The sequence below is a fragment of the Mesorhizobium sp. Cs1321R2N1 genome, assembly GCF_037179725.1.
In the GTDB taxonomy this organism is placed as follows: Bacteria; Pseudomonadota; Alphaproteobacteria; order Rhizobiales; family Rhizobiaceae; genus Mesorhizobium; species Mesorhizobium salmacidum.
This window is the reverse complement of sequence record NZ_JAPYKP010000008.1, coordinates 1-53,897: the sequence shown is the minus strand read 5'-3', so window position 1 is coordinate 53,897 and position 53,897 is coordinate 1. Positions and strand designations below refer to the sequence as shown.

Sequence of the window (53,897 nt, the reverse complement as noted above, 5' to 3'; positions counted from 1 at the left end):
GGTCGGTGCCGAACCCGCCATAAAGCGCCGAGCGGAGCGTGTCGGTATCGATGCCGAGCTGCGCGGCCTTGTCGCGATCCACCACCAGCGACGCCTGCAACGCATTGTTCTGCAGGTCGCTGGTGACATCGGCGAAGGTCGCATGGTCAGCCGCCATCGCGTCATTCATCTTCTGCGCCCAGATATCGGTCTGTCCGGTATCGAGGCCCTGAACCACGAGCTGGTAGGCACTGGCCGACGACCGCGAACCGAGCCGCAGGTTCTGCACCGGCTGCATGTAGGTCTCGATGCCCGCCACGCCGGCCAGTTGCTTGCGCAGGTCCGAAAGCACCTTCTCGATATCGGGACGCTGGTCCTTGCCCTTGAGCTGGACGAAGAGCTGCCCCTGGTTGAGGGCATTGTTGCCACTGCCCGCCGACCACGCCACATGGTCGACATAGGGCGACTTCGAGAACACGCTGGCCACCTGCCCTTGCAGCTTGGCCATGGCGTCGAACGAAATGTCCTGGCGCGCGATCGTGGTCACCGAAATCTGGCCGATATCCTCCTGCGGGAAGAAGCCCTTCGGCGAGACCTCGATCAGCCACACCGAGGCTGCCGCGGTGCCGATGAAGACGAGGAACACCAGGAAGGTGTGCCGCAGGCAGAAGCTCAGGATCCAGTCATAGCCGCGCGTGATGAAATCGCGCTTGTGGCCAGCGCCGTGCGCCTCGCGGTCGGCCTTGGTCACCGACAGCAGCCGCGAGCACAGCATGGGCGTCAGCGTCAGCGACACGAACATCGAGGCCAGGATGGCGACGGTCACCACGACGGCGAACTCGTTGAAGATGCGTCCGATGACGCCGCCCATCAGGAGCACCGGGATGAACACCGCCACCAGCGAGATCGAGATCGAGATGATGGTGAAGCCGATCTCGCGCGCGCCCTTCAGCGACGCATCGAAGGCCGACAGCCCGTCCTCTTCCATGTGGCGGAAGATGTTTTCGAGCATCACGATGGCATCGTCGACGACGAGGCCGACGGCGAGCGTCAGACCCATCAGCGAGATGTTGTCGATGGAAAAGCCGAACAGGAACATCGCGCCGAGCGTGGCGATCAGCGAGATCGGCACCGCCACGGCCGGGATGATGGTCGCCGTCACCCGGCGCAGGAACACGAAGATCACCAGGACCACCAGCGCGATGGTCAACAGCAGCGTGAACTGCACGTCGTCGACGGCCTGGCGGATCGAGCTCGATCGGTCGTTGAGCAGCTTGATCCGGGCGGCGGCCGGCATCTGGTCCTGGAAGGACGGCAGCATCGCCTTGACCTTGTCGACGACGTCGACCGTATTGGCGTCGGGCTGGCGTTGCACGGCCATGATGATCGCGCGGGTACCGTCGTACCAGCTCGCGGTCGTGGTGGTCTGCACCGAGTCGACGACACGGGTCACCTCGCCCAGCCGCACCGGGTGACCGTTCTTGGTGGCGATGATGAGGTTGGAGAAGCCGGCCGCATCGGTAAGCTGCGTGTTGGCGGTGATGGTCAGCTGCTGCTTGTTGTTCTGCAGCACGCCGAGCGGCGTGTTGCTGTTGGCCGAAGCCACAGCCGCTTGCAGCTGATCGATAGAAATGCCCCGCGCGGCAAGCGCGGTCGGATCGATCTGGATGCGCACCGCGTATTTCTGCTGGCCGAAGATCGACACCTGCGCGACGCCGTCGATGGTTGACAGCGACGGCGAGATGACGTTTTCGGCGAAGGCATCGAGGTCGGTCAGCGGAACCGTATCGCTGACCAGCGACATCAGCAGGATCGGCGCATCGGCCGGATTGACCTTCCGATAGCTCGGCGGCGACGTCATCTGCGGCGGCAGTGATTTCTGGGTGCGCGCGATCGCGGCTTGCACGTCGGCCGCGGCCGCATCGATATTCCGGTTGAGGACGAATTGGATGGCGATCGAGGTCTGGCCGAGCGCGTTGGTGGTCGAGATGGAATCGATGCCGGCGATGGTGGCGAACTGCTTGATCAGCGGCGTCGCCACCGATGTGGCCATGGTTTCCGGCGACGCGCCAGGCAGCGAGGCCGAGACGTTGACCACCGGAAATTCGGCGCTCGGCAATGCGGCGACCGGCAGGAATTTGTACGCGAACAGCCCGCCCAGCACGAGGGCGAACGACATCAGAAGGGTGGCGACTGGCCTGCGGATGCAGAATTCGGAGATCATTGGCCTGCCTCGCCGGCGTTGTTCGCCTGGGCGACCTTGGGCGCGGCTTCCTTGCCTTCATGCACCGCGGCGCCGTCCTTCAGCTTTGTCTGGCCTTCGGTGACAACCTTCTCGCCGCTTTTCAGCCCCTGGCTGATGGCGCTGTTTTGGCCTTCGGTCAGCGCCACCTGCACTGGCCGCATCTCGACGGTGTTGTCCGGCTTGACCACATAGACGAACGGTCCCTTCTGGCTGGGCTGAACCGCGACGGTCGGAACCGAGGTCATCTGCGGCATGATGCCGGCGTCAAGGACGACATTCACATACTGGCCGGGCCACAAGGAAAGATCGGCATTGGGAATGCTTGCCCGTGTGGCGATCGTGCCCGACGCGGTGTCGACGCTGGAATCGACGAAATCGAGCGTACCCTTGCCGATCGGCGTCGGGTCGCCGCTTTGGGTCAACGTCACCGCGTTCTGCTGTGGATTGGCAAGCGCCTTGTGCAGCAGCGCAAGGTCGCTTTCCGGCAGATTGAAGTTGACCTGCAAGGGGTCCATCTGGGTGATGGTCACCAGTGGCGTCGCCGTGCTGCTGTTGCCGTTGCTGACAGTCACGAGGTCGCCGACGGCGACATTCACCGCTCCCAGCCTGCCGGCGATCGGCGCGGCGATGGCGGCAAAGCCAAGCTGGACATTGTCCGCGTCGATCGTTGCCTTGTCGGCATCGACGGTGGCCGCCGCCGCTTTCTGCGCCGCAACGGCCTGGTCGTAGGTCTGCTGCGTACCGGCCTGCTTGGCGACGAGGTCCTTGGCGCGCTGAAGGTCGGAATTCGAGCTGGCAAGCAGCGCCTGGTCCTTGGCAAGCGCTGCCTGGTCCTTGGCGAGTTGCGCCTTCAGCGCCCGGTCGTCGAGCGAGAACAGGAGGTCGCCTGCCTTCACCATCTGCCCGTCCTTGACGTCGATCGACACGATCTGGCTGGAGACGCGCGCGTTGATGTTGACCACGGCCGGAGAGGAAACGAAGCCGATGGCATAGCGGCGGACCGGAAAGTCAGCCGTCGTTGCCGTCGCCGAAACGATCGAGGTCGAGCGGGCGCCGTTTCCGCCACCGCCCTGTTTGCCGCCTGCCGCCTTGTCGGCCGCCGGCTTGTCTGTCGCGGCGACCTGCTTTGTGCCGATGATCTGCTGAGCCTTGTTCAGCGCGTCCGGCGACAGATAGAGCCAGGCCGCACTCGCACAGGCGACCGCCAGCAACGACAGAATGACTTTTCCACGCATCGACAAAAGACCTCTCCGTTCGACACGCCATAGCCAGGTGGTCGTATTCTAGCGCAATTCACGGCTCATTGCCGCGATTTCGCCGAATAGATAGGACGCGGGTTTGTCGGAAAAGGGCCAAAACACGGCATTACGAAGATTTAATGTGCACTGCACAATAGCTGTGCAGCCGGGCTAACAGGACACATTCAGCGTTGGGAGACGAGATCACGCACTTCGTCCGGCCGCCGTGAGTTACTGGGCAAGCCACCCCGTCGAAGCCAGCAGACGCCACGTGGTTGCATCGCCTTTGTGGCGAGTTAGCCTGCGAGGCGTGCCCCGGCAGGATTGTCCCTTGGTGCGGGCTCGGCCGTCAATCTGAGCCCGAGCGCCTTCATGACGCCGAGCAGGGTTGAAAGCTTGGGATCGCCCTTGTCGCTTAGAGCCTTGTACAGCGCCTCGCGCGTCACGCCAGCACCTTTGGCAATGGATGTCATGCCCCGAGCCCTGGCCACGTTGCCGAGCGCATGGGTGATAAGGGCGGGATCGCCGTCTTCGAAGGCCGCTTCGATATAGGCTAAGATTGCCTCCTCGCCGTCGAGGAATTCTGAAGCGTCCCATTTGGTGGTTTCGATGGTCATTTGACCTCCTTCGTCATGCCAATGGCCTTCTTGATGTCGGCCTTTTGTGATGACTGGTCGCCGCCGCTGAGCAGGATGATGATCGTGTTGCTCGCTTTGACGAAGTAGATGCGATAGCCCGGACCATAGTCGACCCGCAATTCGCCGATGCCATCGAAAAACTTGGCATCGCCAAGGTTGCCAAGCTCGATGCGATCGATCCGAATCTGAATGCGAGCCTTGGCGCGGGCATCCTTGAGGGACTTGAACCAGCCGACGAATTCAGCTGTTTTCCGGACTTCGATCATGGATCGCTTGTAATCCATAGTTCACAAACAGTCAAAGCAGATGTGAACCAGAATTTACAGAACGCGCGTGCCGCGCTTTGAAGGCTTTAACTTACCGCAACATCGGCCAAAGCGTCGCCGCCAGCAGCGCGCCCATGGCGATGTTGAACCATTTCAGCCGCACCGGATCCGAAAGGAAACCGCGCAACGCCGTGCCGAATCCAGCCCAAACCGAGACGCTGGGAAGGTTGACTACGGTGAAAGCCATGCCAATCAGAATGACGGACAGGAATGGTCGCTCGGGATTGGTGTAGACGGCCATCGCGGTGATGGCCATCACCCAGGCCTTGGGATTGACCCATTGGAAAGCCGCTGCATCGATGAACCGCATCGGTCGCGCATTCGTCTCGCCTTTGCCGCTGAGCGAGCGCGACATGGCGATCTTCCAGGCAAGGTAGAGCAGATAGACGGCACCGGCGATCTTCAGCCCGGTGTGCAGCGCGGGAAACGCGGTCAGCACCGCCCCCAGGCCGAGCCCGACGGCCAGGAGCAGCACAAGAAACCCGATACTGATGCCCAGCATGTGCGGCACGCTTCTGACCAGTCCAAAATTCACGCCTGATGCCAGCAGCATAAGGTTGTTCGGCCCTGGCGTGATCGAGGTCACGAAGGCGTAGACAAGCAGTGCGAGGAATGCGTCGAGGGACATGATATCCTCCCAGATATGTCAGTACTATTGTCTCTTTCCGACGGCTGCACAAAAGCCAGTGCCGACCGTTGGTCGCGCCAGTCCTGCACTCGTACAAAAATTCCGATGGGCTAAGTCGGCCTACATCCCCTGCGGACCGCGGTTCATCGCCGCCACGCCAGTACGGCAGATCTCGACTAGGCCGAGCGGTTTCATGATGGCGATGAACTGGTCGAGCTTGGACCCCTTGCCGGTGATCTCGAAGATGAAATGCTCGGTGTTGGCGTCGATAACGCTGGCGCGGAAGGCGTCGGCGAGGCGCAGCGCCTCGACCCGGGCCTCGCCGGTGCCGGCAACCTTGACCAGCGCCAGTTCCCGCTCCAGCGGCCGCTCCTGCCCGAACTCGTGCGAACGCACGGTGAGATCGACCACGCGGTGCACCGGCACGATGCGCTCGAGCTGATGCTTGATCTGCTCCAGCACATGCGGCGTGCCGCGCGTCACGATAGTGATACGCGACAGGTGTTTTTCATGCTCGGTCTCCGAGACGGTCAGGCTCTCGATGTTGTAGCCACGCCCGGAAAACAGGCCGATGACCCGGGCAAGCACGCCCGGTTCGTTGTCGACCAGCACGGAAAGCGTGTGGTTTTCCGGCCGTTCCGTTTCCTTGGCGATGAAGTAGGCGGAACCGGTGGGTTGAAGGTGCTGTGCGTTCATGACATGAATCTCAAATTCTGGATCTAATTATCTGTTGTCGCACGGCTTTTTTTGACAAGCCCTGCCTTGGCTCGTCGTCTACACCAGTTCCCGGCCCTTGGCGTCGATGGCATTGGCCACGGCCTCGTCGGTCGCCTCGTCGGGCAAAAGCATCTCGTTGTGCGCCTTGCCCGAAGGGATCATCGGGAAGCAGTTGGCGAGTGTCGCCACGCGGCAGTCGAACAGCACCGGCTTCCTGACCGAGATCATCTCCTTGATCGCGTCGTCCAGTTCGTCGGGCTTGTCGCAGCGAATGCCGTGGCCGCCATAGGCCTCGGCCAGCTTGACGAAGTCCGGCATCGCCTCGGTGTAGGAATGCGACAGCCGGTTGCCGTGCAGCAGCTGCTGCCACTGCCGCACCATGCCCATATACTGGTTGTTGAGGATGAAGATCTTGATCGGTGCGTCGTGCTGCACGGCGGCACTCATCTCCTGCATCGTCATCTGCACCGAGGCGTCGCCGGCAATGTCGACGACCAGTGCATCGGGATGCGCGATCTGCACGCCGAGTGCCGCCGGCAAGCCGTAACCCATTGTGCCGAGCCCGCCCGACGTCATCCAGCGGTTCGGCTTCTCGAAATGATAGTGCTGCGCCGCCCACATCTGATGCTGGCCGACCTCGGTGGTGATGTAGGTGTCCATGTTCTTGGTCAGTTCATAGAGCCGCTGGATGGCGTATTGCGGCATGATCACGTCGTTGTTCATCTTGAAGGCGAGTGAATCGCGCGCGCGCCATTTGGCGATCTGCTCCCACCAGGGATAGAGCGCCTTCTTGTCGGTCTTGGCGGTTGCCCGCCACAGCCGCACCATGTCTTCCAGCACCCGGCCGACATCGCCGATGATAGGCACTTCGGTGTGGACGTTCTTGTTGATCGAGGACGGATCGATATCGATGTGGATTTTTCGCGAATTCGGCGAGAAGGCATTCAGCCTGCCGGTGATACGGTCGTCGAAACGCGCGCCGATGCAGAGCATCACGTCGCAATCATGCATGGCCATGTTGGCTTCGTAGGTGCCGTGCATGCCCAGCATGCCCAGCCAGTTCTTGCCCGAAGCCGGATAGGCGCCGAGACCCATCAGCGTCGAGGTGATCGGGAAACCGGTGAGGTCCACCAGTTCGCGCAGGAGATGGCTCGCTTCCGCGCCGGAATTGATGACGCCGCCACCCGAATAGATGACCGGCTTCCTGGCGGTGGCCATCAGTTCGACCGCCGCCTTGATCTTGTCCAGGTCACCCTGGACCTTCGGCTGGTAGCTGGTGCGCGGCGCGATCTGCGGCGGGACATAAAAGCCCTTGGCGAACTGCACGTCCTTCGGGATGTCGACCACGACCGGGCCGGGACGGCCGGTCGTGGCGACATGGAAGGCCTCGTGGATGGTCGCGGCGAGTTCGTTGACGTCCTTCACCAGCCAGTTGTGCTTGGTGCAGGGCCGCGTGATGCCGACCGTGTCGCATTCCTGGAACGCGTCAGAGCCGATCAGCGAAGTCGGCACCTGGCCGGTCAGGCAGACCAGCGGGATCGAGTCCATCAGCGCGTCCTGCAGCGGCGTCACCGCATTGGTGGCGCCGGGGCCTGATGTCACCAGCATGACGCCGGCCTTGCCGGTCGACCGCGCATAGCCCTCGGCGGCGTGGCCGGCGCCCTGTTCGTGCCGCACGAGAATGTGCTCGACCTCGTCCTGCTGGAAAATCTCGTCATAGATCGGGAGAACGGCGCCGCCCGGATAGCCGAAGACATGCTTGACGCCATTGTCCTTCAGCGCCTGCACCACCATTTCGGCGCCAGTCATTTCCCTACTTGCCATTTCGCGCCGCTCACTCTGTCCATTGCTCATCGGTCTGATCCCGTACTGTCGCCATTTGGGCGTTGCTGGTCGTTTAGTCGTGTTTCAGGCAATAAAAAAGGCCCCCGAGGGAGCCTGTGTGGTGCGCATGGGAGGTCTTCGCCCGGCGGTTACACCGCCTTGCCCACGCGCCTTCCTACGAGAATGAGTGCCGTTTTCATGGTGGCGGACCATAAAGGCGAACTCGCGGGGTCGTCAATGGGGGATGATGCGAATTCACTCGCCTGTGAGATGGGGCTTCGCTACGCGCTACCATAGTACAGTTGAGCCCATCCCATCGACGCACCACTATGCCGGCTGACGACGTGCCTGGGAGGAGACGCGTTGCCGGCGAACGGGAGTCCCACCCCCAGGTAGGGAGGTCCTGGCCGGCCGCTTGCTGTTCCAGTGGAAGCCTGAACAGGCGTTCTTGGAAACCGACAACCGGAGGAGAAACCATGCTCGAGAGAACACCCACAACGAAGGCGCAAGCGCTGCTCGACAAGTTTGGCAAGGCGCTGGATACCGGCGACATCGACGCCGCGGTCAACTGTTTCCAGGCGGATTGCTACTGGCGCGACCTCGTCACCTTCACCTGGAACCTGAGGACGATGGAGGGCCAGGACCAGGTCCGTGACATGCTGAAGGCAACGCTGGCTGAGACCCGGCCGAGCGACTGGAAAGTGGCCGAAGGCGAGGAGGCGACCGAGGCGGACGGCATCATCACCGCCTGGATCACCTTCGAGACCGAGGTGGCGCGCGGTTTCGGCCTGGTGCGGTTCAAGGGCGAGCTGATCTGGACCTTGCTCACCAGCATGGCCGAACTCAAGGGCCATGAGGAGAAGGCCGGCTTCACCCGCCCGCTCGGCGCCAAGCATGGCCACGGCAAGGACAGGAAATCCTGGCGCGAGGAGCGTGACGATGAACTCGCCGAACTCGGCCGCAGCAAGCAGCCCTATGTCGTGATCATCGGCGGCGGCCAGGGCGGCATCGCGCTCGGCGCGCGCCTGCGCCAGCTCGGCGTTTCAGCCATCATCATCGAGAAGAACGAGCGCCCGGGCGATTCCTGGCGCAAGCGCTACAAGTCGCTCTGCCTGCACGATCCGGTCTGGTACGACCATCTGCCCTATATCGATTTCCCCAAGAATTGGCCGGTCTTCGCGCCCAAGGACAAGATCGGCGACTGGCTCGAGATGTACACGAAGGTGATGGAGCTGAACTACTGGTCCTCCACCTCGGCGAAATCCGCGAAATACGACGAGAAGGCCAAGGAATGGACCGTTGTTGTCGAACGCGACGGCGAAGAGATCGTCCTCAAGCCCAAGCAGTTGGTGCTGGCAACCGGCATGTCCGGCAAGGCGAACTGGCCGAAATACAAGGGCCAGGACATCTTCAAGGGCGAGCAGCAGCATTCCTCGAACCATCCCGGCCCTGACAAATACCGCGGCAAGAAGGTCGTGGTCATCGGCTCCAACAACTCCGCCCACGACATCTGCGCGGCTCTCTGGGAGGGTGGCGCCGACGTCACCATGGTGCAGCGTTCCTCCACGCACATCGTGAAGTCCGACACGCTTATGGATATCGGGCTGGGCGCGCTCTATTCGGAGCAAGCGGTCGAGAGCGGCATGACGACGCGCAAGGCCGACCTGATCTTCGCCTCCCTGCCCTACCGCATCCTGCACGAATTCCAGATCCCGCTTTACCAGCAGATGAAGGAACGCGACGCCAAGTTCTACGCGGACCTGGAAAAGGCCGGCTTCCTGCTCGACTGGGGCGATGACGGCTCGGGTCTGTTCATGAAATATCTGCGCCGCGGTTCAGGCTACTATATCGATGTCGGCGCCTGCGACCTCGTCATCGACGGCTCGATCAAGCTCAAGAGCGGACCAGGCGCGGCGGTGGAGGAGCTGACGCAAACCGGGGTCAAATTCGCCGATGGAACCGAATTGCCGGCCGATCTCGTGATCTACGCCACCGGCTACGGCTCGATGAACGGCTGGGCCGCGGACCTCATTTCCCAGGAGGTGGCGGACAAGGTCGGCAAGGTCTGGGGTCTTGGCTCCAACACCGCCAAGGATCCCGGCCCCTGGGAAGGCGAGCAGCGCAACATGTGGAAGCCGACCCAGCAGGAGGCGCTGTGGTTCCATGGCGGCAACCTCCATCAATCGCGCCACTATTCGCAATATCTGGCGCTGCAACTGAAGGCCAGGCAGGTTGGCTTACCCACACCGGTCTACGGATTGCAGGAGGTCCATCACAAGGGATAGCCCGTATCCCCGCATCAGATGGTGAGCCCTCGGCGACACCGAACGAAACGGCAGCAGTGAGCCCGCCGGGCTCACCGCTGGTCGGCGATGGCGTGAAACGCCCTCGTCAGCCAAACACTCGCGGCAGGTCTCCGGGCTACCGCATTCCGCCATCGAAGCAGAGGCACATGTCTCCTCCCGGTGACTGGTCAGGCGCGATTGGCGAAATCGTGCACGACGCGCTGCAGCAACGGCACATAGTCGCGAAACGCCCGCGTCCGCATATTGGCGACCTTGCCGCCCTCGTCCCAGATGCGAACCCGCACCGCCTCTTCGTGGAACGGGTTCTTGCGGAACTCGGCCACCTCGTCGGCACTCATCGGTCCGCCCTGCAGCGACAGGGTGTGAACCGAAGCCGGCGACAGCTTGGAGAAATAGGTCGGGTCCGTGGCGCAGAGATAGCGCTTGGCGGCGACATGCAGCCGGACGCATTCGACGATGACCGGCGGGAAGAACGGCGCCAACACCTCGCCGCCGGCCTCGTCATGGTGCTTGTCTTCGACATCGTCGGGCGAATAGGTGCCGAACTCGCTGGTGTAGTGGCCGATGTCGTGCAGCAGCGCGGCGGCCACCAGCACCTCGGGCGCTCGATCCTGTTCCGCCAGCCAAGCTCCCTGCAGCATGTGCTCGGACATCGTCACCGGCTCGCCGAGATAGGATTCGGCACCCCGGCGCTCAAAGATATCGGCGATGAACTCGACGATGGTGTCCGCGTTCAGATCCTGGCTGCTCATTCCGCGGCCTCCTTGAAGCCGTGTTCGATCGCCGCGAGCGTCGACAACAGGCCGTCCTTGTCTGCGTAGCATCCCTGCAGCCAGCGCTTGCCGGTGCCCGAAAACGCCTTGCGGGCATGCATGACGCGAGTGTTGTCGACGATGAAGGCCTGGCCCGGTTCCAGCTTGAAGGTCACTTCGAAGGACGGATCCTCGATCAGCTCGGCAAAGCGGCGGTAGGCGGCGTAGTAACGATCCATGTCGGCGAACGGCACATCGACGGTCGGCGCCAGCGAGCGGTTGTTGAAACGGATGCAGATCAGTTCGCCGTCGGGTCCAAGCTCGATCATCGGCCGTTTGGACTGCAGCCGCACGCCGGATGAACCTGCATATTCGAACCGCGCCGCATGGGAGCTCAACAGCCGAAAACCTTCGGGGTTTTCCGCCTGCAAGGCAGCGGCGACGGCAAAGCCGTCGACGACGCTGGATTCGCCGCCCTCCACCGTGTTCTCGATGCAGGACAGGATCTGCAGCGTCGGCACCGGATCGCGATAGGGATTGTCGGTGTGCGCCTGCAGGCCGAGATTGGTGTAGGCGAGGTTGTTCGGGTTGACTTCGGCGCGCACCTCGAACCAGCGCCCGTAATTGGTTTCTCTGATGTAGCCGAACAGGTCGGAAACCTTGCACAGCGCCCCGGATTCGGCCGGCAGCCCGTCCATCACCGCAAAGCCGTAGGTCCTCACCGCCGAAAGCCATTCGCGCAGGACACCGCGGCCATGGAAGGCCGCCGGATAGCTGGCGCGCGGCACCGAATTCTGCATCGTCGCCCTGGTCCAGCGCTGGATGACATCGCCTGTCCAACCGGGCTGGCGTGTCTCGTCGCGATCATAGGCGTTTGCACGCAGCCATTGGGCGGGAAAGCTGACCGTCTTTCCCTCCGGTTCGAAGCTGATCTCCAGTGCTCCGGCCTTGACCGAAGCAGCGCCAATTCTCGTGCCGGCCGGAATGTCGAGGATGGTGACGAGCCGCTGGCCATTGCCGGCGCTGCGCGTCTTGTCGTCGAGCGCATTGTCGCGCAGCCAGATGGCGTGAAAGCGAGTGCGCCTTCCGTCCTGCCAGCCAAGTTCGATTGTTCTGCCTTCGTCGCCGATCAGCGCGTGGGTCAACATGGAGATCAGGTCCTGTGTCTATCCGCCCACGGCCAAATCCGGGGCTTCGATTGCATGTTGAGCGCACCCAAGGCATAACTCAAATTATCATTTTTTAGCCAAAGGCCGAAATTTCGTAATGGCTCGGAGACTTATCCCCACGCTGCCTCCCCTCGACTGGCTGCGCAGTTTCGAGGCTGCGGCACGGCTGTCGAATTTCACCGCGGCGGCTGCCGAACTCGGCCTGACCCAGGCGGCCGTCAGCCAGCATATCCGGCTGCTCGAGGAACGGCTGAAGACGCGGCTGTTCTCGCGGCTGGCGCGTGGGGTCGCGCTGTCGCCCGAGGGCGCCGCCTACCTGCCGCACATCCAATCTGCCTTCGCCACCATTGGCAGCAGCACCACGGAATTGTTCGAACCGCGCGCCGTCCGGACCGTCTCGATCCGGGTGCCGATCTCGTTTGCCTTGCTGGCATTGGTCCCGGCGCTGCCCGATCTCGCCGAGGCGCTGCCGCGCGTCCAGCTCGATCTGGTGACGATCCACCGCCCGACCGACTACGATCTGCCGGGCTCGGCGCTCGACATCCGTTTTGGCAACGGATCCTTTCCTGGTCGCGAGGCCGAGAGGCTGACCGCCGAGCGGCTTGTGCCGGTGACAAGTCCGGCCCTCGCCAGTGCCGCCGACTGGACATCGCTGCCGCTGCTTCTCGTGGCCGGCGCGCGCGAGATGTGGGCGGAATGGTTCGCGGCGGCCGGATTGGCTGGCCATCCCCAGCGGTCGCACCGCTTCGACAGTTTCGTCGCCGCCATGGAGGCGGCGAGCGCCGGCGCCGGCGTGCTGCTGGGGTCCCGCCCCTTGATCGACGCGGCGCTCGACGGCGGGGCGCTGGTCCCGCTTTCTGATTTTGAGCTTCCCAGCACGTCGGGGCATTTTCTGACCAGGCCGTCAACCGCGCACCTGACCAGTGCCGAGCAGGATTTCCGCCACTGGCTGCTAAAGCGCCTTGCCGGAAAGGCGCGGACCTGACTGGCGCTACCGCGTCGCTGTGCCGATACGCTTCCAATAGATCAGCGTGCCCGTCAGCCCGCCATGCGGCTTCAGCGCATAATCCGGTACCTCGCCGGCCAGGGTGAAGCCGAGCTTCTCATAAAGTCCTGAAGCACCCTCCTCCGTCGCCGTATCCAGAACCAGCAGCGTGCGCCCCTTCTCCGCCGCGAGGCTTTCGGCGGCCCGCATCAGGCGGGTCCCGACACCCCTGCCCCGCTGCTCGGCTGATGTCATCAGCTTGGCGATCTCGGCCCGATGCGGCTGGTTGGGAGGACAGTCGAGCAGCAGCGTGACGGTGCCGACCAGAGCCCCGCCGTCCCATGCCCCAAGCACCACTCTTTGCCCTCGTGCCGCCGCGGCCAGCGACGTCTCCCAGAATGCCGTTGCCTCCTCCGGCGCCAGCGGATGCATGAAACTGACCGATCCGCCGGCGGCAACCGTTTGGACCAGCAGATCAGTCAGCAGTGCGAGTGTTTCCCCGCTGGCGGTCAACGGCTCGATCTCTATGGCATTCATAGCTGGTCCTCTGGAAACGATTTGCTGGGATCAGTAGCGCTGGGGTCAGTCGAGGTGGCGGGCACGCCGCCGCTTGCGCGCGGCCTTGATGGCGCTGATGCGTTCGGTGTCCTCTTCCCTGAGATGCCGACCGCGCTCGAGGATTTCGAGCATGTATTCGTCATAGGTCAGCCCCAGCCGTTCAGCCTTGTTCATGCGCATCAGCATCACTTCGCGGCTCGGCGCCTTCCATGCCTTGGCGTGCGCCGCCTGCCAGGCCAGGAAGATGTAAGGATCGCCCTTGCCCCATGGTGGCCCCTTGTAGTCGTCGAGAGGCGGCCCCCCATTGTGGGAGCGCTTTGGCCGTCTTGCCATGATGTCAGCCCCTGACCAGAGCGACGACATAGTCGGCGCCCGGCCCCAGCGCATGGAAGGTGCAGTCCGACGGTGCCCCGAGCGCCAGGCAGTCGCCCGGCTCGAGCCTGTGCACCTGATCGCCTTCGGTGAATTCGAGTTGTCCCGAGATCAGCCAGATCTGCTGCTTGATGAAAGCATAGGAAGCCGCGGGCAAGCTGACCTTCGCGCCCGCCGGCAGATGGACCTTGATCAGTTCGAGCGGCATGTCGCAGGCCGGCGACAGATGCCGCCTGACATAGCCTGTATCGGGGTCGCGCCACACCGGCTGGTCGGCCGCGCGCAGCAGCCCGCCGCCCTGCAATTCCGCGCGCGCGATAAGGGTCGACAGTGTCATGCCGAAGGCCGCCGCAATGCGCACCAGAAGCGCGGCCGTCGGGCTGGTCATGCCGCGCTCGATCGTGCTCAGCATCGCCTTGGAAACGCCTGATCGTTCGGCGAGTTCGGCCAGCGACCAATCCCGCATGATCCTCTCGGCGTGAATGCGCCTGCCGATGGTCGAGGAAATGTCGTTCGCTATATCATCCATTCGTCCATTATAACGAAACAAGAGCGCGAGTGAAGAGCCATCTCACGATAATTTTCATCAGGGCCTTAATCCTCTCTACACCATCCGACCTCATCCGACCTTAACCCCGTTCCTGTAGCGTCCAGTCTCCAGGGAAATGGGGATTGGCCTGTCCATGTATGTCGAACGCGAGGCTTCCGTCGGAGAACCGACATCGCAGGAGCGCCGCAACGCAGAGCAGAACGATCGGCGCATCCTGGGCAATGTCGTGCAATGCGACGGCGCGCGCGCCACCATCAGCGCCTATGCCGACGACGTCGACGGCGCGGTCACCGGCCTGTGGACGGTGGGCAAGATGATCTCCATCAATCTGGGCACGACGCGCACCGTTGGCCTGGTTTATGCGATCGGCAAATCGGATCGCGCCTGGAGCAATGAGGGCCAGAACGCCATCGAGGTCAGCATCGAACTGATCGGCGAAGTGCGCGACGGCGCCGAACCCGGCGCCAAGCCGATCTTCGACCGCGGCATCACCAGCTATCCGCATATCGGCGCCGTCGCGCACCGCATCCGCACCCGCGACCTGCAGGCGGTCTATGACCTGGCCGGCCGCCATTCCATCACCATCGGCTCGCTGGCGCAGGACGAGGCCATCGCCGCCAACATCGCCATCGACGATACGCTGGCGCGCCATTTCGCCATTGTCGGCACGACCGGCGTCGGCAAGTCGACCGCCGTGTCGCTGCTGCTGCGCAAGTCGATCGCGGCGCGACCGGACCTGCGCATCCTGATCCTCGATCCGCACAATGAGTTCGCGGCCTCGCTGCCCGAATATTGCGTAAGGGTCGATTCCAAGACGCTCGACCTGCCGTTCTGGATGTTCACGCTGGAGGAATTCGCCGAAGTGCTGTTTCGCGGACGCGAAACGGTGCCGGAAGAGATCGACGCCCTTCGCGACCTCGTTCCGCTCGCCAAGAACCTCTATCGCAACCCCGGTTCAGGCGCCTACCTGAGGCGCGGCAGCGATGCGCTGACCGCCGATACGCCGGTACCTTACCGCATCGCCGACCTGCTCAAGCAGATTGACGAGCGCATGGGCATGCTCGAAAGCAAGACCGATCGCCCGACCCTCAAATCGCTGAAGACGCGCATCGAATCGGCGGCTGCCGATCCGCGCTACCGCTTCATGTTCAATTCGCGCCTGATCGAGGACACCATCCACGAGACGATCGGCAACATCTTCCGCGTGCCGCATCATGGCCGCCCGGTAACCTGCTTCGAGATGGCCGGCATGCCCTCGGAAGTGGTCAATTCCGTCTGTTCGGTGCTGGCGCGCCTGGCCTTCGACCTCGCTCTGTGGAGCGAAGGCAAGCTGCAGCTCCTGTTTTTATGCGAGGAAGCGCATCGCTATATGCCAGCCGATCCGCGCCTCGGCTTCGCGCCGACCAGGCATGCGCTGTCGCGCATCGCCAAGGAAGGCCGCAAATATGGCTGCTATCTCGGCGTCGTCACCCAGCGCCCAGGCGAGCTGGACCCGACCATTCTGTCGCAGTGCTCGACCTTCTTCGCCATGCGGCTCGCCAACGAGCAGGACCAGGCGATCATTCGCTCGGCAATCGCCGACTCATCCGCCTCCACGCTCGCGTTCCTGTCTTCCATGGGCCAGCGCGAAGCGATCGCCTTCGGCGAAGGCGTGGCGACGACCATGCGGCTGAAATTCGAGAGATTGCCCGCTCACCTGCTTCCGGGCACGGCCAAGCGCGAGGAAGAAGTGATGTCGAAGGCCGGTGAGGTCGATCTGGTGGCGATCGTCGAGCGGCTGCGCAACGTGCCGAAACCGCAGAGCCAGGCAATGGCTTTCGCCGAGGTGGTCGATTCCGGCCGGCAGGCCGGCGACCCCGACTACCGCAAAGCGCCGGCGGCGGCGCGCGTGCAGTCGGACGAAGATTTCGACACGCGCTACGGCCTCAAGCCAGCCACCTTCGGCCTGCGTCCGCAGAACGATTGAGCTTAACCGCTGCTTTCGCATCAAATTTCCGTGGTTCTGCTTCGTCGGAAAGCTCGGTTAAATCCCGTCAGGAAATTCGTCAGGCTGAGTCGATTGGTGTCGACTTAGAGAACCGTAGCGGAGCGGACTCTTGGTCCGTGAGCAACGGAAGCGCAGAAGTCGGCATCAAACGGCCAGCATCACGAATTTAGTGACGGGATTTCAGGCGCAGACGCGATTGCGGCCTTGCCTCTTGGCTTCGTAGAGCTGGCGGTCGGCGCGGCGGTAGAATTCCTCGGCGGTTTCCTTGCGGTCCCAGACGGCGAGGCCGACGCTGGTCGTGATCTTGAGCCGGACATTGTTGCCGGAGAGGATCGACATGTTGGCGATCGCCTTGCGGATGCGCTCGGCGAATTTGGCCAGGAGGTCCGCCTCCATGTTGGGCGTGACCACGGCGAATTCCTCACCGCCCAGGCGCGCCACCACATCGTGGAAACGTGTCATGTCCTTGAGGCATCTGGCGACAGCCTTGAGCACCTCGTCGCCGACGTCGTGGCCGTGGGTATCGTTGACCTGCTTGAAATGGTCGAGATCGAGGATCATCAGCCCGACCGGCTTTTCGATGCGCCGGAACTCCTCGAGATATTCCTTCAGCGCGTCGTCGAAATAGCGGCGATTCTGCATGCCCGTCAGACCGTCCGTCAGGGCGGCATGCTCGAACGTCTCCGAGCGGGCACTGAGCGAAACCGTCATGGCGCGCAGCTTGCCTTCTTCCGTCGCCTGTTTGCGGATCAGCGGGTAGATGAAGAAGATGCCGAAAAACAGCGCGGTCGCGAGCAGAACGCCCGTCGCGAACAACAGCTTGTTGAGGTAGATGACCTTGTCCAGGCCCGAAGGCGTATGGAGCTCGGTGGCGAAGGATTGCAAGAGCCCATAGGCGTGCAGCGTCACCAGGCCAGCAGCGAGGATCACGAAAATAAAGACGAAAAAAGCGGATTCCGCCTTATGGAAACGCATCTGCTCCCCGATGGAAAAGTGCCCACCGACCTTATGGCACCGACCGCCTTACGGAGCGTTAATTCCGGCAACTTCGGCGGGAACCTTGCCCTCAAGGTCAACTTTTTAAGTTGCATTAGCAACAAGTGTTTGGATCGTGGTTTCGCAATCGTCACCGGGGCGCAGTCTCTGCCATTCCGGCCCCAGCTGATGGCGAAACCAGGTCCCCTGCCGCTTGGCATATTGCCTTGTCGCGATCTTGGCGCGCTCGATCGCCTCGGGAAAGCTCGATTGCCCTGCCATCGCGGCCTGCAGTTCGCGAACCCCGATCGCCTTCATCGCCGGCAGGTCCGGATCCAGCTGAAGGGCCGCAAGCTGCTTGACTTCCTCCAGCGCGCCCTTGTCCAGCATCCGGTCGAAACGTCTTTCGATGCGGTCGACCAACGCCGGCCGATCCGGCTCGATGACCAGGAAATGCGCGCTCTGCCTGTCGATCAGCGGCCGGCCGCGCTCGGCCTGCCATTCCAGGATCGATCGGCCGGACGCGTCGAGCACCTCGAGCGCCCGCACGATGCGCTGGCTGTCGGTTGGCTTCAGCTGCATGGCGGCTCTCGAATCCTCACGCAACAACAGGGCGTGCAGCTTGACCGCGCCTTGCTCCTTCAACTCATAGCGCCAGCGATCGCGGATCCGCTGCGGAATCTCCGGCATTTCCGAAATACCCTCGGTCAGCGCGCGAAAATAAAGGCCGGTGCCGCCGACGAAGATTGGCCGCCGCGAGAGTGTGCCGTCAGGCCGTTCGAAGAACGTGCCGTCATCGATCAGTTTCATCACGTCGCGCAGCCAGGCGCCGGTCGAGTAGGCGGAGCCGGGATGGACATGCCCATAGAGAAAATGCGGCGCTCTTGCGAGCTCGGCCGCCTCCGGCCGGGCGGTCAGGACGTCGAGAACCGAATAGACCTGCATGGAATCGGTGTTGACGATGACGCCACCTGTGCGTTCGGCCAGTTCGAGCGCCAGCGCCGACTTGCCGCTGGCGGTTGGTCCGGCTATCAGGATCGCGTTCTTCACGCGGCCTTCGCCCGCATCCGCGCCGGAATTCTCGATGCCGCTCATTGCCACGCTTGTTTCCCATCCCGCTGACCGCGCTCTGTCGCCGTCGCTTGCGAATATGGCCTCACGGTCGGTGGGCGCAAGCGCTGTCGTCTGGCTGGCCGAAGGCATTGCCTGTGATCTTGCCCTGCCGCCAGAGGCGCAGGCTGATGAAGCGACTGCAAGGCTTCGTGCCGCATTGGCCGTTGAGCCCATCGATGTGATCGTCCAGCAGGCTGAAACACGCCGCAAGAAAATCCTTCTCGCCGATATGGATTCGACCATGATCGACCAGGAGTGCATTGACGAACTGGCCGACGAGATCGGCGTCAAGGATCACGTGGCGGCCATCACCGCGCGGTCGATGAATGGTGAGATCGCCTTTGAGCCGGCGCTGCGCGAGCGCGTGGCGCTGCTCAAGGGTCTCGATGCCGCCGTGGTCGAGCATATCGTCGCCAATCGGCTGACGCTGGCCTCGGGCGGCCGCGCGCTGGTCCAAACCATGCGCGCCAACGGCGCCTGGACTGCACTCGTCTCGGGCGGTTTCGAGGTCTTCACCACGCGCATCGCTGCGATGCTTGGCTTTCAGGAAAACCGCGCCAACAGCCTGCTCGACCAGGATGGACGCTTCACCGGGCTGGTCGGCGAGCCGATCCTCGGCCGCGCCGCCAAGGCCGAGGCGCTGCTCGAAATCTGTGCGCGCCTTGGCTTGACGCCGGCCGATGCCATCGCCGTTGGCGACGGCGCCAACGATCTCGACATGATCCGCCTGGCCGGCACCGGTGTCGCGCTCCATGCCAAGCCTAGCGTCGCGGCGCAGGCAAAAGTCCGGATCGACCATGCCGACCTAACCGGGCTGCTCTATTTGCAGGGCTACCGGCAGGAAGAATTCGTGCAATGAAACCAATCCGTACCAAACGACTGATCCTGCGCAATTGGGAGGATCGCGATCGCCAACTGTTCCATCGCATCAATTCCGATGAACGCGTGATGGAGTTCTTCCCGTTTCGCCGCGACTGTGCCGCCGCCGACGCCAAGATGGATGAGTTCCGCGCCGCCATCGATCGCGACGGCATTGGCTTCGCCGCCGCTGAGATCGTTGCCACGGGCGAATGCATCGGCTTTGTCGGCATAACCGGAACCGATCACCTGCCGTTCCTGCCGGCCAGCATGATCGAGATCGGTTGGCGGCTGGCGCCCGAATTTTGGGGCAAGGGCTATGTCACCGAGGCCGCCGAGGCATGGCTGGCCTACGGTTTCGAGACACTGGCCCTCGACGAAATCGTTTCCTTCGCCGTCGCCGACAACCGCCGCTCGACTGCCGTCATGGAACGTCTCGGCATGACAGCCGATCCCTCCGCCGATTTCGATCATCCCGGCATTCCCGACAGCCATCCCGCGCTCAAGCGGAATGTGTTCTACCGGCTGTCTCGCCAAGACTGGCAGGCGAACCGCGGCTGATCAATGCCTGTCCGAAGGGAGTTCGTCGCCAGGTTGTGGCGATGCGGCGGCGACGCGGTCGAGCATTTTTGCGAAGTCGTCGCCCGATGCACCTCCTGCCCTGCGACGCAGGAAATCGGTCGCCGTTTCCATTGCTCCGACCTTCTGCGCCACGGCAGAAGCGATCCACTGATTGAGCGATACACCGTCGGCCTTTGCCAAGCGCGCGGCTGCCTCCTTGACCGACTGTGGAAGCTTCAAAGGATAGGTTGCCTTGCTCATATTCGAAATCCTTCCAGCAGTTCGGCAGGACTGATAACTGGGACGTCAAAACGGCCTGCCGCAGCCACAAAATCCCGGCGATTATGGGTGACTAAGGCATCCGCACGACCATTTATTGCAGCCTCGAGCACCATTTCATCCTTCGGATCATTCAGTTGCGGGCGCCAGAGGAAATGCAACTCTACTGGTTCTGCCAATGCGGCAAAGCCAGCCAGCAGGCGGTCCAGGTCGGCAGCGGACAATCCATGAATCGCGCTCTGTTCGGGGCGAGATAGAACCGTTTCGTATTCAAGAAACAGTGCCGTCGTCACCAACGGACAAAGCCGCCGATCAGCAACCAACCGGAGGACGGCGAACGAAGCACCATTCCTGCTTCGCACGCCTGCCGTCAAAACGTTTGTGTCCAGGACAATCCGCTTCACAGCCCAAAGTAATACATCCCATGGGATGTTTCAACACGAGACCTGCCGGACATCAATCCATCCGGATCGTCACGAACCTGAGCTCACCGGTCTTCGAAGCCAGCATCAGCAGCGCGTTCTTGCGCCCCTGCTCCTTCAGCGCGCCAATCCTGTCCATGACGTCCTTGGGCGTGGCGACCGATTCCTGCGCGATCTCGGTGATCACTTCGCCCGGCTGGATACCGCGTTCGGCGGCGGCGGAGTCCTTTGCCACGTCGGTGATGACGACGCCGGAGACATCTCCGGCGATGCTGAACTTCTTGCGCGTCTCGTCATTGAGTTCGCCGACCGTCATGCCAAGCACTGCGGCGGTCGAGACAGCCGGAGCCTTGTCGCCGCCCTTGTTCTGGTCGGTGTTGCCATTCTCGCCGCTGGCGAGCTTCTCGCCATCCTCGAGCCGGCCGAGCGTCACCTTCACCGTCTGCTCGACGCCCTTGCGCACGATCAGCACGTCGACGGCCTTGCCCACTGGGCTTTCGGCCACGACGCGCGGCAGGTCGCGCATTTCATGGATGTCCTTGCCGTCGAACTTGATGACGACGTCGCCGGCCTGGATGGTGCCGTTGTCGACTGGTCCGCCCTTGATGACGCCGGCCACCAGCGCGCCCTTGGCGGTCGCCATGCCCAGGCTTTCCGCGATGTCGTCCGTCACCGGCTGGATGCGCACGCCGAGCCAGCCGCGCCGCGTCTCGCCATATTGGCGCAACTGCTCGACGACGCCCGAGGCGAGCTGCGAGGGAATGGAGAAGCCGATGCCGATCGAGCCGCCGGACGGCGAAATGATCGCGGTGTTCATGCCGATGACCTCGCCGGCGCTGTTGAACAGCGGTCCGCCCGAATTGCCGCGGTTGATCGCCGCATCGGTCTGGATGAAATCGTCATAAGGGCCCGAATTGATGTCTCGGTTGCGTGCCGAGACGATGCCGACGGTGACGGTGCCGCCGAGGCCGAACGGATTGCCGACCGCCATCACCCAGTCGCCGACGCGCATCTTGGTGGAATCGCCGAATTTCACCGCCGTCAGCTTGTGGCCTTTCGGATCGACCTTCAGCACCGCGACGTCGGTCTTGGTATCGGTGCCGACCAGCGTCGCCTTCAAGGTCACGCCATCGGAAAAATTGACCTCGATGTCGTCGGCATCGGCGATCACGTGGTTGTTGGTGACGACGATGCCTTGCTCGGCGTCAATGACGAAACCCGAACCGAGCGATTGCACCTTCTGGGACCCATTGTCCTTGTCGCCACCGCGGTTCTTGAAGAAGTCGTCGAAGAAGTCCTGGAAGGGCGAGCCTTCTGGCAGCTGCGGCATCGGCACGGCGCCCGGCCCTTCGGTGCCCTTCACCGTCTGCGAGGTCGAGATGTTGACGACCGCGCCGAGCACGCCTTGCGCCAGGTCGGCGACCGAGGCAGGCCCGTCGGCGGCGAATGTCGGCGTCACGAAGGACGGGATGGCGGCAGTGCCCAGGACAAGCGCTGCCGTACCGGCGACCAACGTCCGTCGAGCGGCGCGCAAAAGGGTGTTGGATGTCATCGAGAAGCCTCCCGGCATTTCTGAAAGAGAAAAGCGCTTCGACGAAAACGCCGTGTCGCGCCATGATGGTAAGAAATACGGCACGTTTGCGGCTATGGCTATCGGCGGAGTGTAAATCGAGTGTTATTCCGCAAACCGGACGCCTTTACCCGCCCCGCACCAGCCAGACGATGCCGACACCGATGGCGATGGCGGCCAGCCCGCCAATCCGCAGTGCATTCTCCGGCATCGACAGCACTTCGCCCGCGAGCTTCCTCGCAAAGCGGGGGAAGCCGCCATAGACCAGGCCCTCTATGACAAGGACCAGGCCTATCGCCGCGAAGAAGTCCTGCACCGGCCGTTACTGGCCGGTGCTGGGCTGTGTCGTCGGCGCGGCAGGTGCCGCCGCCGGCGCGGCGGGTGCCGGCGATGTCGGCTTCGCCGGCCCTTCCTTGCCGTCGGGATCGCGGAAGTAGCGGAAGAACTCCGAGCTTGGCGACAGCACCATGGTGGTCCCGGTGCTGTCCAGCGCGGTGCCATAGGCATTCATCGACCGGTAGAAGTCGAAGAAGGCCGGATCACGCTGATAGGCTCCCGCGAAGGTGGCGCTGCGCTGGGCTTCGCCCTCGCCGCGCAGGATCTCGGACTCCTTCCGCGCTTCGGCAACGATCTCGACCACTTCACGATCGGCCCGTGCCGTAATGCGCTGTGCCGCTTCGTTGCCGCGTGCCCTCAGCCGCGCGGCCTCCGCCAGGCGTTCCGCCTTCATGCGGTCGTAGGTCTGCTGTGAAACTTCGGCCGTCAGATCGGTGCGGCGGATGCGGACATCCTCGATCTGCAAGCCGAGCGACGTGGCGTCGGGCCTGAGCTGATCGCGAACTTCGCGCATCATCACGGCACGCTCTTCGGAGAGCGCGGCCTCGAAATCGCGCAGGCCGTAGACGCGGCGCAACGCAGCGTCGAGACGCGTCCTGAGCCGCGCTTCGGCCAGTTCGATCTGACCCGACACCGCCGCACGGAAGACGCGCGGATCCGAGATGCGGTAGGCGATGAAGGCATCGACCTCATAGAACTTGCCGCCCGACACCTGGACGCGAATATTGTCGAGATCGAAGCGCAGCACCCTGTTCTCGATCAGCTGCACCGTGTCGGCGTCGAAGAAGGAGAACGGCGCCTTGAAGTAGATGCCTGGCTCGCTCTTGACGTCAACGATCTCGCCGAACCGGAGCACCAGCGCCTGCTGGCGCGCATTGACCACGAAGACCGAGGAATAGATCAGGAACAGGATGACCGCCGCTACGACGACGAAGATGGGAAGACGGTTGGCCATCATCACTGGGTACCTCCCGTGCTCGCGGCGGGGGCAGCCGGCGCCGGCGGTTTTGGCTGCAATGCGGGCAGCGGCAGATAGGGCAGGACACCTTGTCCGTTGCCCTGCTCGACGATGACCTTGCTCGAGTCCTTCAGAACCCTCTCCATGGTTTCCAGATAAAGGCGCTTGCGCGTGACATCGGGGGCTTTGGCATATTCGTCGTAGACCGAAATGAAGCGCTGGGCCTCGCCTTCGGCTTCCTGCACCACACGGTTCTTGTAGGCGGCCGCGTCTTCGCGGACCTGGGCTGCCTCGCCGCGTGCCTGGCCGAGCTTCTGGTTTGAATACTGATTGGCCTGCTCGACGAACTTGTCCTCGTCCTGCTCGGCACGCTGCACCTCGTCGAATGCATCTGCCACCTCGCGTGGCGGCGCTGCATCCTCGATGGAGACGGCGTTGACGTTGAGACCGGCCTTGTAGCCGTCCAGCGTCGTCTGGATGATCTCGCGCACCGAGGCCGCTATACCCTGGCGGTCGTCGCGGAAAATGTCCTGTGCCGGCCGGCGGCCGACGGCTTCGCGCATGGCGCTCTCGGCAACCTGCCGCAGCATGCCGTCCGGGTCGGAAACGTCGAACAGGTAAGCGCGGGGGTCGGAGACCTGGTAGGCCACCGAAAACTGTACATTGACGATGTTCTGGTCGCCCGAGAGCATCAGGCCGTTGCCGCTGGTGTTGCCACCGCCAATGTCGACGAGCTGCTCTGAAATCTTGGCCGTCTCGACGGTTTCAAGCGGCCACCAATGGAAGTGCAGGCCAGGCTGGGAAAGCTCGGCCTTCGGCTTGCCGAAGCGAAGTTCGACCGCGACCTCGTCGGGCTGCACGGTATAGACCGCTTGGAAGGCCCACAGAACGACCAGCACCGCGGCGATCAGCCCAAACACGGCCGGACTGGCGCCACCGCCGCCGGGCAGCGCGCGCCTCAGCCGATCCTGGCCACGGCGAATGATGTCCTCGAGGTCGGGAGGCGACCCCTGCGGGCCGCTCGGCCCCTTGGGTCCCTGCCCCCAGGGTCCCTGATTGTTGCCGCCGCCACCCCACGGGCCGCCGCCTCCGCCACCTTTGTCGTTCCAGGGCATGAATGTCCTTTCGCTTGGAATTCCCTCAAGCGCCGCGGGTACGGCGCAAATCCAGTGTCGTTCTTCTATAGGGACGCCACGGCACGCTTTCAACGCGATGCCCGTCGACTTCATCCGTTTTGGGCCGGTAGCGACCCTTTGTCGTCCTTAAATGCCGTTTTTGTCTTCAAACCATCCCGCGGCGGCGCTCGTAAACTGTATAGCGCGTCGCATGGCTGTCCTTTTCTCCTGACGGAACCTCCTGCGAACTGACCACGCGCCATGTATCAGGGTCGATCGGCGGGAAATACGCGTCGCCGTCGACGGCGGCCAGCACATGGGTGACGTGCAGGCGGTCGGCCAGCGGCAGCGCCTGGGCATAGATCTCGCCGCCGCCGATGATGCAGACCTCGTCGACGCCTGTCATGCAGCGTCCGCGCACCGTTGCCAGCTGGATCGCGGCTTCCAGCGTATGCGCCACCTCGACGCCCTCGGCGCGCCACGCCTTGTCGCGGGTGACGACGATGTTCAGCCTGCCCGGCAGCGGCCGGCCGATGCCTTCATAGGTCTTGCGGCCCATGATGATGGGCTTGCCCATCGTGTCGGCCTTGAAGCGCTTGAGGTCGGTGGAGAGCCGCCAGGGCAACCCACCATCCCGCCCGATCACGCCGTTCTCGGCAATGGCGACGTAGATCGCGACATGCATCAATTTGCGTCCCCGCCATTGCTGTCCGACGGTTCGAGCAGGAGGATATCGATATCGTGCTCGGGATAGAAATCGTGCGCCGTCATCTCGAAACTCGTCGGCCCGACCTTTTTGACGTTGTCGCCGCAGAACGAGACCAGGGCTTTCGGGTTGCCCTTGTCGACGGTCAGCTTGAACTTGCCGATGGTGCCCGCCGCCCAGTTGCCGCCGGTGGTCAGGATATAGGCGATGCGGCTTTCGTAGAATTTGGGATAGCCGTCCACATTGTCCTTCGCCGCCTTGCGCACCGCGTTCTCGAATGTGTTGTCCATGCAGTAGCGGGTCTTGTAGGCTGCGTATGAACCCTGGAACTGGCCCTCATTGAAAAAACTGACAGACGACGTGCCGCCGACGCTCGGCTTGTAGCGGTGCGAGACGTGAACGTCCTTGTTGGCCGGGAAGGCCGAGCGCCACCAATAGATCGAGCGCAATTGCCAGAACGGCGAATAGCCGAGTTTTTGGCCACTGTCGGCCTCCGCATCCTCGATGATGATGCCGCGGTTGACCCAGTCGTCAGCCACCGCTTGCGGCAGCTTCGCCAGCGCCGCCTTGGCGGCATCGCCGAACGGATTGAAGGGCACGTTTTGCGCCTTCAAATCGGCGCTGATGTCGATGCCGAGCGCGAACACCTTCTGCTCGAGTTGCGGCTTTGCCGGCGCGCCGTCGATCGTCACCTCGAAGCCGAGGAAGTTGTCGCTCTGGTTTTCAGGGATCGCCGGCATCTCTTCGGGATCGCCGGAAATGTCGGGCATCGGGAAGGCCACGATCGCGTCGACATCCTTGTTGGTGTTGTTGTGGAAGACGTAATCCACCGTCACCTTTTCGGGCGAGATGAAAAGATCCTCACTTTGCATCGCCACGGCGTCGTTGCGCGACAGGACCAGGCCGCCGGTGCCAAGCTCGGCAACCGAATCATTGGCCAATGCAGGCGCCGCCGACAGGGCCAGTACGGTGGTCAAAACATATCGCAGCATGAAAGCCCCCTCGGCGAGAATGCCCGCGGGACCCTAGCCCTTTCAATGCGGCGTTTCAAAGCCCTTCCGCGTCAGTGCTCACGCATGCGGTCCGGACACGCATGCGGTCTGGGCACGCACGCGGTCTGGACACGCATGCGGTCTGGGCACGCACGCGGTCTGGACTAACAGGTCACGATCGGGCAGGAGTTCGCCGCATGCGCAAGCTTCTCGTCATCGGCATCGGCGCCGGCAATCCCGACCACATGACGGTTCAGGCCATATCGGGCCTGAACCGGGCGGACGTCCTGTTTATTCCCGACAAGGGCGCCGACAAGACAGACCTTGCCGACCTGCGGCGCGGGATCTGCGACCGCTTCGTCACCAACCCGACCTCACGCCGGGTCGAGTTCGACGTGCCGGTGCGCGCCGAACCAACGTCTTCCTATCGCTCGACGGTCGACGACTGGCATGAGGCGATCGCCGCCATCTACGAGGGGCTGATCCGCGACGAGATCGCCGGGGACGGTTGCGGCGCCTTCCTGATCTGGGGTGACCCCTCGCTCTACGACAGCGCCCTGCGCATCCTGGAGCGCGTGCGCCTGAGGGGCAGTGTCGCCTTCGAGCTGGAAGTCATCCCCGGCATAACTGCCATCCAGGCGCTGGCCGCCAGCCACAAAACGGCGCTGAACCGCATCGGCGATCCCGTGCTAATCACCACCGGCCGCCGCCTGACCGAGGAAGGCATGCCGGACAATGCCGGCAGCGCAGTCGTCATGCTCGACGGCAAATGCGCCTTCAACACGCTGGCCGACAAGGACCTTTTCATCCAATGGGGCGCCTATCTCGGCACGCCGGACGAGATCATCATCTCCGGCCGCCTAGGCGATGTCGGCGCCGAAATCGAAAAGCGCCGCGACGAAGCCCGCCGGGAAAAAGGCTGGATCATGGACACGTATTTGCTGCGGAAGCAGGAATAGTAGTGAGTAGTGAGTAGTGAGTAGTGAGTAGTGAAGCCAACCAACTACTGACCACTGACCACTGACTACTGACTACTGACTACTGACTACTGACTACTGACTACTGACTGTTCCCTACCCCGCTTCAATTTCGGCCTGGAGCGCATCCATATGCGTCGCCGCCGCGGCGGACGCCGCGCGCTCGATGGCGCGAAAGCGGCTGACCACCGCCAGGCCGACCGTCGTCAGCTGCGCGCCGCCGCCCTTGCGGCCTCCGGTCTGCGCCGAAACCAGCGGCTTACCAAACACCCGGTTCATGTCCTCGACCAGATCCCAGGCGTGCTTGTAGGACATCTCCATGCCGCGCGCGGCGGCCGAGATCGAACCGAACGTGGCGATGTGCTCCAGAAGCTCGATCTTGCCAGGGCCTATCCGTCCGTCCGGATCGAGATTTATCCGCAAGCTCAGCGACGGCATTTTTGCTCCTCCGCGATCGCTTCAGCTTCGGCGACCGTTATTCCAAAACAATATAGCGGTGATCACCGCGCCTGTCAGCCGTCGACCTCGAGCGGCAAGCCGGCGCCGGTGTTCGCCCGGTCGAAGCTCACGGTCTTGACCACCGCGAAGACCTTGCCGCCAAGCCGCAGCTTCAGCGCCTGCCGCGACTGTTCCGTGATGCGAGCCAGCACGGTTGCGCCATCGCAGTCGATGCCGATCTCGACCGTCGGTCCCTCGCCCGGGCTGATCGCGACGATCGTGCCCGGCAAGATGTTGAGCGCGCTGAGGCCGATCGGTTTTTCCGTGGCGATCATCACGTCGCGAGCACGAATGCGGATACGCACCGGAGCCCCGGGCTTCATCTCAAGGCGCGGCACGCGGATCTCACCGGCGGCCGAACCGAGCACGGTCATGCCGAAAGTCTCGTCGTGACGCAGCACCTTCGTATCCAGCACGGCGCCCCCCTCGCCGCGCTCTTCGGCCGGCAACAGGTCGAGCCTTTGCATGACTGCCTCGGTCGGCCCGCTGGCGATGACCTTGCCCTGCGCCAGCATCACCACATCGCTGGCCAGCCGCGCCACCTCGCCAACCGAATGGCTGACATAGACGATCGGGATTTTCGTTTCGTCGCGCAGTCGCTCGATATAGGGCAGGATCTCGGCCTTTCGGGCTTCGTCGAGCGAGGCCAGCGGCTCATCCATGAGCAGCAGCCTGGGGCTGGCAAGCAGCGCCCTGCCGATCGCCACGCGTTGTTTCTCGCCGCCCGAGAGCCTTGCCGGCCGTCGCCCAAGCAGCGGGCCGATGCCCAGCAATTCTACAACGGCATCCATATCCGCGTAGCGTTCCGCCGCCGGCGTGAACCAACGGCCGTAGCGCAGATTGCTCAGTACGCTCATATGCGGAAACAGGCGCGCATCCTGGAACACCATGCCGATGCGGCGCTTGTGCCTTGGCACGAAAATGCCGGCACCGGTATCGACCAGCACCCGGCCGTCGACCTCGATGCGCCCCTTGTCGGGCCGGATCAGCCCGGCAATCATGTTGATCAGCGTCGTCTTGCCCGAACCGGATGGCCCGAACAGCGCCGTCAGCCGTCCGGCGCTCTCGAAGTGGGCATCGATGGCGAAATCGCCAAGCCGATGTCCGATGTCGACAAGGACGCTCATTCGATGTCCATCCGCCGGCCGACGCGCCGCGCCAGCACTTCCGAGGCGACCAGTGCCGCCATCGAAATGATGATGGAAATCAGCGTCAGCCGCAGCGCCCCTTCGTCGCCGCCCGGCACCTGGGTAAAGGTGTAGATTGCCGTCGGCAGCGTCTGCGTCTCGTTGGGGATGTTGGAGACAAAAGTGATCGTGGCGCCGAACTCGCCCATCGCCTTGGCGAAGGACAGAATGGCGCCGGCGATCAGCCCGGGCAGGATCAGCGGCAGCGTGATGGTGCCGAACACCCACACAGGGTTGGCGCCGAGCGTGCCCGCGGCCGCCTCCATCTTGCGGTCCACCGCCTCGATCGACAGCCGAATCGCGCGCACCATCAGGGGAAAGCCCATGACGCCGCAGGCAAGGGCGGCACCCGTCCAGCGAAACGAGAAGACGATGCCGAAATGTTCGGCGAGGAATGCACCGGCCGGGCCGCGCCTGCCGAAAGTCAAAAGCAAGAGATAACCGGTCACCACGGGGGGAAGGATCAGCGGCAGATGCACCAGCCCGTTGAGCAGTGTCTTGCCCCAGAATTTCCCCCGGGCAAGCAGCAGCGCGATCGCTATGCCCGGCGGCAGACTGGCCAGCATCGCAGCCGTCGCCACCTTGATGGACAGCCGGACCGCATTCCATTCGTCGGGAGTGAGGTCCAGCAGCCAGGTCATGTTGCGGTATCGGGGCCTTTTCGAGCTCAGTTGCTCGGCGTGAGCACGGTAAAGCCCTGTTCCCTGAAGAGTGCGCCGGCCTTGGCGGATTGCAGGCACTTCAGGAAGGCCGGTGTGTCCTTGTCCTTCGAATCGGCGGTCTGGGCAACCGGATAGATGATCGGCGGGTGTGAATCCTCTGGGAAGGTGCCGACCACCTTGACGCCCTTTTCGGCGTGCGCGTCGGTGGCATAGACGACACCGAGGACCGCTTCGCCGGTCGAAACCAGCTTCAGGGCCGCACGGACATTCTCGGCCTGCGCCACCTTGCTCTCGACCGAGGACCAGACGCCGAGCGATTCGAGTGCCGCCTTGCCATATTTGCCGGCTGGCACGGCCTTGAAGTCGCCCATGGCGAGTTTGCCGTCGCCGACCAGCTTGGCGAGATCGAAGCCCTTCTCGATCTTGGCTTCGACAGTCGAATCCTTCGGCGCCACCAGCACGATCTTGTTGCCGAGCAACTTCACTTCCGTATTGGGCTTGGTCAGCTTCTTGTCGGAGAGATATTTCATCCAGTCGAGATCGGCCGAGATGAAGACGTCGGCCGGTGCCCCGCCCTCGATCTGCTTGGCCAGCGCCGAACTCGCGGCATAGGAGACGGTCGCGGCCTCGCCGACATCGGCTTCGCAGGCCTTGTTCACCGCGTCGAGCGCGTCCTTGAGGCTGGCCGCCGCGAACACCACGACCTTGTCTTCCGCGTGCGCTGCCGGCATTGCCGCCATCAACGCCGCTGCAAAACCGCCAATGGCGATCGTCCTCAACCCGAAACCTTTGCGCGTCATCGAAAACTCTCCCTGGGTTTGAAATCCGGTCGGCTCAAGCCTGCCAACCGATATATCCGCATGGATATAACAAGGGAAGGCCTGCGCTGGAAAGCACCTTCTTGGCGCGCCTTGGGCCTCCCGCCTAGTCACGCCGCGCTAGGTCATGAGGGATTGCCGTGGCCGTCGGATCGAAACGGGGCGGCAGGCTCTGGAAGACGTGAAGAATTCGAGCGGCTGGAGGCGCTCTATTGGCTGCATCTGCCAGACGCGACCTCGTCAAGCAGAACTCGGACAACGACGGAACCTTGCGGTGCATTTACGTTGCGCTCGCTGACGTCGAGGGATCGACGCCGGTGTCCGACATGGATAGCGTTGAGGGCACGCCGCTGCTCGATCTCAAGCCTGACCGCGCCTTTTCCAAGCCGATCGCGCCGCAGCAGGCGCGGACTTCGAGGTGGATAGAAGATCTCAGCCCCTATCGAAGTTTGTCAGGCAGCAAGTCTATGAATCAAAGCATCTTCGACATAGATGCCATTGATGGTGTTATGAGAAAATCGCACCTCACCCAGTCCATCAACCCGCATGGCGATACCTAGGCCGGCGATCAGCCGGTCGTCAGCCGATGTGATCTTGACCTTGCTAAGATCTAGAATGGGTTCTTGCGGACGTGCCTTACGCCAGTCGGCGGCGATGGTTGCCGCATCGAGATATTTTTTCTCAAGATCCTTTCTGGGGCCGCGATAGGCGATGATCATGCGCCAATTGTCGACATCGCCGTTGTACAACCATAGCGCGGCCGCGACTCCGAATCCCTTGTCATCAAGTGCGCGAATTAAGTTGATGCCGGCATCAATGTCGGTCCTTACCAACGCTCCTGAAGCCATCTGAATATTCCCTGTTCTTCATCGACCATAGCGTTCCGCATAGCCGTCGCCTCAAACACATCTATCATATCGTAACGCGAAGCTTCATTCCAATCTGAGACCGCTGACCAATGGCCATCGAACACAGGCGATGCCGTCCGGCTTTCTGTAAGGTCTGCAGAAAGACCCGCCAACGCTATGAGCCTGTTGAGGTCATGGCTGTAAATGTCTTGAACGAATTTTTTGTCAGGAATGGCATCTGATCGAAAAAGCCTCGAAATTCTTGACTTGATCGCAATTTCTGCAGCGTAACCAAAGAGATAGTACGCATTCGAATAGCGCTCATTCTGAAACAAAAATTCTGCGTCGTACAGCTTCGCGTTGGCTATGGCCTGCAGCACGCTCCTTTCGAGTGTCATACCGCTATCGGCGCCTTGATCGAGGCATCGGCGACATAGTTTTCCAGCCGGAAATCCTCGAAGCGGAAGGCGAACAGGTCCTTCACGTCCGGATTGATCCACATCGTCGGCAGCGCCCTCGGCGTGCGCTGCAACTGTTCGCGCGCCTGCTCGAAATGGTTGGAGTAGAGATGCGCGTCGCCGAGCGTGTGGACGAAATCGCCTGGCTTCAGCCCCGTCACCTGCGCCACCATCAGCGTCAGCAGCGCATAGGACGCGATGTTGAACGGCACGCCGAGGAAGACGTCGGCGGAGCGCTGGTAGAGCTGGCAGGAAAGCCTGCCCTCGGACACGTAGAACTGGAACAGGCAGTGGCAAGGCGGCAACGCCATGGCTTCCACCTCGGCGGGATTCCAGGCCGAGACGATCAGCCGCCGCGATTGAGGATTGCGGCGGATCTCCTTGAGAAGATTGGCGATCTGGTCGATCGAGCCGCCGTGGCCGTCCGGCCAGGACCGCCACTGCTTGCCGTAGACCGGACCGAGGTCGCCATTCTCGTCGGCCCATTCGTCCCAGATCGAAACGCCATGGTCCCTCAGGTACTTGATGTTGGTGTCGCCGGCCAGGAACCACAGCAGTTCATGGATGATCGACTTCAGGTGCAGCTTCTTGGTGGTGGTGACCGGAAAGCCGCGCACCAGATCGAAGCGCATCTGGTAGCCGAAGACGGAGCGCGTGCCAGTGCCGGTACGGTCGCCGCGATCGGCGCCGTTGTCCAGCACATGCTGCAAGAGGTCTAGATATTGGCGCATCGGTTCCGGGCTCGATTCGAGATTTGCCGATCATAGCGCATGTGGGCGCTGACGCCACGCTTGTCTGAAGTTTCCCTATCCAGGGGAGAAACTGTCTCAGCGCTCGCTCTGGCGAACCGGAAACGCGGAAAATCGCCAGCCGGCCGCCAGAAGGGAGTGACCAAAAAAGGTCCTAGAGGGAGCCGAGCTTGCCCAGATCCTTGGCCACCAGATAGTAGAAGGTCACGCGGTTCTTGGTGTTGTCGGCGTGCATCGCCTTGCAGGTCTTCTCGATCGCAGCGTCGGCTTTCGCCCCGTCGCTGACGCCGAGCTTCTTGGCCACCCAGTTCTCCTTGACCCGCGCCAATTCCTTCGGGTCCGTGCAGGACACCAGGGAGGAGTCGCGGTTCCTCAGCGCAATGCCCAGATGCTTGACGATCTTTTCGACCGCATCGGCGTTTGCCGCGGCGTCATATTTCTTCACATCCGCAAGATAATCGGCCATCAAAATTCCCCTCGTCGGCGCCACGGATCCGATCGATGAGGGCTGTGGCGCGCTTGGCAACTTGTGCGCAAGGTCGGTAACTCCTCACCGCTCGCAAAGCTTCGGTTGTGACCGCGCCCAAGTCAACCCTCGGCGTCGCGATTTGACACAGGGACAAACCGCCATTGCGGCCTTTCATTTCCACGCGACGCCCCCTATATTCGTTTTGTCGGCTTGACCGACTATGGCGATAAATGGGCGATGAAATAAGCCGTTCGGACCCGGGGGCGGTACCCGGCGCCTCCACCAAAAGCCGCTGTCGACGATAGAGCGGTTTTTGCTGGGGGCGAAATAGGATCGACGAAGGTGTAAAGATCGTACTTTTGCCCGGCATTGTACCACCGTTATCGGGCTAAACTTATAGTTGCCAACGACAACTATGCGGAAGCACGTCTCGCTGCTTAATGCAGTGCGATAGCTTCAAATCAAGCCCTAGGGGTTCGCACTTCTAGGCGGGGTTCGGAGGTACCTGGCAACAGAAACCTCCACTTCTCCCCTTCAATTTGCGTCACGCACAACGGCTCGGGCCGACGAAACTTCGCGCCTCTTCACCCAGGACGAAGAGCGCAGGCAAACGCTCGACGAGGCCGAGCGCACTTGCCAATCAGTGGCCGGCGTCTGTGCCGAACTTGGCTACGAATTGGTGACCTTGCCGCTTGCGCCAGTCGAGGAGCGCGTGCGCTGCCTCCTCGACGCTGCTGGATTGTCGCTGGCATCGCGAGCATAAAGCGGCCGGACCACCGGCCCGGCCTTTCATGCGCGTTGTTGGAACCCGGCGAAACATTGTGGATTGAACCGACATCTTGGAGATCGGAAACATGGCGCTCAAGCGGATGGACAATGTAGGAATCGTCGTCGAAGACCTCGGGGTGACGATCGATTTCTTTCGCGAACTCGGCCTCGAGCTCGAAGGGCGGGCCACGATCGAAGGAGAATGGGCCGGGCGTGTCACCGGACTGGGCGATCAGCATGTCGAGATTGCCATGATGCGCACACCGGACGGTCACAGCCGGCTGGAGCTCTCCCGCTTCCTCACGCCGCCTGTCGTCGCGGATCACCGGAACGCCCCGGTCAACGCCCTGGGCTATCTCCGCGTCATGTTCACCGTGGACGACATCGACGATACGCTTGAGCGGCTCCGCGCGCGCGGCGCGCAGCTCGTGGGTGAAGTGGTCCGGTATAAGGATGTGTATCGGCTCTGCTACATCCGTGGGCCCGAAGGGCTTCTCATCGGACTCGCCCAGGAACTCGGCTGAGCGCCAGAGAGCAGTCGTAAACCCCGGGCAAACGCCGGTTTTGCGCCAGGATAAACGACTGCAGCTTGTGTCGTCCGCAATGCCTCCGGCACAAAAAAGGCCGGGATCGACCCGGCCTTTCCTGATTCATCGAGGGTTGCCTATTCCGCCGGCGCTTCGACGGCTTCCCGCGAGCGGCCAAGCGTGACCTTCGCCAGCGCGAACGATATCACCGCGCAGAGCGTGATGCCGGCGACCATCGGAAACGGCGTGCCGTCGAAGAACACGCCGGCAACGCCCATGGCAAGCGCGCCGATGGCAAAGTGCAGTGTGCCCATCAGTGCCGACGCCGTGCCGGCGATCTCGCCATGCTCTTCCATCGCCAGCACCGATGTGGTCGGGATAACCAGGCCGAGGAAGCCGTAGCCGACGAACAGCAGGGCCGCCATCACATCGAGCCGGTCGACGCCCGTCGCCATGACGGCGAACAGCACAACCATCGTCGTGGCGTAGCCGGTCACCGCCACCCACACCACGCGCTTCAGCCCGAAACGTTCGGAAAGCAGGCCGGTCAGTTGCGACATGCCGATGAAGGCAACCGCATTGATCGAGAAGAACACGCTGTAGACCGAAGGCGACAGCCCATAATGGTCGATCAGGATGAAGGACGAGCTCGACAGGTAGACGAAGAAGCTCGCAATGCCGAAGCCGGCGATCGCCACCAGGCCGAGGAAATTACGGTCGCCCATCAGGAAACGGTAGCCGGCGAGCGCGGTACCGAAGGAGGACCCGACCCGTTCTTCCGCCGGCCGCGTCTCCTTGAGAGAGGTCGCGAGCAGGATGGTGGCAAGGACCGCCGCGCCGGTCACCGTCCAGAACACGGCGCGCCAGCCGAAATTCTCGATGATCTGGCTGCCGGTCAGCGGCGCCAGGATCGGCGACACCGAAAACACCAGCATCAGCAGCGACATCAGCTTGGCGGCCTCATTGCCGGTGTGCAGGTCGCGCACGATGGCGCGCGGAATGGCCATGCCGGCGCTGGCACCCAGACCTTGCAGGAAGCGGAAGGCGATCAGCCACTCGATGGTCGGCGCCATTGCCGAGCCGACACCGCCGACCATGAACAGCGCCAGGCCGCCATAGAGCGGCAGCTTGCGGCCGACCATGTCGGAGATCGGCCCAACGACGATCTGGCCGAAGCCCATCGACAGGAAGAAGATCAAAAGGCTCATCTGCACGGCGGCGGTGCCGGCACGCAGATCGGTGCCGATCGACGGCAACGCGGGCAGATACATGTCGATGGCGAACGGACCGATGGCGGACAACAGGCCGAGCACGACCGCGATGCGGAGGAATTTGGGACTCATGATATTGGCTTCTTTCGAATCTGGTTATCGCCGCCAGGCGACGTCTACCCCAGGACGTTCCATCCCGTGGGATTCCGACTCCTGGAGAGAATTTATTCGTCCCTCTGGAGTGAAATCCCCTTATATCGTGTCCACAAATTTAGACAGCCTTGTCTAAATCGTCAATCACCTCTATATAGATTTTCATGAGACTGGGCGTTTCTCCTGACACTTTCCCGCCACGCGGCCACGAAGCCAAGCGCCTGTCGATCGTCGACGCCGCCGCCGGCGTGTTCTGCCGAGAAGGCTTCGCCGGTGCCAACATCGACCTGATCGCGATTGAGGCGGGCGTGTCACGCCAGACCGTTTACAACCACCATGGCGACAAGGAAAAGCTGTTCATCGCCGTCGTGCGCGACCTGACCGAGCGCTGCAACGCCGGCATCTTCGCCACCATTGCCACCTTCCCCGATCAGCCCGGGGATCTCGAAGCGGACCTTGTCGGTTTTGCCGTGCGCCTGAATCAGAATTGCATCTGCAACCGCGACGGAAAATTCCTGCGCAAGCTGATCCAGACCGAAGGCGAGCGCTATCCCGAGCTCTTTGCCGAGTGGCGTAAACAGGGCCCGGGCCGGACATGGCCGGCAATCGCCGCCCGCTTCGCCCGCCTCGCCTATGGCGGCCACCTCACGATCGATGATCCCGACGTCGCGGCACGCCAGTTCCTCGGCCTCGTCAATGCCGAATTGCAGACCACCTTCATGCTTGGCGGCACGCCGCGCGAGGACGAGGTGGTGCAATCGGCAACGAATGGCGTGCGCACCTTCCTGCGCGCTTTCGGCAAGCGCCCTTCCCCGGCCGGCGCGAAAAAGCACACTGCGCTGGCTAACGCATAACATTTGCGGTTGCGGCGAAGCCGCCTTGCCGATCAAATCGGTGGCAATAGTCTTCGCTTCGGCGCGGCGGCGGTCTATATCAGGTTTACGCCGCGCCCAAGCTTGATTACAGCTATGCGGACGATTCAACGGAACCCGACCCAACTCATGGCCGACGACCACATCCGCTACGACATTCTGGCCCAGGAGGCGTTGCGCGGCGTCATGCGCAAGGTCCTGGCCGAGGTCGCGCGCACCGGCCTCCCCGGCAACCATCATTTCTTCATCACCTTCCTGACCGGCGCGCCCGGCGTGCGCGTGTCGTCGCGCCTGCGCGAGCGCTATCCCGAGCAGATGACCATCGTCATCCAGTTCCAGTATTGGGACCTGAAGGTGACCGACACCGGCTTCGAGGTCGGTCTCTCTTTCTCCGACGTGCCGGAGAAGCTCGAGATCCCGTTCTCGGCCGTGCGCGGCTTCTACGATCCCTCGGTCAATTTCGAACTCGAATTCGACGTCAAGACCGACGCGCAGCCCGACGAGGAACCGGCGGCACCCGCGCCCGAGCCGCTGACCATCGTCTCCGAGAAGAAGCCGAAGGCCGAGAAGAAGACCGCCGCCGAAGCGGAGAAGAAGCCCGCGGCCGCCGATGCCGGCACCAAGGGCGCAGAAGTGGTCTCGCTCGACGCCTTCCGCAAAAAATAGGCTCGCGGTCCATGGCCGATATCGTCAACCTTCGTCAGCTCCGCAAACAGAAGGCCCGGGCCGACAAGGAACAAACGGCCAGTCAGAATCGCGCCTTGCACGGCCGCACCAAGGCCGAAAAGCAACGCGACCGCCTGATCGCCGACAAGAGCGAAAGGTTCGTTGCCGACCATCGCCGCGAGAAGCCCAGCCAATCTGACGATTCCAACCAATCTGACGGGCAATGAGCGCCGTCGAAAAGCGCTCGGTGACCATTCGCGGCCATCGCACCAGCTATTCCCTCGAAAAGCCCTTCTATGACGATCTCCTCGCTATCGCGGCGGCGAGAAAGCTGACGCTCGCCGCCCTTGTCGCCGAAATCGACGAGACCCGGCCGCGCGATGCCAACCTGTCCTCGGCGCTGAGGCTCTATGTCCTGGAGTGGGCGAAGCGCGGAACGAACGCCTGAACTAGGCACTTTCAGCCGCATCCGCCTTTTTCCCGCGTCCGAAGCCGAGCAAGGTCGAGCGCTCACGCTCCTCGGCCTGCTTGCGCGAGCGCACGCGCATCAGATCCTTCCAGCCGACATAGCCGATCAGCCTTCCATCCTCACGCGCCACGACCGGCAGATGCGAGACGTTGGCCGTCAGCAGCTTGTCCGACAGGCCTTCCAGATATTCGTCGGGATAGGCCAGCGTCACCTTGCCTCCGGCCAGCAGCTCCCCCAGCGTCGTCGTCCGGTGCTTGCCGGCGCGGCGCCAGCGCAGGATCGCCGGCGGATCGATGAGGCCGAGCACCTGCCTGTTTTCATCGACCACGGGAAAACTCGGATGCCGGGTTTCCGGCGCGGTCAGGAAGGCGGCCGCGCCATGCAGCGTCATCGTCGCCGGCACGCTCTCGACTTCCGATGTCATCACCTCGCGCACCCTGGTGAGGGCGAATGGATCGACGCGATATTCGCGCACGAGGTGGTGCCCTCGCCTGGCGATCTTCTCGGTCAGGATCGAACGCTTCATCAGGAGCACGGTGACGGCATGCGCCGCCGCACAGGCCGCGATCAGCGGCACCAGCACATGCGTGTTGCCGGTCAGCTCGACGGCGAAGAAAGTGGCTGTCAGCGGCGCACGCATCGTGCCGCCCATGGTGGCGGCCATGGCCAGCAGCGCCCAGAAGCCCGGGTCCGCTACCGGCAGGATCCCGGCAAGCACCGCGCCCATTGCGCCACCCATGATCAACAGCGGCGCCAGCACGCCGCCCGATGTTCCCGAGCCGAGCGCCACCGACCAGATCACGGCCTTGACCACCAGCAGCAGGAGCGCCGCGGTCGCGATCGTGCGGCCGTCCAGCATGTCGGCAATGTTGTCATACCCCACGCCGAGCGCCCGTGGGTCGATCAATCCGCCTATGCCGACCACCAGGCCGCCGAGCATCGGCCACCACATCCAGTGGATGGGCAGCTTCTGGAAGCCGTCCTCGCACGCATAGACCATCTGCGTCAGCAGTCCGGACAACAGACCGGCGCAGATGCCGACCAGCACCCAGCCGCCAAGGCCGAGGAAGGAAACCGCCATGCCGCCCTGGAACGGAAAGATCGGCCCCGGCATGTGCAGCATCGTGCGCTCCACCTCCGCCACGATGGCCGCCACCGCCACGGGAATGAAGCTGCGCGGCGTCCATTCGAACAAAAGCAGTTCCACCGCCAGCATGATGGCCGCGATCGGCGTGCCGAACACGGTGGTCATGCCGGCCGCCGCTCCCGCGACCAGCAGCGTCTTGCGCTCATTGTCTGAGACCGGCAGCATCTGCGCGATCAGCGAGCCGATGGCGCCGCCGGTCATGATGATCGGTCCCTCGGCGCCGAACGGCCCACCGGAGCCGATCGAGATCGCCGACGACAGCGGCTTCAGGATTGCCACCTTCGCGTCCAGTCTGGAGCGCCCGAGCAGGATCGCCTCGATGGCCTCGGGAATGCCGTGGCCGCGGATCTTCTCGCTGCCATAGCGCGCCATCAGGCCGATGATCAGCGCGCCGACGACCGGAACGATGACGGCGGCAAGCCCGAGCGGCGTATCCTGCAGCTTCATCTCGGCAAGCGAGAACTGGCCGAAATAAGCGATGTTGGTGGCCAGCCGGGTCAGCTTCAGAAGCACGATGCCGGCAAACAGCCCGGCGGTCGCCACCACCACCGCTATCGCGGCGACGAGCAGTACTCGGGCATCCGTGGTGAAATCCCTGAGATGACCGGGATTGGAGTTTTGGGTCTTCATGGTGGCGTTGCTTCCCGGCGGCGGCCGTATCGGGTTCTGCGGCACGGTCGAAGTGGCCAGCCGGTGTCGGTCGGGTATGTATCGTAACACGATATATCTGTTCAAGCTCATTCCGCCCGAAATTTCGTTTGAGCTTTCACCGGAAAACGAAGACATCTCCGATATGACGCAGCCACCCAAGACACCACGCCCCGCCATCAGGCAATCCGACTACGAGCGGCTGTCCGAATTCCGCTACCTGATCCGCCGCTTCCTCGAATTCAGCCAGGTGCAGGCCGAGGACGCCGGCCTGACCCCGCGCCAGCATCAGGCGCTGCTGGCGATCAAGGGATTTCCGGGCGGCGGGCCGGTGACGGTCGGCGACCTGGCGGAACGCCTGCGCATCCGCCACCACAGCGCCGTGGAACTGGTCAACCGCCTCGGCGAGGCGGGACTGGTCGCGCGAGATCAGGACAAGGACGATCATCGCCGCGTACTGCTGCGGCTGACCGAGCGCGCCGACAATTGCCTGGCCGAGTTGTCTGCCGCGCATCTCGACGAGCTCTCGCGCATAGAACCCATGCTGCGGCGCCTGCTCGATGGGGGCCAAGACTGACGCCCGGCGTCCGTGCGGGCCGATACCGAGCTATTTTTTTCGAATCCGAATCCTTTGGCCTGGCCGCGGCGTCTTGGACAGGTGACAGCCAAGGAGCCGACGCGATGAAACACCATTTGATACGCTACAAGACGAAGCCGGACCGGGCCGACGAGAACGAGCGCCTGGTCAAGGCCGTGTTCGAGGAACTGCGCGGCAAATCGCCGGAAGGCGTTCGCTACATGACCTGGCGCTCCGGTGACGGCACTTTCGTCCATCTCGTCGAGATCGAAACCGACGAGCATGCCGACGTCATCCCCGGGCTTGCCGCTTTCGAGGCCTTCCAAAATGGCATCAGGGATCGCTGCATCGAACCGCCGCATCGTGACGTGATGACAGTGGTGGGCCATTATCGGATGCTGGACGAGTAGCCTGAATAGAACCACGTCAAGAACGGCCGGTACATGAACAGTCAAGGCGAAGTCCGCGAGCCTTTCGACCGCTTGTTCGGCGAATTGCGCCCCAAGCTGCACCGCTATTGCGCCCGCATGACAGGCTCGGTCGTCGATGGCGAGGACGTCTTGCAGGAGGCGCTGGCCAAGGCATTCGAGGCCTTGCCCAACGCCGGCCCGACCGCCAATCCCGAAGGCTGGCTGTTCCGCATCGCCCACAATGCGGCCCTCGATTTCCTGCGCCGCCGCGCCCGCGAGAGGGCCTTCTCCGACGAGGAGCCGGACATGATCGCCGACCCGGCAAATTCCATCGCCGACCGGCAGGCCGCGGCAGCCGGATTGCACAGTTTCATGCGCCTTCCCGTCGCGCAACGAAGCAGCGTCATCATGATGGACGTCCTGGGCTATTCGCTGCAGGAGATCAGCACCATGCTCGACACCAGCATCCCCGCGATCAAGGCCGCGCTGCACCGTGGCCGAGGCCGGTTGCGTGAGATCGCCGTCGAACAGGACGATCGTCCTGTTCCCAGGCTGAGTGCATCGGAGCGCCTGTTGCTCGACGCCTATGTCGATCGCTTCAACGCCCGCGATTTCGACGCCGTGCGGGATATGCTGGCCGATGAAGTGCGGCTGGAACTGGTGGCCAGGGCAAGGCTGAACGGCCGCAAGGAGGTGGCAACCTATTTCGGCAATTATTCCCGGGTGCAGGATTGGCATTTCCAGCCTGGTTTCGTCGAAGACCGTCCGGCAATCCTGGTGCGCGATCCCAACGACCCTGCGGCAGCGCCGACATACTTCATCCTGCTGGGTTGGCAGGGCGACAAGCTTGCCACCATACGCGACTTCCGCCACGCCAGATACGTCGCTGACGGCGCCGAAACGTTTCTTCTTTGAGACGATTGCCAGACGGCGAGCAACCGGAAAGCCCAGTCCTACCGCCTACTGCAGCGACTTCAGCAGATTGTCGACAGTGAACGGATTGGTTTTCGGCTTGGCCGGAGGCGGATTGTCGTTGGCGGGCACCCGCTCGGCCTTGGGCGCCTGTTCCGCCGCCTTGCGCTCGGCTTCGAGCCTGGCTTTTTCCTGAGAGGCAATGCGCATCGCCTCCTCCGCCTTCTGGCGCTCCTGCTCGGCCTGCGCCCTGGCCGCCTCGTCCGCTGTCTGCTGTTCCGCCGCCGCCTTCGCATCGGCATCGGCCTTGGCTTTCGCGTCTGCATCCGCCTTGGCTTTCGCTTCCGCGTCGGCCTTCGCCTTGGCATCCGCTTCAGCCTGGGCCTGAGCGTCGGCTTCCGCTTTCGCCTTGGCGTCGGCTTCTGCTTTCAGGCGCGCCGCCTCCTCCTGCTGGCGCAATTCTTCCGCGGCCTTGTCGCGGGCATCCTGAAGTGCCGCGTAGTAGCGCACCTCGCGCCGCAGCCGCTGTTTCTCAAGCAGCGCGGCCTGCATCGCCTCGACGCGTTGCTGTTCTTTTTCCAGCGCGCGCTGGGTCAGGAACTGCGCCAGCAGCTCGCTGTCGAACTGCCGCTTCACGGCACCGAACGGCCCCTCGGCGGTGAAAGTCACGACCGGCTCGGAGCCGACCAGCGCTTCGTCGCCGGGCCGATAGGTGATCGCGCCCTTGGCCGAAACCGTGCTAGCGTTAAGGTCGGCCGTGATGTCGGCCGACAAGGTCGCCGCCGGATTTTCAAGGCTGATCGGCGGCGCCCTGAGCGTGCCGCCGGCAATCGTGAAGGCGACCTCGGCGTCCTTTGCGGCGAAGCTGCCGTCGGCTGCGATGTCAGGCGCGAAGCCAGCGGTCTTGGTCGCGTCGATATCGCGGCCGATCGCATCCGCCTTGGCGAGGAATGCGCCGAACGCATCAGGATTGACGCCGGCGATCTGCAAGCTCTTCAGCGTCGCCGTGCCGGATCCCGACAGAGCGGCGATCATCGCGTCGACCGACTTGCCGCTGGTCGACAGCGTCGTCGAGAAATCGCCACTGCCGCCGATGCCCGCATTCGGCAACACATCAGCCAGGTCGGCACCCGCCAGTTTCATCTGTCCGGTGAAAAGCCCGGTGCCCTCATTGTTCTTCAACTCGAACAGGCCGGAGAGCGCCCCGCCGAGGAATTTGGCTTTGAGGTCGGCGACCCGAATGCCTTCCGAGTCGAGCTTGAGCGAGAAGGCCGCGTCATAGGCGGTGGCCAACGGGCCGGCGGCCAGCGAAGCCGTGGTCAGGTCGAGATCGGCGGTGAACGGCAGGCTGGACTTCTGGCTGAACGGCGCCGACGGCCATGCGCCGGCCTTCTCACTCTTGTCGGCATTGTCACTCTTGCCGGCGCCGTTCTTGTCCAAGAGAAAAGCGGAATCGCCAAACAGTGCCACCGCCATCGGATCGAGGTCGAGTTCGTCGAGCGCCAGCGCACCGGCCAGATGCGGCACGCCATCCTTGCCGTCGACCCCCTGCTTGATATCGAGGTTGATGTCGCCGGACACAGCCGCCTCGTTGATGGCGCCGCTGAGCCCGGAGAGCACCAGCAGGCCATTGCCGTAATCCGCCTGCGCGGCCAGCGATGTCGACATGCCGGCGCCCATGCCGGGCAGGCCAATGCCCGTCGTCATCAGCCAAGGTTCGATGTCGGAGGCGTCGAGATTGACCTTGCCCTTGGCCGTCGGACCTTGCGGCGTGTCCGCGACCGTACCCTCGAAGCCGGCCTTGAAGTCGTTGCCGGCAAGGCTGAAGCTCGTCGCCAGGCCGCCGCCAAACGTGCCCTTGGCCTGGATATCGGTGCTTGCTTCGCCCAGCATGCCGAGCGGCAGCGCCGGCAGGCCATAGAGCGCCAGCAAGGCGGTTGCGTCCGGGTTCCTGGCCGTGAAAGTCAGTGTCACCGCCGCGTCGGCAAGCTTGTCCACCGCGCCCCTTCCCGACAGCGACGCCGAAAACGCCGAGCCGCCGGCCTTGCCCTGCCCGCTGACCGCAAGGCCCGTGGTGCCATCGCCATTGTCGGCCGCACTGGCCACGAGGTCGATGCGCGCATCCTGGAACAGGTCGGGATAAGCGGCGGCGCGGCCCGCGAGCCCCTTCAGCACGGCATTGTCAGGATAATGCTGCGCGGCGACATCGATCAGCGGCTTCAGGTCGACCGCGACCACCGAGGCGTCGAGCTTGCCGGTCGGGCCCGCCGGAAAATCCTTGATCCGGCCCGTGGCGCTGATCGAGGAACCGGCCAGTCCGCCGACCGAAAGCCTGTCGATTTCGAGCAGCCCGTCCCGCAGCCTGAGCGCGGTATCGACCGTGTCGGCGGTCAAGCCACCGGCGCTGACCGGGCCGGCCTTGATCTGGAAATCGAGGTCGCTGCTGGCAAAACGGTTGGCGCCCTTGTCGCTGACGAAGATCGAAGCGAAGGCCGCCAGCCCGTCGACATCGAGATCACCGCCCTCGAGCCGCATCAGCACCGAGGGCTTTGCGTCGTCAGGCTGGCTGGAATCGATGCGGCCGGAAAACTTCGCCTTGCCCAGGATCAATTCGAGATCGCTGAAGGATTGATGGTTTTCCGAGAGATCGACCTTGGCCTTGAACCCGGCGGCAGGCAGACGGCGGATCGCTTCGTCGACATCCTTCGACAGCCAGGCTGCGAAACCCGAAGGTTGCGCCACGGCCAGCAGCAACGAGCCGGTGAAGCCGAAATGGCCCTGCACGTTGAGCATGACCTTGCCGTCGGCTTCCAGCTTGGTGCGGCCCGGCAAGGTCGCGGCCAGCGATTTCACCGACCAGCCGTCACCGACCGGCTCGGCGGAAAGATGAACGTCGCGCACCGTGGTGTCGCCGGCCACCACCGCCGGCAGCTTGACCTCGACCGTGCCGGGAATGGTCGGTTTCGGCAGATCGAGCAGCGCCTGTTCGAGCCCGGCGATACGCTGGTCCAGCGTCAGGCCCGCGCCAGCCGGCGCACCCACCGCCTCGTCGAACTGCACCTGCGCGCCATTGGCTTCGATGGCGAAACTCGGTTTCTGGCCGAGATCGACCGAGGCCTTGCCGTCGGCGGTATAGGGATTCTCGAGCGGACCGGTCTCGAAACGGAATTCATCGACGCCAAGCTTCTGGTGGTCGAGCGAGAACTTGCCGTTCAGGCGGAATCCCGGATCGGGCTTGCCGGCGCTGACCTTGACCGTCTCGCCATCCGTGCCGCGCAGCTCGGCTGAATTCTTGTCAGCACCCGAAATCTTGAACTGGCCGGAATAGACGGCGGCACCGTTGACGATGCCAGCATTGCCGTCGGTCTCGATGACCAGCGGATAGGCATCGGGGTCCGCCTTCACCCGCAACCGCATCTGCCCGGAGGGTTCGGCTTTGCCGGTCGACGCCGCGACCGCCGTCCGCAACCCGTCCAGCCGCAACGTGCCGTCCATGCGCCAGGGGCCGGCCAGCGACTTGGCCGAAATGGTCGAGTTGATCTCGGAAAAGATGTGGCTGCGGCCGCCTGCGGCATGGCGCAGTTCGACCTGCCCTTCCGTCACCGTCAGCTTCTCGATCGAAATCTGGCCGGGGTCGAAGGGCGAGGACGGGCGCATCGCCCAGTCGACGGTTCCGTTGGCGGCGATGTCTATTGTCGCCTTCGGCCGCACCAGCCGCATGTCGAAGATCAGCACCTCGCCGCGCAGGAAGGGCGCCAGTTCGGCATCCATCGAAAACGTCTCGACGGTCATGGCCGGCTGGCCGTTCGGGCCACCGGCGACGGCAACATTCGAGAAGGTCACCGAGGGGAACGGCAACAGCCTTGCCGTGGCATCGCCCTGCACGGTGACCTTGCGGCCGAGGATGGCGCTTGCCTCGCGCTCGAACTCGGCGCGGTAGCCGGTCCAGTCGACGAAATACGGCACCACCAGCGCCGCAAGCAGCACCAGCACGAACAGGCCACCGAAGATCACGAACAGGCGTGCGAGCATCCGCTCCGAACAGGTTGATTGAAATTCTGCCGCACTCTACCCGCATCCGCGTGTCGATAAAGAGGCAATTCATCCTGTGTTGCGTCACGTCGGACGATCTGAAACAAATTCTGGAAAAAGCGGAGATTCTCGGATGTCGGGCAAGAACTGGGATCGCGTGCCGATCGATGCACAGAGTGTCGATGCCCCGCTATCGCAGTCGGCGATTTTCCTTGTCGTCACCGTCGCCGGCGACCAGCCGGCCCTGGCCAGGGTGTGTTCCGTGCTCGGCGAGCTCGACGACCTGGTCAAGACTGTCGGATTCCGCGATCTTGGCGGGCGCCTGTCGTGCATCGCCGGCATCGGCAGCGATCTCTGGGACCGGCTCAGCCCCGGCCGGCGGCCGCTGGAGCTGAAGCCGTTCGCGCCGATCAAGGGCGCTGTCCATTCGGCGCCAACGACATCGGGCGACCTGCTCTTTCACATCCGCGCCGAGCGGCCCGACATGTGCTTTGAATTCGAGCGTATCCTGCTCGACAGGCTTGGTCCCGGCGTGACCGTCGTCGACGAAGTGACGGGCTTTCGTTATTTCGATGCCCGCGACCTGCTCGGTTTTGTCGATGGCACTGCAAACCCGGCCGGCCTCGATCTGCCAGCCTCGGCGCTGGTCGGTGACGAGGATGCCGACTTTGCCGGCGGCAGCTATATCGTGGTTCAGAAATATCTGCACGATATGCAGGTCTGGGCGCGCATTCCGACTCCCGAGCAGGAGGCGATCATCGGCCGCACCAAGATCGACAACATCGAAATCGATGACGCCGACGCGCCCCGCAAATCGCACAAGTCGCTGGCCACCATCGAAGATGCCGACGGCAACGAATACGACATATTGCGCGACAACATGCCGTTCGGCAGGCCAGGGCAGAACGAGTTCGGAACCTACTTCATCTGCTACAGCAGATATCTCTGGGTCACCGAGAAAATGCTGCAGCGCATGTATGTCGGCGATCCGCCGGGCGCCTACGACCGGCTGCTCGATGTCTCGACGCCGCACACCGGCACGACCTTCTTCGCTCCGACCCGCCCCATGCTGCAGACGCTTGTGCAGGACGCCCAGGAGCAGCTTCGCCCTTGCACAGTAGAGCAGCGGCTGGCGGCTTCTATCCGCGGCCCCTCAACGTGCGTCGCGCTTTGCCTGCGCCACCTTGGCCGCCTTGCGCTGGCGGCCGAGTTCCGCCGGTCGAACAAGACTTGGAACCTTCTGGTTGGCCACGGCCCGCATGCCCTTGTGTGCCGTGCGTGAATTGTGCGTGGGACCGTCCGGGGCTTTCTGCTTCAGGGCCAGCGCCTTGCGCGCATTGTCGACCAGTGAAATGCGCGCCGCCAGTTGCCGGCGCCGTTCGGCCTCGCCGTTCAGCCGCCGCATCGCCATGGCCAGCACCGCGAGCTTCACTTGTGAACCGCCATCGGCCTTTGACGGTGCAGCGCCCTTCGCCGCACCCTTGCCGCGGATCTCGCGCCGCCTGCGATGCGCTTCGGTCTGCGCCTTGTCACGCCGCTCCCGCAACAGCTTGACCAGGCCGGAAAGGTCGGAGTCGGAAAGCTCCTGCACCGCCGGATGGTGCGACTTCTCCACCATCTCGTGTTCGTCGGCGCTCAGCGCGCGCGCTTCTTCCTTGCGTGAAATAGCCATGACAGTCCTCCTCAGCCGGCACACCTTGTTGGCTCCAAGCCTATTGAGCGCTGAGTCTCTGCCCCAAAACCGCAGCGGTCAAGAAGCCTTCCGATGCGCCCGCACGACGCCGATGCCGCGCCGATTAACTCGCGGTTCGACGGCGCAGGTATCCGCAGACCAAGTCTATGAGCTCCGCTCGCAATGCCGGCGAACCAAGTTCGCCATGTCGCGCCGCGGCATGCACGACCCCTTCGACCGCGCCCGACAGCACGCGCCCGGCAATGTCATCGCGCTCGGGATCGGGCTTGCCTGAGGCGGATGCAATCACGGCCTGGTAGCGGCGCAGATATTCCGCTTCGAACTGATCCTGCGTCGAGCGGGCGGCAAGTGGCACTTCGTCGAGCAGGACGCGGTGTAGCTGCTGATCGACACTGTGAGCAGCGACGACCCCGTCGATCAGCTTCGCCACGCGCTGCTCGAGCATGCCCGCTCCGACGCGCTCATCTGAACTGGATATGGCGGCGAGCACTGCATCGAGGTGGCGTTTGCGGATCTCCTCCGCCAGCGCCAGCTTGTTGGGGAAATACTGATAGAGCGAGCCGACGCTGACACCGGCGGCCGAAGCCGTCTCATTGGTGGTGAAATGCGCCCAGCCGCGCCGCGCCAGAACGCGAGCCGCGGCCTCGACGATGGTATCCACTGTCGCGCGGGAACGCTGCTGCCGTGGTGCTTTGCGCACACTTTCATGCCGTAAGGGAACGCGAGTAGCCATGCTCAGGCTTTTTCACCAAAATGCGAATGTCCGCTCACATTTATTCAAGAAGCGCGACAGGCAAGTCAATGAGAGGCCATTATGAGCAGCAAGACACTGCTTCTATCCCTGTTCGGCTACAAATCCTGGGCTGATGATGAACTCCTCGCTCTTTTGGCCGAGGTCGAAAACGACGTGACCGACGAGCAACTCGTCGCGATCCTTGAAACCATCAATCACGCGCATGTCGTCGACAGGATCTTTATGTCGAACATCCAGAAGAGGACGCACGGCTATCGGGACACGGGCACCAGCAGCACGCCGAAGCTCGCCGAATTGTCCGAGGCGATCATCGAAACCGACCGCTGGTACCTCCGCTATGTCGAACAGGTGGAACCGGAAGAACTGGCGGAGACGATCAACTTCAGCTTTACTGACGGCGCCTCGGGACAAATGTCGCGCGAAGAGATGCTCGCGCACGTCATAACCCACGGTGGCTATCATCGTGGCGAGGTTGGCCGCATGGTGACCCAGCTATCGAAGCCGTCTTCCCCTGACACGTTCATGGGCTATCTCCACCAGGCCGAGCCCGCACGCCGCGCATCAATGTGAGCAGGGGTATCCGGGCGTGGAGATGCCGGCCCCGTGCCGGCTCTCTAGCTAGTGCTGCGTCGGGTCCGGCAGTATCTTACCGGGATTCATGATATCAAGCGGATCGAGCGCCTGTTTGATGGTGCGCATGATGTCGACGCCGTGGCCGAGTTCATGGCGCAGGAAGCCGATCTTGCCCTGGCCGATGCCGTGCTCGCCGGTGCAGGTGCCCTCCATGGCGATCGCCCGCATGTTGAGCCGTGCAACGAATTTTTCCGACAGCGCGATCTCCTTGGGATCGTTCACATCCATCAGCACCAGCACGTGGAAATTGCCGTCGCCGGCATGGCCGACGATCGGCGCGATCAGCCCCATCTCGGCGATATCGGCCTCGGTTTCCATGACGCATTCGGCAAAGCGCGATATCGGCACACAGACATCGGTCGACAGGCCCTTGGCGCCCGGCCGCAAGGTCAGCGACGCCCAGTAGGCGTCGTGCCTCGCCTTCCACAATTTGGTGCGCTCCTCGGCGACGCTGGTCCACAGGAACGGCCCGCCGCCATTTTCTTCCGCGATCATGCCGAAGGTCTCGGCTTGCTCGGCGACACCGGCATCGCTGCCATGGAACTCCACGAACAGGCACGGGCTCTCGGGATAATCGAGCTTGGAATAAGTCTTCATCGCCCGCATCTGCAGCGCATTGACCAGTTCGATGCGCGCCACCGGAATGCCCATCTGGATCGTCGCGATGACCGCGTTGCAGGCCGCCTCCACGCTCGGAAACGGACAGACGCCGCCCGAGATCGCCTGCGGAATACCTTGCAGCTTCAAGGTTAGCGCGGTGATGATGCCGAGCGTGCCTTCCGAGCCGACCAGCAGCCGGGTCAGATCATAGCCCGCCGAACTCTTCTTCGCCCGCTTGCCGGTCGTCACCGCCTCGCCGTCAGCCATGACGGCGGTCAGCGACAGCACGTTCTCGCGCATCGTCCCGTAGCGCACCGCATTGGTGCCGGAGGCCCGCGTCGCCGCCATGCCGCCGAGCGAGGCATTGGCGCCCGGATCGATCGGGAAGAACAGGCCGGTGTCGCGCAGGTGCCGGTTCAGGTCCTCACGCGTCACGCCGGGCTCGACCGTGCAGTCGAGATCCTGTGGATTGACCGAAAGAACGCGGTTCATCCGCGACGTATCGACCGAGATGCCGCCACCCGGCGCGTTGGTGTGGCCTTCCAGCGACGAACCGACGCCAAACGCGATCACCGGCACGCGATGCGCGGCGCAGGCGCGCACGATCTCCTGCACCTCGGCCGTGGTCTCCGGGAAAGCCACGCCGTCGGGCGCCTGCGTCGGAATGTAAGTCGTCGTATGCGCGTGCTGCGAGCGGATGGCTTGGCCGGTCTGAAAGCGCTCGCCCAGCCGCTGCTTGAGGATGCCGAGCACGGCAGTAATGCCTTCCTCGTTGCGTTCGACCGGATTGAGGTCGCTCAGGGCCATGAAATCCTCCGCGAATGGACCAGCATGCATGCTTGTTATGCGACTATGGATGCGTAGTCTCCGCAACCACGCTCTGTCCAGCACCAGAACAAGGAAGTTTCGATGTCCATCTCCGCCCCCTTCGTCTCAAGGCCCATGGACATCGAGAAGGACTGGATCGATTATAACGGCCATCTCAACATGGCCTATTACAACGTGCTGTTCGACCGCTGCTCGGACGAGGCCTTCGAGGCGATGGGCATGGGGCTGGACTATGTGAAAGAGCGGCGGCTCACCATCTACACCGCCGAAGTCCATGTCTGCTACGTGCAGGAACTGCACCTGGATCACAAGGTCACGGTCTCTTTCCAGCTCATCGATCATGACGAGAAGCGGCTGCGGGCCTACCAGGAGATCCGCCATGTCGATGGCTGGCTCGCCGCCACGTCCGAGACCTTGTCGTTGCATGTCGACATGTCGGGGCCGAAGGTGGCGCCCTTCCCGGCCGATGTGCTGGCCAGGATCGAGGCCATGCGCGCCGCCCATTCGGTGCTGCCGATGCCCGAGCGCGCCGGCCGCTCGATTGGAATCAAGCGCAAGTAGGGCGAAGCCGGCATCCATCTCGCCCCATTAGCGGGAGACCGGCCTGGCTTCAAAGCCACACCCGAAACTCAAAATCGCAGAACCTCGGATATCCGGTAGCACCAGTGCTTGAAGCGCCTTCGCGCCCGCATTAACCTTACCGAGGTTTTAACGGGAACAAGCCATTTGAGCCGTTGAACGACTCAGCGGAGCGGTCGAAAACGTCCGCACAAGGGTTGTTTTAGCGGGCGGCGGGCGAAGCCGGTTCGAGGAACGTGCATGAAAACGGACATCAAGGTCGAGGTGGACAGGCTGGCCGCCGATCCGCGCATATCAGACTATGATTTCTGGCGTTCGCTCAAGAATGTCGACAACGAGATCTTTCACATCGCCAACAACAACGAACCGATTCCGTTCGACATGATCCGCTGGCGCAGCATCCTGAAGCGCGCCCGCCTAAAGCGTGGCCACGCGTAGTGCCGGAGAGCCGGCCTGGGCCGATACATCGCTTGCCCCGGGGATCAAATCCCCAGTTTCACGGCTGCCGCCTGATCGCCGCAAGCGGCGAGCGCGCGATCACCGGCGATGACTGGATGATCGCCGTATTGGTCATCGCATGGGGGATGATGCGGTCGATCACCCGTTCGAGTTCGGCGACCGAGCCGACATGCGCCAGCGCGATGAAACAGTCTTCGCCGGTCACCCGGTCGCATTGCGCGATTTCCGGCAGGTCGCGGATGATCTCGGCCACGACGGCCAATTGCCCCGGCACCGGCCGGATGCGCAACCAAGCCGATAGTTTCAGGCCAAGCGCCGCGGGATTGATCTTGACGCAATAGGCCTCGATCACGCCGTTTTCCTGCAGCCGCTTGATGCGCTCGGCCACACTCGGCGCCGACAGGCCGACCGAGCGCGCCAGCTCCGCCGTGCTGGCGCGCGCATCCTTTTCCAGCAGGCGCAGGATCTTCATGTCGGCCGCATCGAGGTCGATGTTTTCGCTTCGACGGCGTTTCATGGAAAACTCCTTGCTTCCGGGAAAGCAATGATTGGATAAGCGGATCATCATCCATATAAATCGGGATGATCGGCTATGATACTGGTCTCATGGACGACCCGAGACAAGCACCGCATTCCAGTTTTACCGCGGTCAGCCCTGCTGCTGTCCGCCTGGCCCTTGTCGGCCCCGCACTCACCGGGCTGGCGACAGGACTGCCGCCCCATCTCTGGTTCGCGGTCAGCGCGGTCTTCCACTATCTCGGGCCGGCCTTCGCCGTTCTGCTTTTCCTGCATGTCGGCGTGCTCGGCATGGCTTGGCTGCGCATCGCCGCCGCGGCGCTGATCTTCGCGCCGCTGACCCGCCCTTGGCGAACCTTCGCCCGCGCCGGCCCTCGGACGCGGCTCCTGCTCATTGCCTTCGGCGCTTGCCTGGCGGTGATGAACTGCTCGTTCTACCTGGCCCTTGACCGCCTGCCGATCTCGCTGGTCGCGGCGATCGAGTTCGTCGGCACCATCGGCATTGCGCTGGTCGGCCTAAGGAGCGCCCGCAATCTGGCCGCTCTCGCCATCGCCGTCAGCGGCACCTTGCTGTTGATTGACGTCAAATGGTCAAGCGACCCGGTCGGGCTGTTCTGGGCTTTCCCCAACGGCGCGCTCTTTATCGGCTACATCGTGCTTGGCCACCGTGTCGCCCGCGCGGGCGCCGGCGACGGGATCGCCGGCCTGGGGGCCGCCATGGCGGTCGCTTTTATCGTCGTGCTTCCGATCGGTGTCACCGACGCGCTGCCCGCCCTTTTCTCGCCGCCGCTGCTCATCGCGGCCATAGGCGTCGGCATCTGTTCTTCGGTCATTCCGTATATCTGCGATCAGCTCGCCATGGCGCGGTTGCCGCGCGCGAGTTTCGCATTGATGCTGTCGCTGCTGCCGGTCACCGCGACGCTGATCGGCATCGTCGTGCTGCGCCAGATTCCCGGGCCGACCGATTGCCTCGGCATCGCGCTGGTCGTGGCCGGCGTTGCCTTCCACAAACCAGTGGCCGATCGCGCCTAGGCCAGCTTCTGCTTGAGGAAGGCGATCGTCCTGCCCCAGGCGAGGTCGGCCGCCTTCTTGTCGTAGCGCGCCGCCGAGGTGTCGTTGTTGAAGGCATGGTTGGCGCCTTCATAGACATAGACCGTGTATTCGACATGCGCGGCGTCGAGTTCCTTCTTGAAAGCATCGATGCCGGCGTTGGTGCGCTCGTCCAAGCCCGCATAATGCAGCAGCAGCGCAGCCTTGATCTTCGACGCGTCGGCGGCCTTGGGCTGCATGCCGTAATAAGCGACGCTGGCGGCGAGATCGGGCGCGTTGACGGCCAGCATGTTGGCGGTGCCGCCGCCCCAGCAGAAGCCGATGGCGCCGACCTTGCCATTGCCGTCCTTGTCGGCCTTGAGGAAGGCGACCGTCGCCACGCCGTTGGCAACGGTCTGCGCCGCATCGAGTTTCCCGAACATGTCGCGCGCCTTGTCCTCATCAGTGGGCGTGCCGCCGAGCGGCGACAGGAAATCGGGCGCGAGCGCCAAGAAGCCCTCCAGCGCCACGCGCCGGGCGACGTCGCGGATATGCGGGTTGAGCCCCCTGTTTTCATGGATGACGATGACGGTACCGAGCTTGCCGGTCTGGTTTGCCGGTTTGACCAGATAGCCTTTCATCTCGCCGCCGCTGACGGGATAGGTGATGTCCTCGCCCTTCACGCGGGGATCGTTTTCGGCCACGATCGCCGCCTGGGCGGAGTTCGCCGCCAGCATCGGCACGATCGCGGCGGCCGCAGCACCCGATCCGGCAAGCCTGGTCAACTGCTCCATGAAGCGGCGGCGATCCAGCGTCAGATGCGTGTATTCGTCATAAGCGTCGATCATCGCCTGGGTGATGACGGGTTTGGTGGTGACGTTGGCCATCGGCTTCCTCGCTCTCTCGACTTCGGTGTCCTTGCCGGTCGCAAGATAGGGGCGAGCCTCTCATCGTCCAGTCACCGGACCGTGACATCTCGCTGTCCTCCCGGCCGCCAATCGGTCGGCTGGAAGATCATCACGTTTTTGTCATCGGTGACAAATTTTGATGGCGCCGCCACAATAGTGGGGGAAACTGGCTTGCCGGCCGCCTTTGGCGGCCACGGTCCTATAGGCCCGATCTGAAAGGAACAGTACCGATGACCATGACCTCGATCCTGGCAACCGCCTTCGTGGCGGCAGTGGCGGCCGTTCTGGCGATGCGCGCGGCTGTTGTCGCGGCGAGCCGCAAGTCCATGGTCAAGGTTCGCAGCCGCCGGCGTCAGCGCGCAAACACGAAATCCCAAGGTTGAGGTGAAGTCATGAACGTCCAGGACATCGTGAACACCGTCTCGCAGAAGGCCGGTCTTGACCAGGCTACGACCGAAAAGGTCGTCGGCACCATTTTCTCGGTGCTGGAGCACGAGGCCGAAGGCACCAGCGCGTCTTCGTTTTTCGCCAAGATCCCCGGCGCCGACGACCTTGCGCACCAATATGACGTCATGGCCGCCGCGCCGGCCGGCGGCGGCGGCTTCCTGTCGTCGCTGCAAGGCGCGCTTGGCGGCGTTCTCGGCGAGAAAGCCGGCGCACTGGTCAACGGCCTCGCCGCGC

The 53,897-nt window shown here is 63.2% G+C and carries 59 protein-coding genes, 1 other RNA gene and 1 pseudogene (1 of these 61 running past the window's edge); 23 read left to right on the top strand and 38 right to left on the bottom strand.

What is annotated here, in order from left to right; translation table 11 throughout:
• The 7 genes from O7A61_RS04110 to O7A61_RS04080 all read right to left on the bottom strand — a co-directional run.
• On the bottom strand, positions 1–2,203 hold the 5' portion of the coding sequence (locus O7A61_RS04110) for an efflux RND transporter permease subunit (protein WP_337128507.1). Its footprint begins 959 nt before the window's first position; 2,203 of the gene's 3,162 nt are visible here — the first part of the coding sequence; its start codon is at positions 2,201–2,203; the stop codon falls past the left edge of the window.
• On the bottom strand, positions 2,200–3,459 hold the full coding sequence (locus tag O7A61_RS04105) for an efflux RND transporter periplasmic adaptor subunit (RefSeq protein WP_337128505.1): 1,260 nt from the start codon (positions 3,457–3,459) through the stop codon (positions 2,200–2,202). Before O7A61_RS04105 ends, O7A61_RS04110 begins: the two co-directional genes overlap by 4 nt.
• A gap of 299 nt (positions 3,460–3,758) precedes the next feature.
• A complete protein-coding gene (locus tag O7A61_RS04100) occupies positions 3,759–4,079 on the bottom strand; it encodes an addiction module antidote protein (RefSeq protein WP_337128503.1) in 321 nt (106 codons plus the stop codon).
• The gene (locus O7A61_RS04095; RefSeq protein ID WP_337128501.1) at positions 4,076–4,366 is read right to left on the bottom strand and encodes a type II toxin-antitoxin system RelE/ParE family toxin; all 291 of its coding nucleotides are present in this window, start codon (positions 4,364–4,366) and stop codon (positions 4,076–4,078) included. The genes O7A61_RS04100 and O7A61_RS04095 overlap by 4 nt, the downstream gene beginning before the upstream one ends.
• Positions 4,367–4,457: 91 nt before the next feature.
• Positions 4,458–5,054 carry a LysE family translocator gene (locus O7A61_RS04090; protein WP_337128499.1) on the bottom strand — a complete coding sequence of 199 codons (597 nt, stop codon included), beginning with the start codon at positions 5,052–5,054 and terminating at the stop codon, positions 4,458–4,460.
• Between the two features lie 120 nt (positions 5,055–5,174).
• Positions 5,175–5,750 carry an acetolactate synthase small subunit gene (gene ilvN, locus O7A61_RS04085; RefSeq protein WP_013894763.1) on the bottom strand — a complete coding sequence of 192 codons (576 nt, stop codon included), beginning with the start codon at positions 5,748–5,750 and terminating at the stop codon, positions 5,175–5,177.
• A 78-nt stretch (positions 5,751–5,828) separates the two neighbouring features.
• Entirely contained in the window at positions 5,829–7,625 is a 1,797-nt protein-coding gene (locus O7A61_RS04080; protein ID WP_337128497.1) for an acetolactate synthase 3 large subunit, read from the bottom strand.
• Positions 7,626–8,071: 446 nt separating this feature from the next.
• Here O7A61_RS04080 and O7A61_RS04075 point away from each other — a divergent pair, with 446 nt between their 5' ends.
• Positions 8,072–9,880: an NAD(P)/FAD-dependent oxidoreductase gene (locus O7A61_RS04075; RefSeq protein ID WP_337128495.1), complete on the top strand. Its 1,809-nt coding sequence runs from the start codon at positions 8,072–8,074 to the stop codon at positions 9,878–9,880.
• Between the two features lie 188 nt (positions 9,881–10,068).
• On the opposite strand, the gene tmpB is transcribed toward O7A61_RS04075, so the two are convergent.
• Both tmpB and tmpA read right to left on the bottom strand, forming a co-directional pair.
• Positions 10,069–10,653: a (R)-1-hydroxy-2-trimethylaminoethylphosphonate oxygenase gene (gene tmpB, locus O7A61_RS04070; protein ID WP_337128493.1), complete on the bottom strand. Its 585-nt coding sequence runs from the start codon at positions 10,651–10,653 to the stop codon at positions 10,069–10,071.
• A complete protein-coding gene (gene tmpA, locus O7A61_RS04065; RefSeq protein ID WP_337104906.1) occupies positions 10,650–11,801 on the bottom strand; it encodes a 2-trimethylaminoethylphosphonate dioxygenase in 1,152 nt (383 codons plus the stop codon). The genes tmpB and tmpA overlap by 4 nt, the downstream gene beginning before the upstream one ends.
• 118 nt (positions 11,802–11,919) lie before the next feature.
• Between tmpA and O7A61_RS04060 the strand changes: the two genes are divergently transcribed.
• The gene (locus O7A61_RS04060; protein WP_337128491.1) at positions 11,920–12,807 is read left to right on the top strand and encodes a LysR substrate-binding domain-containing protein; all 888 of its coding nucleotides are present in this window, start codon (positions 11,920–11,922) and stop codon (positions 12,805–12,807) included.
• 6 nt (positions 12,808–12,813) lie between these two features.
• Here the strand turns inward: O7A61_RS04060 and O7A61_RS04055 are convergent, their stop codons facing one another.
• From O7A61_RS04055 to O7A61_RS04045, 3 genes are read right to left on the bottom strand one after another with little or no spacing between them, the layout of a single operon-like run.
• Positions 12,814–13,344, bottom strand: coding sequence for a GNAT family N-acetyltransferase (locus O7A61_RS04055; protein ID WP_337128490.1), 531 nt, complete (start codon positions 13,342–13,344; stop codon positions 12,814–12,816).
• Positions 13,345–13,389: 45 nt separating this feature from the next.
• Positions 13,390–13,698: a hypothetical protein gene (locus O7A61_RS04050; protein WP_337128488.1), complete on the bottom strand. Its 309-nt coding sequence runs from the start codon at positions 13,696–13,698 to the stop codon at positions 13,390–13,392.
• Between the two features lie 4 nt (positions 13,699–13,702).
• Positions 13,703–14,266, bottom strand: coding sequence for a helix-turn-helix domain-containing protein (locus O7A61_RS04045; RefSeq protein WP_337128487.1), 564 nt, complete (start codon positions 14,264–14,266; stop codon positions 13,703–13,705).
• 154 nt (positions 14,267–14,420) lie between these two features.
• Between O7A61_RS04045 and O7A61_RS04040 the strand changes: the two genes are divergently transcribed.
• Entirely contained in the window at positions 14,421–16,253 is a 1,833-nt protein-coding gene (locus O7A61_RS04040; protein ID WP_337128485.1) for an ATP-binding protein, read from the top strand.
• 201 nt (positions 16,254–16,454) lie between these two features.
• On the opposite strand, the gene O7A61_RS04035 is transcribed toward O7A61_RS04040, so the two are convergent.
• Positions 16,455–17,249 (bottom strand): GGDEF domain-containing protein, encoded by a 795-nt coding sequence (locus tag O7A61_RS04035; RefSeq protein WP_027141716.1) that lies wholly within the window; start codon positions 17,247–17,249, stop codon positions 16,455–16,457.
• A 105-nt stretch (positions 17,250–17,354) separates the two neighbouring features.
• Positions 17,355–18,344, bottom strand: a complete 990-nt coding sequence (gene miaA, locus O7A61_RS04030) for a tRNA (adenosine(37)-N6)-dimethylallyltransferase MiaA (RefSeq protein WP_337128483.1) — start codon at positions 18,342–18,344, stop codon at positions 17,355–17,357.
• Here miaA and serB point away from each other — a divergent pair.
• Together serB and O7A61_RS04020 are read left to right on the top strand one after the other, a co-directional pair.
• Complete coding sequence (gene serB, locus O7A61_RS04025; RefSeq protein ID WP_337128481.1) at positions 18,334–19,221, top strand: phosphoserine phosphatase SerB; 888 nt, start codon at positions 18,334–18,336, stop codon at positions 19,219–19,221. The two genes, miaA and serB, sit on opposite strands and share 11 nt — an antisense overlap.
• Positions 19,218–19,781 carry a GNAT family N-acetyltransferase gene (locus O7A61_RS04020; protein ID WP_337128480.1) on the top strand — a complete coding sequence of 188 codons (564 nt, stop codon included), beginning with the start codon at positions 19,218–19,220 and terminating at the stop codon, positions 19,779–19,781. The genes serB and O7A61_RS04020 overlap by 4 nt, the downstream gene beginning before the upstream one ends.
• On the opposite strand, the gene O7A61_RS04015 is transcribed toward O7A61_RS04020, so the two are convergent.
• From O7A61_RS04015 to O7A61_RS04005, 3 genes are read right to left on the bottom strand one after another with little or no spacing between them, the layout of a single operon-like run.
• Positions 19,782–20,042 carry a toxin-antitoxin system HicB family antitoxin gene (locus O7A61_RS04015; RefSeq protein WP_337104914.1) on the bottom strand — a complete coding sequence of 87 codons (261 nt, stop codon included), beginning with the start codon at positions 20,040–20,042 and terminating at the stop codon, positions 19,782–19,784.
• Complete coding sequence (locus tag O7A61_RS04010) at positions 20,039–20,464, bottom strand: putative toxin-antitoxin system toxin component, PIN family (protein ID WP_337128478.1); 426 nt, start codon at positions 20,462–20,464, stop codon at positions 20,039–20,041. Before O7A61_RS04010 ends, O7A61_RS04015 begins: the two co-directional genes overlap by 4 nt.
• A gap of 52 nt (positions 20,465–20,516) precedes the next feature.
• Positions 20,517–22,034: a DegQ family serine endoprotease gene (locus O7A61_RS04005; protein ID WP_337104916.1), complete on the bottom strand. Its 1,518-nt coding sequence runs from the start codon at positions 22,032–22,034 to the stop codon at positions 20,517–20,519.
• Here O7A61_RS04005 and O7A61_RS04000 point away from each other — a divergent pair.
• Entirely contained in the window at positions 22,024–22,149 is a 126-nt protein-coding gene (locus O7A61_RS04000) for a hypothetical protein (RefSeq protein WP_281405555.1), read from the top strand. The two genes, O7A61_RS04005 and O7A61_RS04000, sit on opposite strands and share 11 nt — an antisense overlap.
• A 30-nt stretch (positions 22,150–22,179) precedes the next feature.
• On the opposite strand, the gene O7A61_RS03995 is transcribed toward O7A61_RS04000, so the two are convergent.
• From O7A61_RS03995 to O7A61_RS03975, 5 genes are all read right to left on the bottom strand, one after another.
• The gene (locus O7A61_RS03995; RefSeq protein ID WP_027141711.1) at positions 22,180–22,368 is read right to left on the bottom strand and encodes a DUF2065 domain-containing protein; all 189 of its coding nucleotides are present in this window, start codon (positions 22,366–22,368) and stop codon (positions 22,180–22,182) included.
• A gap of 6 nt (positions 22,369–22,374) precedes the next feature.
• Positions 22,375–23,343 (bottom strand): protease modulator HflC, encoded by a 969-nt coding sequence (gene hflC / locus O7A61_RS03990; RefSeq protein WP_337105194.1) that lies wholly within the window; start codon positions 23,341–23,343, stop codon positions 22,375–22,377.
• Between the two features lie 2 nt (positions 23,344–23,345).
• Positions 23,346–24,461: an FtsH protease activity modulator HflK gene (gene hflK / locus O7A61_RS03985; protein WP_337104917.1), complete on the bottom strand. Its 1,116-nt coding sequence runs from the start codon at positions 24,459–24,461 to the stop codon at positions 23,346–23,348.
• A 166-nt stretch (positions 24,462–24,627) separates the two neighbouring features.
• Complete coding sequence (locus tag O7A61_RS03980) at positions 24,628–25,146, bottom strand: dihydrofolate reductase (protein WP_337104918.1); 519 nt, start codon at positions 25,144–25,146, stop codon at positions 24,628–24,630.
• Complete coding sequence (locus O7A61_RS03975; RefSeq protein ID WP_337128476.1) at positions 25,146–26,159, bottom strand: DUF4424 domain-containing protein; 1,014 nt, start codon at positions 26,157–26,159, stop codon at positions 25,146–25,148. The genes O7A61_RS03980 and O7A61_RS03975 overlap by 1 nt, the downstream gene beginning before the upstream one ends.
• Before the next feature lie 197 nt (positions 26,160–26,356).
• Between O7A61_RS03975 and cobF the strand changes: the two genes are divergently transcribed.
• Positions 26,357–27,118, top strand: a complete 762-nt coding sequence (gene cobF, locus O7A61_RS03970; protein ID WP_337128475.1) for a precorrin-6A synthase (deacetylating) — start codon at positions 26,357–26,359, stop codon at positions 27,116–27,118.
• A gap of 114 nt (positions 27,119–27,232) precedes the next feature.
• Here the strand turns inward: cobF and O7A61_RS03965 are convergent, their stop codons facing one another.
• The 8 genes from O7A61_RS03965 to O7A61_RS03930 form a co-directional block, all read right to left on the bottom strand.
• Positions 27,233–27,574: a winged helix-turn-helix domain-containing protein gene (locus tag O7A61_RS03965; protein WP_127279684.1), complete on the bottom strand. Its 342-nt coding sequence runs from the start codon at positions 27,572–27,574 to the stop codon at positions 27,233–27,235.
• A 74-nt stretch (positions 27,575–27,648) separates the two neighbouring features.
• Positions 27,649–28,761, bottom strand: a complete 1,113-nt coding sequence (gene modC, locus O7A61_RS03960; RefSeq protein WP_337128474.1) for a molybdenum ABC transporter ATP-binding protein — start codon at positions 28,759–28,761, stop codon at positions 27,649–27,651.
• Complete coding sequence (modB, locus tag O7A61_RS03955) at positions 28,758–29,462, bottom strand: molybdate ABC transporter permease subunit (protein ID WP_337128473.1); 705 nt, start codon at positions 29,460–29,462, stop codon at positions 28,758–28,760. The genes modC and modB overlap by 4 nt, the downstream gene beginning before the upstream one ends.
• 26 nt (positions 29,463–29,488) lie before the next feature.
• Positions 29,489–30,283, bottom strand: coding sequence for a molybdate ABC transporter substrate-binding protein (gene modA, locus O7A61_RS03950; RefSeq protein ID WP_337128471.1), 795 nt, complete (start codon positions 30,281–30,283; stop codon positions 29,489–29,491).
• A 470-nt stretch (positions 30,284–30,753) separates the two neighbouring features.
• Positions 30,754–31,149 (bottom strand): hypothetical protein, encoded by a 396-nt coding sequence (locus O7A61_RS03945; RefSeq protein ID WP_337104924.1) that lies wholly within the window; start codon positions 31,147–31,149, stop codon positions 30,754–30,756.
• Positions 31,128–31,547 carry a hypothetical protein gene (locus tag O7A61_RS03940; protein WP_337104925.1) on the bottom strand — a complete coding sequence of 140 codons (420 nt, stop codon included), beginning with the start codon at positions 31,545–31,547 and terminating at the stop codon, positions 31,128–31,130. The genes O7A61_RS03945 and O7A61_RS03940 overlap by 22 nt, the downstream gene beginning before the upstream one ends.
• Positions 31,544–32,338 (bottom strand): thymidylate synthase, encoded by a 795-nt coding sequence (locus O7A61_RS03935; RefSeq protein ID WP_337128470.1) that lies wholly within the window; start codon positions 32,336–32,338, stop codon positions 31,544–31,546. The genes O7A61_RS03940 and O7A61_RS03935 overlap by 4 nt, the downstream gene beginning before the upstream one ends.
• A gap of 172 nt (positions 32,339–32,510) precedes the next feature.
• Complete coding sequence (locus tag O7A61_RS03930) at positions 32,511–32,822, bottom strand: DUF2853 family protein (RefSeq protein ID WP_224592324.1); 312 nt, start codon at positions 32,820–32,822, stop codon at positions 32,511–32,513.
• A 168-nt stretch (positions 32,823–32,990) separates the two neighbouring features.
• Here O7A61_RS03930 and ssrA point away from each other — a divergent pair.
• Together ssrA and O7A61_RS03920 are read left to right on the top strand one after the other, a co-directional pair.
• Positions 32,991–33,351: a transfer-messenger RNA gene (ssrA, locus tag O7A61_RS03925) on the top strand.
• Between the two features lie 328 nt (positions 33,352–33,679).
• Complete coding sequence (locus tag O7A61_RS03920; RefSeq protein ID WP_337128468.1) at positions 33,680–34,117, top strand: VOC family protein; 438 nt, start codon at positions 33,680–33,682, stop codon at positions 34,115–34,117.
• 140 nt (positions 34,118–34,257) lie between these two features.
• Here the strand turns inward: O7A61_RS03920 and O7A61_RS03915 are convergent, their stop codons facing one another.
• Positions 34,258–35,463: a multidrug effflux MFS transporter gene (locus O7A61_RS03915; RefSeq protein ID WP_337128467.1), complete on the bottom strand. Its 1,206-nt coding sequence runs from the start codon at positions 35,461–35,463 to the stop codon at positions 34,258–34,260.
• Positions 35,464–35,648: 185 nt separating this feature from the next.
• Here O7A61_RS03915 and O7A61_RS03910 point away from each other — a divergent pair, with 185 nt between their 5' ends.
• From O7A61_RS03910 to O7A61_RS03895, 4 genes are all read left to right on the top strand, one after another.
• Positions 35,649–36,338 carry a TetR/AcrR family transcriptional regulator gene (locus O7A61_RS03910; RefSeq protein WP_337128466.1) on the top strand — a complete coding sequence of 230 codons (690 nt, stop codon included), beginning with the start codon at positions 35,649–35,651 and terminating at the stop codon, positions 36,336–36,338.
• A 147-nt stretch (positions 36,339–36,485) separates the two neighbouring features.
• Positions 36,486–37,022 (top strand): SspB family protein, encoded by a 537-nt coding sequence (locus O7A61_RS03905; RefSeq protein ID WP_337128465.1) that lies wholly within the window; start codon positions 36,486–36,488, stop codon positions 37,020–37,022.
• A gap of 11 nt (positions 37,023–37,033) precedes the next feature.
• Positions 37,034–37,249, top strand: coding sequence for a DUF4169 family protein (locus O7A61_RS03900; protein WP_337128464.1), 216 nt, complete (start codon positions 37,034–37,036; stop codon positions 37,247–37,249).
• Positions 37,246–37,470 (top strand): ribbon-helix-helix domain-containing protein, encoded by a 225-nt coding sequence (locus tag O7A61_RS03895; protein ID WP_337128463.1) that lies wholly within the window; start codon positions 37,246–37,248, stop codon positions 37,468–37,470. Before O7A61_RS03900 ends, O7A61_RS03895 begins: the two co-directional genes overlap by 4 nt.
• Before the next feature lies 1 nt (position 37,471).
• On the opposite strand, the gene O7A61_RS03890 is transcribed toward O7A61_RS03895, so the two are convergent.
• Complete coding sequence (locus O7A61_RS03890; protein ID WP_337128461.1) at positions 37,472–39,268, bottom strand: chloride channel protein; 1,797 nt, start codon at positions 39,266–39,268, stop codon at positions 37,472–37,474.
• A 163-nt stretch (positions 39,269–39,431) separates the two neighbouring features.
• On the opposite strand from O7A61_RS03890, the gene O7A61_RS03885 reads away from it, so the two are divergent.
• The 3 genes from O7A61_RS03885 (at position 39,432) to O7A61_RS03875 (ending at position 41,188) form a co-directional block, all read left to right on the top strand.
• On the top strand, positions 39,432–39,863 hold the full coding sequence (locus O7A61_RS03885) for a MarR family winged helix-turn-helix transcriptional regulator (protein WP_337128543.1): 432 nt from the start codon (positions 39,432–39,434) through the stop codon (positions 39,861–39,863).
• 104 nt (positions 39,864–39,967) lie between these two features.
• Positions 39,968–40,273: a hypothetical protein gene (locus O7A61_RS03880; RefSeq protein WP_337128460.1), complete on the top strand. Its 306-nt coding sequence runs from the start codon at positions 39,968–39,970 to the stop codon at positions 40,271–40,273.
• 33 nt (positions 40,274–40,306) lie between these two features.
• Positions 40,307–41,188: a sigma-70 family RNA polymerase sigma factor gene (locus O7A61_RS03875; protein WP_337128458.1), complete on the top strand. Its 882-nt coding sequence runs from the start codon at positions 40,307–40,309 to the stop codon at positions 41,186–41,188.
• 45 nt (positions 41,189–41,233) lie between these two features.
• On the opposite strand, the gene O7A61_RS03870 is transcribed toward O7A61_RS03875, so the two are convergent.
• On the bottom strand, positions 41,234–45,217 hold the full coding sequence (locus tag O7A61_RS03870; protein WP_337128456.1) for an AsmA family protein: 3,984 nt from the start codon (positions 45,215–45,217) through the stop codon (positions 41,234–41,236).
• 133 nt (positions 45,218–45,350) lie between these two features.
• Between O7A61_RS03870 and O7A61_RS03865 the strand changes: the two are divergent.
• Positions 45,351–46,322, top strand: a pseudogene (locus O7A61_RS03865) (Dyp-type peroxidase); the annotation flags it as partial.
• 48 nt (positions 46,323–46,370) lie between these two features.
• On the opposite strand, the gene O7A61_RS03860 reads toward O7A61_RS03865, so the two are convergent.
• Entirely contained in the window at positions 46,371–46,889 is a 519-nt protein-coding gene (locus O7A61_RS03860) for a hypothetical protein (RefSeq protein ID WP_337128455.1), read from the bottom strand.
• Positions 46,890–47,013: 124 nt separating this feature from the next.
• Complete coding sequence (locus O7A61_RS03855; protein ID WP_337128454.1) at positions 47,014–47,610, bottom strand: TetR/AcrR family transcriptional regulator; 597 nt, start codon at positions 47,608–47,610, stop codon at positions 47,014–47,016.
• Between the two features lie 114 nt (positions 47,611–47,724).
• Between O7A61_RS03855 and O7A61_RS03850 the strand changes: the two genes are divergently transcribed.
• On the top strand, positions 47,725–48,234 hold the full coding sequence (locus tag O7A61_RS03850; protein WP_337128452.1) for a DinB family protein: 510 nt from the start codon (positions 47,725–47,727) through the stop codon (positions 48,232–48,234).
• A 48-nt stretch (positions 48,235–48,282) separates the two neighbouring features.
• Here O7A61_RS03850 and O7A61_RS03845 read toward each other — a convergent pair whose 3' ends face one another.
• The gene (locus O7A61_RS03845; RefSeq protein ID WP_337128451.1) at positions 48,283–49,704 is read right to left on the bottom strand and encodes an FAD-binding oxidoreductase; all 1,422 of its coding nucleotides are present in this window, start codon (positions 49,702–49,704) and stop codon (positions 48,283–48,285) included.
• Between the two features lie 102 nt (positions 49,705–49,806).
• Here O7A61_RS03845 and O7A61_RS03840 point away from each other — a divergent pair, with 102 nt between their 5' ends.
• Positions 49,807–50,286, top strand: a complete 480-nt coding sequence (locus O7A61_RS03840; RefSeq protein ID WP_027141684.1) for a thioesterase family protein — start codon at positions 49,807–49,809, stop codon at positions 50,284–50,286.
• Between the two features lie 258 nt (positions 50,287–50,544).
• Positions 50,545–50,742 (top strand): hypothetical protein, encoded by a 198-nt coding sequence (locus O7A61_RS03835; protein ID WP_015317249.1) that lies wholly within the window; start codon positions 50,545–50,547, stop codon positions 50,740–50,742.
• A gap of 58 nt (positions 50,743–50,800) precedes the next feature.
• Here the strand turns inward: O7A61_RS03835 and O7A61_RS03830 are convergent, their stop codons facing one another.
• Positions 50,801–51,280 carry an Lrp/AsnC family transcriptional regulator gene (locus tag O7A61_RS03830; RefSeq protein ID WP_337128449.1) on the bottom strand — a complete coding sequence of 160 codons (480 nt, stop codon included), beginning with the start codon at positions 51,278–51,280 and terminating at the stop codon, positions 50,801–50,803.
• A gap of 89 nt (positions 51,281–51,369) precedes the next feature.
• Between O7A61_RS03830 and O7A61_RS03825 the strand changes: the two genes are divergently transcribed.
• Positions 51,370–52,311 carry an EamA family transporter gene (locus tag O7A61_RS03825; protein ID WP_337128447.1) on the top strand — a complete coding sequence of 314 codons (942 nt, stop codon included), beginning with the start codon at positions 51,370–51,372 and terminating at the stop codon, positions 52,309–52,311.
• Here O7A61_RS03825 and O7A61_RS03820 read toward each other — a convergent pair.
• Positions 52,308–53,195 carry a dienelactone hydrolase family protein gene (locus O7A61_RS03820; protein ID WP_337128446.1) on the bottom strand — a complete coding sequence of 296 codons (888 nt, stop codon included), beginning with the start codon at positions 53,193–53,195 and terminating at the stop codon, positions 52,308–52,310. The genes O7A61_RS03825 and O7A61_RS03820 overlap by 4 nt on opposite strands.
• A gap of 251 nt (positions 53,196–53,446) precedes the next feature.
• Here O7A61_RS03820 and O7A61_RS03815 point away from each other — a divergent pair, with 251 nt between their 5' ends.
• Together O7A61_RS03815 and O7A61_RS03810 are read left to right on the top strand one after the other, a co-directional pair.
• Positions 53,447–53,599, top strand: coding sequence for a hypothetical protein (locus O7A61_RS03815; protein WP_337128445.1), 153 nt, complete (start codon positions 53,447–53,449; stop codon positions 53,597–53,599).
• Between the two features lie 9 nt (positions 53,600–53,608).
• On the top strand, positions 53,609–53,897 hold a 289-nt coding region (locus tag O7A61_RS03810), incomplete at its 3' end, for a hypothetical protein (RefSeq protein WP_337128443.1).

Coding starts and splice junctions, on each gene's coding strand:
- O7A61_RS03870 (WP_337128456.1), bottom strand. CDS start 45,217: ATGCTCGCACGCCTGTTCGTGATCTTCGGTGGCCTGTTCGTGCTGGTG.
- O7A61_RS04050 (WP_337128488.1), bottom strand. CDS start 13,698: ATGGCAAGACGGCCAAAGCGCTCCCACAATGGGGGGCCGCCTCTCGAC.
- O7A61_RS03825 (WP_337128447.1), top strand. CDS start 51,370: ATGGACGACCCGAGACAAGCACCGCATTCCAGTTTTACCGCGGTCAGC.
- O7A61_RS04020 (WP_337128480.1), top strand. CDS start 19,218: ATGAAACCAATCCGTACCAAACGACTGATCCTGCGCAATTGGGAGGAT.
- O7A61_RS03890 (WP_337128461.1), bottom strand. CDS start 39,268: ATGAAGACCCAAAACTCCAATCCCGGTCATCTCAGGGATTTCACCACG.
- hflC (WP_337105194.1), bottom strand. CDS start 23,343: ATGGCCAACCGTCTTCCCATCTTCGTCGTCGTAGCGGCGGTCATCCTG.
- cobF (WP_337128475.1), top strand. CDS start 26,357: ATGCGCAAGCTTCTCGTCATCGGCATCGGCGCCGGCAATCCCGACCAC.
- O7A61_RS04075 (WP_337128495.1), top strand. CDS start 8,072: ATGCTCGAGAGAACACCCACAACGAAGGCGCAAGCGCTGCTCGACAAG.
- O7A61_RS03935 (WP_337128470.1), bottom strand. CDS start 32,338: ATGCGCCAATATCTAGACCTCTTGCAGCATGTGCTGGACAACGGCGCC.
- tmpB (WP_337128493.1), bottom strand. CDS start 10,653: ATGAGCAGCCAGGATCTGAACGCGGACACCATCGTCGAGTTCATCGCC.
- modA (WP_337128471.1), bottom strand. CDS start 30,283: ATGACGCGCAAAGGTTTCGGGTTGAGGACGATCGCCATTGGCGGTTTT.
- O7A61_RS03975 (WP_337128476.1), bottom strand. CDS start 26,159: ATGCTGCGATATGTTTTGACCACCGTACTGGCCCTGTCGGCGGCGCCT.
- O7A61_RS03845 (WP_337128451.1), bottom strand. CDS start 49,704: ATGGCCCTGAGCGACCTCAATCCGGTCGAACGCAACGAGGAAGGCATT.
- O7A61_RS04035 (WP_027141716.1), bottom strand. CDS start 17,249: ATGCGTTTCCATAAGGCGGAATCCGCTTTTTTCGTCTTTATTTTCGTG.
- O7A61_RS03900 (WP_337128464.1), top strand. CDS start 37,034: ATGGCCGATATCGTCAACCTTCGTCAGCTCCGCAAACAGAAGGCCCGG.
- modC (WP_337128474.1), bottom strand. CDS start 28,761: ATGAGCGTCCTTGTCGACATCGGACATCGGCTTGGCGATTTCGCCATC.
- O7A61_RS04055 (WP_337128490.1), bottom strand. CDS start 13,344: ATGAATGCCATAGAGATCGAGCCGTTGACCGCCAGCGGGGAAACACTC.
- O7A61_RS03915 (WP_337128467.1), bottom strand. CDS start 35,463: ATGAGTCCCAAATTCCTCCGCATCGCGGTCGTGCTCGGCCTGTTGTCC.
- O7A61_RS03830 (WP_337128449.1), bottom strand. CDS start 51,280: ATGAAACGCCGTCGAAGCGAAAACATCGACCTCGATGCGGCCGACATG.
- O7A61_RS04060 (WP_337128491.1), top strand. CDS start 11,920: ATGGCTCGGAGACTTATCCCCACGCTGCCTCCCCTCGACTGGCTGCGC.
- O7A61_RS03895 (WP_337128463.1), top strand. CDS start 37,246: ATGAGCGCCGTCGAAAAGCGCTCGGTGACCATTCGCGGCCATCGCACC.
- O7A61_RS04045 (WP_337128487.1), bottom strand. CDS start 14,266: ATGGATGATATAGCGAACGACATTTCCTCGACCATCGGCAGGCGCATT.
- miaA (WP_337128483.1), bottom strand. CDS start 18,344: ATGAGCGGCATCGAGAATTCCGGCGCGGATGCGGGCGAAGGCCGCGTG.
- O7A61_RS04100 (WP_337128503.1), bottom strand. CDS start 4,079: ATGACCATCGAAACCACCAAATGGGACGCTTCAGAATTCCTCGACGGC.
- O7A61_RS03850 (WP_337128452.1), top strand. CDS start 47,725: ATGAGCAGCAAGACACTGCTTCTATCCCTGTTCGGCTACAAATCCTGG.
- O7A61_RS03945 (WP_337104924.1), bottom strand. CDS start 31,149: ATGGCTTCAGGAGCGTTGGTAAGGACCGACATTGATGCCGGCATCAAC.
- O7A61_RS03885 (WP_337128543.1), top strand. CDS start 39,432: ATGACGCAGCCACCCAAGACACCACGCCCCGCCATCAGGCAATCCGAC.
- serB (WP_337128481.1), top strand. CDS start 18,334: ATGCCGCTCATTGCCACGCTTGTTTCCCATCCCGCTGACCGCGCTCTG.
- O7A61_RS03875 (WP_337128458.1), top strand. CDS start 40,307: ATGAACAGTCAAGGCGAAGTCCGCGAGCCTTTCGACCGCTTGTTCGGC.
- O7A61_RS03965 (WP_127279684.1), bottom strand. CDS start 27,574: ATGCCGTCGCTGAGCTTGCGGATAAATCTCGATCCGGACGGACGGATA.
- modB (WP_337128473.1), bottom strand. CDS start 29,462: ATGACCTGGCTGCTGGACCTCACTCCCGACGAATGGAATGCGGTCCGG.
- O7A61_RS03920 (WP_337128468.1), top strand. CDS start 33,680: ATGGCGCTCAAGCGGATGGACAATGTAGGAATCGTCGTCGAAGACCTC.
- O7A61_RS04095 (WP_337128501.1), bottom strand. CDS start 4,366: ATGATCGAAGTCCGGAAAACAGCTGAATTCGTCGGCTGGTTCAAGTCC.
- O7A61_RS04080 (WP_337128497.1), bottom strand. CDS start 7,625: ATGAGCAATGGACAGAGTGAGCGGCGCGAAATGGCAAGTAGGGAAATG.
- tmpA (WP_337104906.1), bottom strand. CDS start 11,801: ATGTTGACCCACGCGCTGATCGGCGACGAAGGCAGAACAATCGAACTT.
- O7A61_RS03820 (WP_337128446.1), bottom strand. CDS start 53,195: ATGGCCAACGTCACCACCAAACCCGTCATCACCCAGGCGATGATCGAC.
- O7A61_RS04040 (WP_337128485.1), top strand. CDS start 14,421: ATGTATGTCGAACGCGAGGCTTCCGTCGGAGAACCGACATCGCAGGAG.
- O7A61_RS03860 (WP_337128455.1), bottom strand. CDS start 46,889: ATGGCTATTTCACGCAAGGAAGAAGCGCGCGCGCTGAGCGCCGACGAA.
- O7A61_RS03930 (WP_224592324.1), bottom strand. CDS start 32,822: ATGGCCGATTATCTTGCGGATGTGAAGAAATATGACGCCGCGGCAAAC.
- O7A61_RS03910 (WP_337128466.1), top strand. CDS start 35,649: ATGAGACTGGGCGTTTCTCCTGACACTTTCCCGCCACGCGGCCACGAA.
- hflK (WP_337104917.1), bottom strand. CDS start 24,461: ATGCCCTGGAACGACAAAGGTGGCGGAGGCGGCGGCCCGTGGGGTGGC.
- O7A61_RS04015 (WP_337104914.1), bottom strand. CDS start 20,042: ATGAGCAAGGCAACCTATCCTTTGAAGCTTCCACAGTCGGTCAAGGAG.
- O7A61_RS04105 (WP_337128505.1), bottom strand. CDS start 3,459: ATGCGTGGAAAAGTCATTCTGTCGTTGCTGGCGGTCGCCTGTGCGAGT.
- ilvN (WP_013894763.1), bottom strand. CDS start 5,750: ATGAACGCACAGCACCTTCAACCCACCGGTTCCGCCTACTTCATCGCC.
- O7A61_RS04090 (WP_337128499.1), bottom strand. CDS start 5,054: ATGTCCCTCGACGCATTCCTCGCACTGCTTGTCTACGCCTTCGTGACC.
- O7A61_RS03840 (WP_027141684.1), top strand. CDS start 49,807: ATGTCCATCTCCGCCCCCTTCGTCTCAAGGCCCATGGACATCGAGAAG.
- O7A61_RS03835 (WP_015317249.1), top strand. CDS start 50,545: ATGAAAACGGACATCAAGGTCGAGGTGGACAGGCTGGCCGCCGATCCG.
- O7A61_RS04005 (WP_337104916.1), bottom strand. CDS start 22,034: ATGACATCCAACACCCTTTTGCGCGCCGCTCGACGGACGTTGGTCGCC.
- O7A61_RS03815 (WP_337128445.1), top strand. CDS start 53,447: ATGACCATGACCTCGATCCTGGCAACCGCCTTCGTGGCGGCAGTGGCG.
- O7A61_RS03880 (WP_337128460.1), top strand. CDS start 39,968: ATGAAACACCATTTGATACGCTACAAGACGAAGCCGGACCGGGCCGAC.
- O7A61_RS03980 (WP_337104918.1), bottom strand. CDS start 25,146: ATGCATGTCGCGATCTACGTCGCCATTGCCGAGAACGGCGTGATCGGG.
- O7A61_RS03905 (WP_337128465.1), top strand. CDS start 36,486: ATGGCCGACGACCACATCCGCTACGACATTCTGGCCCAGGAGGCGTTG.
- O7A61_RS03940 (WP_337104925.1), bottom strand. CDS start 31,547: ATGACACTCGAAAGGAGCGTGCTGCAGGCCATAGCCAACGCGAAGCTG.